At 43.1% G+C, this 57,671-nt stretch carries 54 protein-coding genes and 1 pseudogene (1 of these 55 cut by a window edge); 10 read left to right on the top strand and 45 right to left on the bottom strand.

What is annotated here, in order from left to right; all coding sequences use genetic code 11:
- Positions 1 to 303: 303 nt before the first annotated feature.
- The 28 genes from IGJ42_RS01075 to IGJ42_RS00940 all read right to left on the bottom strand — a co-directional run bounded on the left by IGJ42_RS01075 (position 304) and on the right by IGJ42_RS00940 (position 27,601).
- The gene (locus IGJ42_RS01075; protein ID WP_429946950.1) at positions 304 to 1,761 is read right to left on the bottom strand and encodes a glycoside hydrolase family 1 protein; all 1,458 of its coding nucleotides are present in this window, start codon (positions 1,759 to 1,761) and stop codon (positions 304 to 306) included.
- A 19-nt stretch (positions 1,762 to 1,780) separates the two neighbouring features.
- A complete protein-coding gene (locus IGJ42_RS01070; RefSeq protein WP_429946948.1) occupies positions 1,781 to 3,637 on the bottom strand; it encodes a beta-glucoside-specific PTS transporter subunit IIABC in 1,857 nt (618 codons plus the stop codon).
- An 88-nt stretch (positions 3,638 to 3,725) separates the two neighbouring features.
- Entirely contained in the window at positions 3,726 to 4,544 is an 819-nt protein-coding gene (locus IGJ42_RS01065; RefSeq protein ID WP_016619585.1) for a PRD domain-containing protein, read from the bottom strand.
- A gap of 380 nt (positions 4,545 to 4,924) precedes the next feature.
- A complete protein-coding gene (locus IGJ42_RS01060; protein ID WP_429946947.1) occupies positions 4,925 to 5,419 on the bottom strand; it encodes a GNAT family N-acetyltransferase in 495 nt (164 codons plus the stop codon).
- A 280-nt stretch (positions 5,420 to 5,699) separates the two neighbouring features.
- The gene (lacD, locus tag IGJ42_RS01055; RefSeq protein ID WP_422705475.1) at positions 5,700 to 6,695 is read right to left on the bottom strand and encodes a tagatose-bisphosphate aldolase; all 996 of its coding nucleotides are present in this window, start codon (positions 6,693 to 6,695) and stop codon (positions 5,700 to 5,702) included.
- Positions 6,696 to 6,880: 185 nt separating this feature from the next.
- Positions 6,881 to 8,050 (bottom strand): SIS domain-containing protein, encoded by a 1,170-nt coding sequence (locus IGJ42_RS01050; protein ID WP_101698765.1) that lies wholly within the window; start codon positions 8,048 to 8,050, stop codon positions 6,881 to 6,883.
- A gap of 178 nt (positions 8,051 to 8,228) precedes the next feature.
- Positions 8,229 to 8,963 (bottom strand): GntR family transcriptional regulator, encoded by a 735-nt coding sequence (locus IGJ42_RS01045; protein ID WP_005232618.1) that lies wholly within the window; start codon positions 8,961 to 8,963, stop codon positions 8,229 to 8,231.
- A 214-nt stretch (positions 8,964 to 9,177) separates the two neighbouring features.
- Positions 9,178 to 10,206, bottom strand: a complete 1,029-nt coding sequence (locus IGJ42_RS01040) for a PTS system mannose/fructose/sorbose family transporter subunit IID (protein WP_008376454.1) — start codon at positions 10,204 to 10,206, stop codon at positions 9,178 to 9,180.
- Entirely contained in the window at positions 10,196 to 11,002 is an 807-nt protein-coding gene (locus tag IGJ42_RS01035) for a PTS mannose/fructose/sorbose/N-acetylgalactosamine transporter subunit IIC (RefSeq protein WP_005232623.1), read from the bottom strand. The genes IGJ42_RS01040 and IGJ42_RS01035 overlap by 11 nt, the downstream gene beginning before the upstream one ends.
- Before the next feature lie 26 nt (positions 11,003 to 11,028).
- Positions 11,029 to 11,511, bottom strand: coding sequence for a PTS N-acetylgalactosamine transporter subunit IIB (gene agaV, locus IGJ42_RS01030; RefSeq protein ID WP_005232625.1), 483 nt, complete (start codon positions 11,509 to 11,511; stop codon positions 11,029 to 11,031).
- A 19-nt stretch (positions 11,512 to 11,530) separates the two neighbouring features.
- Complete coding sequence (yajC, locus tag IGJ42_RS01025) at positions 11,531 to 11,806, bottom strand: preprotein translocase subunit YajC (RefSeq protein ID WP_008376459.1); 276 nt, start codon at positions 11,804 to 11,806, stop codon at positions 11,531 to 11,533.
- A gap of 2 nt (positions 11,807 to 11,808) precedes the next feature.
- On the bottom strand, positions 11,809 to 12,240 hold the full coding sequence (locus IGJ42_RS01020; protein ID WP_008376461.1) for a PTS sugar transporter subunit IIA: 432 nt from the start codon (positions 12,238 to 12,240) through the stop codon (positions 11,809 to 11,811).
- 455 nt (positions 12,241 to 12,695) lie between these two features.
- A complete protein-coding gene (locus IGJ42_RS01015) occupies positions 12,696 to 13,448 on the bottom strand; it encodes a DeoR/GlpR family DNA-binding transcription regulator (protein WP_005226765.1) in 753 nt (250 codons plus the stop codon).
- Between the two features lie 159 nt (positions 13,449 to 13,607).
- On the bottom strand, positions 13,608 to 14,048 hold the full coding sequence (rpiB, locus tag IGJ42_RS01010) for a ribose 5-phosphate isomerase B (protein ID WP_016611535.1): 441 nt from the start codon (positions 14,046 to 14,048) through the stop codon (positions 13,608 to 13,610).
- Entirely contained in the window at positions 14,045 to 14,707 is a 663-nt protein-coding gene (locus IGJ42_RS01005; protein WP_101698764.1) for a ribulose-phosphate 3-epimerase, read from the bottom strand. Before IGJ42_RS01005 ends, rpiB begins: the two co-directional genes overlap by 4 nt.
- A gap of 27 nt (positions 14,708 to 14,734) precedes the next feature.
- On the bottom strand, positions 14,735 to 15,199 hold the full coding sequence (locus IGJ42_RS01000) for a PTS sugar transporter subunit IIA (protein ID WP_101698763.1): 465 nt from the start codon (positions 15,197 to 15,199) through the stop codon (positions 14,735 to 14,737).
- Positions 15,200 to 15,213: 14 nt separating this feature from the next.
- Positions 15,214 to 16,587 (bottom strand): PTS transporter subunit EIIC, encoded by a 1,374-nt coding sequence (locus IGJ42_RS00995; protein ID WP_016611538.1) that lies wholly within the window; start codon positions 16,585 to 16,587, stop codon positions 15,214 to 15,216.
- Positions 16,588 to 16,601: 14 nt separating this feature from the next.
- Positions 16,602 to 17,546 (bottom strand): sugar phosphate isomerase/epimerase family protein, encoded by a 945-nt coding sequence (locus tag IGJ42_RS00990; protein WP_061053596.1) that lies wholly within the window; start codon positions 17,544 to 17,546, stop codon positions 16,602 to 16,604.
- 420 nt (positions 17,547 to 17,966) lie between these two features.
- Entirely contained in the window at positions 17,967 to 18,563 is a 597-nt protein-coding gene (locus IGJ42_RS00985) for an alpha/beta hydrolase (protein WP_086298975.1), read from the bottom strand.
- Positions 18,564 to 18,576: 13 nt separating this feature from the next.
- The gene (locus tag IGJ42_RS00980; RefSeq protein ID WP_086332884.1) at positions 18,577 to 19,185 is read right to left on the bottom strand and encodes a flavin reductase family protein; all 609 of its coding nucleotides are present in this window, start codon (positions 19,183 to 19,185) and stop codon (positions 18,577 to 18,579) included.
- Positions 19,186 to 19,202: 17 nt separating this feature from the next.
- Positions 19,203 to 20,096 (bottom strand): VOC family protein, encoded by an 894-nt coding sequence (locus tag IGJ42_RS00975; RefSeq protein ID WP_429946944.1) that lies wholly within the window; start codon positions 20,094 to 20,096, stop codon positions 19,203 to 19,205.
- A gap of 13 nt (positions 20,097 to 20,109) precedes the next feature.
- Positions 20,110 to 21,072 (bottom strand): ring-cleaving dioxygenase, encoded by a 963-nt coding sequence (locus IGJ42_RS00970; RefSeq protein WP_061053593.1) that lies wholly within the window; start codon positions 21,070 to 21,072, stop codon positions 20,110 to 20,112.
- 10 nt (positions 21,073 to 21,082) lie between these two features.
- Positions 21,083 to 21,511, bottom strand: a complete 429-nt coding sequence (locus IGJ42_RS00965; protein ID WP_005232643.1) for a MarR family winged helix-turn-helix transcriptional regulator — start codon at positions 21,509 to 21,511, stop codon at positions 21,083 to 21,085.
- A 299-nt stretch (positions 21,512 to 21,810) separates the two neighbouring features.
- The gene (locus IGJ42_RS00960; protein ID WP_429946943.1) at positions 21,811 to 22,875 is read right to left on the bottom strand and encodes a bifunctional transcriptional activator/DNA repair enzyme AdaA; all 1,065 of its coding nucleotides are present in this window, start codon (positions 22,873 to 22,875) and stop codon (positions 21,811 to 21,813) included.
- Positions 22,876 to 23,096: 221 nt separating this feature from the next.
- Positions 23,097 to 24,335, bottom strand: a complete 1,239-nt coding sequence (locus tag IGJ42_RS00955) for a PD-(D/E)XK nuclease family protein (RefSeq protein WP_258186457.1) — start codon at positions 24,333 to 24,335, stop codon at positions 23,097 to 23,099.
- A 153-nt stretch (positions 24,336 to 24,488) separates the two neighbouring features.
- Positions 24,489 to 24,989, bottom strand: a complete 501-nt coding sequence (locus IGJ42_RS00950) for a glycosyl-4,4'-diaponeurosporenoate acyltransferase (RefSeq protein ID WP_142437293.1) — start codon at positions 24,987 to 24,989, stop codon at positions 24,489 to 24,491.
- A gap of 6 nt (positions 24,990 to 24,995) precedes the next feature.
- Complete coding sequence (locus tag IGJ42_RS00945) at positions 24,996 to 26,102, bottom strand: glycosyltransferase (RefSeq protein WP_429946942.1); 1,107 nt, start codon at positions 26,100 to 26,102, stop codon at positions 24,996 to 24,998.
- 11 nt (positions 26,103 to 26,113) lie between these two features.
- Positions 26,114 to 27,601, bottom strand: a complete 1,488-nt coding sequence (locus IGJ42_RS00940; RefSeq protein ID WP_429946941.1) for a phytoene desaturase family protein — start codon at positions 27,599 to 27,601, stop codon at positions 26,114 to 26,116.
- A 553-nt stretch (positions 27,602 to 28,154) separates the two neighbouring features.
- Between IGJ42_RS00940 and IGJ42_RS00935 the strand changes: the two genes are divergently transcribed.
- Complete coding sequence (locus IGJ42_RS00935) at positions 28,155 to 28,532, top strand: DUF7006 family protein (RefSeq protein WP_005232663.1); 378 nt, start codon at positions 28,155 to 28,157, stop codon at positions 28,530 to 28,532.
- 232 nt (positions 28,533 to 28,764) lie between these two features.
- On the opposite strand, the gene IGJ42_RS00930 is transcribed toward IGJ42_RS00935, so the two are convergent.
- From IGJ42_RS00930 to IGJ42_RS00920, 3 genes are all read right to left on the bottom strand, one after another.
- Positions 28,765 to 30,258 (bottom strand): helix-turn-helix domain-containing protein, encoded by a 1,494-nt coding sequence (locus tag IGJ42_RS00930; protein ID WP_223347152.1) that lies wholly within the window; start codon positions 30,256 to 30,258, stop codon positions 28,765 to 28,767.
- A 288-nt stretch (positions 30,259 to 30,546) separates the two neighbouring features.
- Positions 30,547 to 30,951, bottom strand: a complete 405-nt coding sequence (locus IGJ42_RS00925) for a hypothetical protein (RefSeq protein WP_008376482.1) — start codon at positions 30,949 to 30,951, stop codon at positions 30,547 to 30,549.
- Between the two features lie 494 nt (positions 30,952 to 31,445).
- A complete protein-coding gene (locus IGJ42_RS00920) occupies positions 31,446 to 32,963 on the bottom strand; it encodes a peptidoglycan DD-metalloendopeptidase family protein (protein ID WP_005232667.1) in 1,518 nt (505 codons plus the stop codon).
- 591 nt (positions 32,964 to 33,554) lie between these two features.
- On the opposite strand from IGJ42_RS00920, the gene IGJ42_RS00915 reads away from it, so the two are divergent.
- A complete protein-coding gene (locus tag IGJ42_RS00915) occupies positions 33,555 to 35,048 on the top strand; it encodes a helix-turn-helix domain-containing protein (protein WP_429946939.1) in 1,494 nt (497 codons plus the stop codon).
- A gap of 183 nt (positions 35,049 to 35,231) precedes the next feature.
- Here IGJ42_RS00915 and IGJ42_RS00910 read toward each other — a convergent pair whose 3' ends face one another.
- The 5 genes from IGJ42_RS00910 to IGJ42_RS00890 all read right to left on the bottom strand — a co-directional run bounded on the left by IGJ42_RS00910 (position 35,232) and on the right by IGJ42_RS00890 (position 40,845).
- Positions 35,232 to 35,495: a hypothetical protein gene (locus IGJ42_RS00910; protein WP_005232670.1), complete on the bottom strand. Its 264-nt coding sequence runs from the start codon at positions 35,493 to 35,495 to the stop codon at positions 35,232 to 35,234.
- Between the two features lie 16 nt (positions 35,496 to 35,511).
- Positions 35,512 to 36,942, bottom strand: a complete 1,431-nt coding sequence (locus IGJ42_RS00905) for a catalase (RefSeq protein ID WP_430615860.1) — start codon at positions 36,940 to 36,942, stop codon at positions 35,512 to 35,514.
- Between the two features lie 302 nt (positions 36,943 to 37,244).
- A complete protein-coding gene (gene budA, locus IGJ42_RS00900; protein WP_005232672.1) occupies positions 37,245 to 37,961 on the bottom strand; it encodes an acetolactate decarboxylase in 717 nt (238 codons plus the stop codon).
- Positions 37,962 to 37,979: 18 nt separating this feature from the next.
- Positions 37,980 to 39,632 (bottom strand): acetolactate synthase AlsS, encoded by a 1,653-nt coding sequence (alsS, locus tag IGJ42_RS00895; protein WP_005232673.1) that lies wholly within the window; start codon positions 39,630 to 39,632, stop codon positions 37,980 to 37,982.
- A gap of 253 nt (positions 39,633 to 39,885) precedes the next feature.
- Complete coding sequence (locus IGJ42_RS00890; RefSeq protein ID WP_005232674.1) at positions 39,886 to 40,845, bottom strand: alpha/beta hydrolase; 960 nt, start codon at positions 40,843 to 40,845, stop codon at positions 39,886 to 39,888.
- A 218-nt stretch (positions 40,846 to 41,063) separates the two neighbouring features.
- On the opposite strand from IGJ42_RS00890, the gene IGJ42_RS00885 reads away from it, so the two are divergent.
- A complete protein-coding gene (locus IGJ42_RS00885) occupies positions 41,064 to 41,993 on the top strand; it encodes a methyl-accepting chemotaxis protein (RefSeq protein ID WP_008376493.1) in 930 nt (309 codons plus the stop codon).
- 89 nt (positions 41,994 to 42,082) lie between these two features.
- On the opposite strand, the gene IGJ42_RS00880 is transcribed toward IGJ42_RS00885, so the two are convergent.
- The 3 genes and pseudogenes from IGJ42_RS00880 to IGJ42_RS00870 form a co-directional block, all read right to left on the bottom strand.
- Positions 42,083 to 42,835 carry a hypothetical protein gene (locus IGJ42_RS00880; RefSeq protein WP_429968981.1) on the bottom strand — a complete coding sequence of 251 codons (753 nt, stop codon included), beginning with the start codon at positions 42,833 to 42,835 and terminating at the stop codon, positions 42,083 to 42,085.
- A gap of 4 nt (positions 42,836 to 42,839) precedes the next feature.
- A complete protein-coding gene (locus tag IGJ42_RS00875) occupies positions 42,840 to 44,225 on the bottom strand; it encodes a hypothetical protein (RefSeq protein ID WP_429968980.1) in 1,386 nt (461 codons plus the stop codon).
- Positions 44,226 to 44,273: 48 nt separating this feature from the next.
- A pseudogene (locus tag IGJ42_RS00870) lies at positions 44,274 to 45,577 on the bottom strand (hypothetical protein).
- Positions 45,578 to 46,003: 426 nt separating this feature from the next.
- Here IGJ42_RS00870 and IGJ42_RS00865 point away from each other — a divergent pair.
- Positions 46,004 to 47,140 (top strand): serine protease, encoded by a 1,137-nt coding sequence (locus tag IGJ42_RS00865; RefSeq protein WP_429968978.1) that lies wholly within the window; start codon positions 46,004 to 46,006, stop codon positions 47,138 to 47,140.
- Positions 47,141 to 47,246: 106 nt separating this feature from the next.
- Here the strand turns inward: IGJ42_RS00865 and IGJ42_RS00860 are convergent, their stop codons facing one another.
- From IGJ42_RS00860 to IGJ42_RS00845, 4 genes are all read right to left on the bottom strand, one after another.
- The gene (locus IGJ42_RS00860) at positions 47,247 to 47,747 is read right to left on the bottom strand and encodes a hypothetical protein (protein WP_420680824.1); all 501 of its coding nucleotides are present in this window, start codon (positions 47,745 to 47,747) and stop codon (positions 47,247 to 47,249) included.
- A 243-nt stretch (positions 47,748 to 47,990) separates the two neighbouring features.
- Positions 47,991 to 48,419, bottom strand: a complete 429-nt coding sequence (locus IGJ42_RS00855) for a DUF1761 domain-containing protein (RefSeq protein ID WP_008376507.1) — start codon at positions 48,417 to 48,419, stop codon at positions 47,991 to 47,993.
- 106 nt (positions 48,420 to 48,525) lie between these two features.
- Positions 48,526 to 49,872: an amino acid permease gene (locus IGJ42_RS00850; protein ID WP_008376509.1), complete on the bottom strand. Its 1,347-nt coding sequence runs from the start codon at positions 49,870 to 49,872 to the stop codon at positions 48,526 to 48,528.
- Positions 49,873 to 50,168: 296 nt separating this feature from the next.
- Positions 50,169 to 50,537 (bottom strand): YxeA family protein, encoded by a 369-nt coding sequence (locus IGJ42_RS00845; RefSeq protein WP_016619558.1) that lies wholly within the window; start codon positions 50,535 to 50,537, stop codon positions 50,169 to 50,171.
- A gap of 321 nt (positions 50,538 to 50,858) precedes the next feature.
- On the opposite strand from IGJ42_RS00845, the gene IGJ42_RS00840 reads away from it, so the two are divergent.
- From IGJ42_RS00840 to IGJ42_RS00815, 6 genes are all read left to right on the top strand, one after another.
- On the top strand, positions 50,859 to 51,410 hold the full coding sequence (locus tag IGJ42_RS00840) for a GNAT family N-acetyltransferase (RefSeq protein WP_005232691.1): 552 nt from the start codon (positions 50,859 to 50,861) through the stop codon (positions 51,408 to 51,410).
- Positions 51,411 to 51,485: 75 nt separating this feature from the next.
- Positions 51,486 to 52,412 carry an ROK family protein gene (locus IGJ42_RS00835; protein ID WP_429968976.1) on the top strand — a complete coding sequence of 309 codons (927 nt, stop codon included), beginning with the start codon at positions 51,486 to 51,488 and terminating at the stop codon, positions 52,410 to 52,412.
- A 57-nt stretch (positions 52,413 to 52,469) separates the two neighbouring features.
- Positions 52,470 to 53,228, top strand: a complete 759-nt coding sequence (locus IGJ42_RS00830; RefSeq protein WP_005232695.1) for a MurR/RpiR family transcriptional regulator — start codon at positions 52,470 to 52,472, stop codon at positions 53,226 to 53,228.
- Positions 53,229 to 53,387: 159 nt separating this feature from the next.
- Entirely contained in the window at positions 53,388 to 54,698 is a 1,311-nt protein-coding gene (locus tag IGJ42_RS00825; protein WP_008376519.1) for a PTS sugar transporter subunit IIC, read from the top strand.
- Between the two features lie 32 nt (positions 54,699 to 54,730).
- Positions 54,731 to 56,170, top strand: a complete 1,440-nt coding sequence (locus tag IGJ42_RS00820; RefSeq protein ID WP_034872089.1) for a 6-phospho-beta-glucosidase — start codon at positions 54,731 to 54,733, stop codon at positions 56,168 to 56,170.
- Between the two features lie 204 nt (positions 56,171 to 56,374).
- Positions 56,375 to 56,878 carry a GNAT family N-acetyltransferase gene (locus tag IGJ42_RS00815; protein ID WP_430615858.1) on the top strand — a complete coding sequence of 168 codons (504 nt, stop codon included), beginning with the start codon at positions 56,375 to 56,377 and terminating at the stop codon, positions 56,876 to 56,878.
- 43 nt (positions 56,879 to 56,921) lie between these two features.
- Here IGJ42_RS00815 and araD read toward each other — a convergent pair whose 3' ends face one another.
- Both araD and IGJ42_RS00805 read right to left on the bottom strand, forming a co-directional pair.
- The gene (gene araD / locus IGJ42_RS00810) at positions 56,922 to 57,608 is read right to left on the bottom strand and encodes an L-ribulose-5-phosphate 4-epimerase AraD (protein ID WP_429969343.1); all 687 of its coding nucleotides are present in this window, start codon (positions 57,606 to 57,608) and stop codon (positions 56,922 to 56,924) included.
- Positions 57,580 to 57,671: the 3' end of an L-ribulose-5-phosphate 3-epimerase gene (locus IGJ42_RS00805; protein ID WP_429968975.1), read on the bottom strand. Its footprint extends 808 nt past the window's final position; the window shows 92 of its 900 coding nt (coding positions 809-900); its start codon lies off the right edge, out of view — the gene reads right to left on this strand; the stop codon is at positions 57,580 to 57,582. Before IGJ42_RS00805 ends, araD begins: the two co-directional genes overlap by 29 nt.

Below are 57,671 nucleotides of genomic sequence, written 5' to 3'. Positions count from 1 at the left end.
AATTGAAGCTATGGGAAAGTGATTGGAGAAATAGTGAAAGTTAACTGATTTAATATTAAGAAAATATGATAATCAATAGGAATATTTATTAAAAAAATCATAGAAAAATTTTAAACTCATTTACTAATCAACACATACAAACACCATTGAAATACAAATACGCGACAGCAGTTGAAACTGCTGTCGCGCGCTTTGGGTCTTATGCTTTTAAAAAGCCAAGCATGAGGCACACTCCTACTTGCAACGATTGTCTGAGTTTTTCTGTTTCTATCTTTTTGCTCCCCTGCTCATTCACAGCCTTTTTTATAATTCATCTCCATTAGAAGCAATCACTTTCTTGTACCAATAAAACGAGTCTTTCCGATAACGAGCCAAACTTCCTTGTCCTTGGTCATCTTGATCCACATAGATAAAGCCGTAGCGTTTTGACATTTGAGAAGTTCCGCAACTGATCAGATCAATGCAGCCCCATGGCGTGTATCCCATGAGATCAACACCGTCTTTAACGGCTTCGCGCATTTGTTCAATGTGTTTTTTTAAATAATCGATTCGATACGCATCGTGGACTTCCCCATTGACTAACTCATCTTTCGCTCCTAATCCATTTTCACAAACAAATAAAGGTTTTTGGAAACGATCATATAATTTGATCAATGATATTCTTAACCCAATTGGATCAATTGGCCAGTCCCATTGAGAGAGCTCTAAATATTCATTTTTAATTGGGCTATCAAAAGTACCTGCTAATTTAGATGCATCTTCTCTCGCCTCCGCAACATGAGACATATAATAACTAATGGCCACAAAGTCCACTGTCCCCTCTTTAAGGATATCCGCGTCTTCTGGTCGGATATCGATGGACAAGTCATTCTCTGAAAAGTAGCTATAAATATAGCTAGGATAATACCCCCGTGCTTGAACATCTGGATAAAACATATTCAACTGGTTGGATTTCACTGCTTGCAGTTGATCTTCTGGCTTTGTCGTATGTGCATATGCTTCTATTTGATTGATCATACACCCAATCTCTACATCAGGAATAATTTCTTTCGCAGCTTTTACAGCCAATGCGCTTGCCAAGAATTGATGGTGAGACGCTTGATATGCCGCTTGCAATGAATCATCCACTAAATCTTCTAATATCCCCGCCCCTGTATATAAGCTATTAAGATTCATATTCATTTCATTGAACGTGATCCAATACTTCACCTTATTTTTATAGCGTTCAAGAATAACCCGGGCATACTTCTCAAACAAGGGAACTAGCTCACGACTGATCCATCCGTTGTACTTCTTCGTCAGTTCGATCGGCATTTCATAATGTGACATCGTTACCAAAGGCTCAATGCCATATTTCGCACACTCATCGAAAACAGCATCATAAAAAGCTAGACCTACTTCATTCGGCTCATCTTCAAGTCCCGTGGGGAAAATCCTCGCCCATGAAATTGATAAGCGAAAACATTTAAATCCCATTTCTGCAAATAAAGCAATATCTTCTTTGTACCGATGGTAAAAATCAATGCCCCAACGTTTTGGGAAAAGATAATGTTCAGGATGCATCGCATACTCAGCTAACTCTTTTGAAGTGACGTTAAAAGTAAAATTATTTACTTTTCCAGAAGCATAAGGGTCTTTGTATGCGGCAAAATCTGAAGTTGATAATCCTTTTCCGCCTTCTAAATAAGCACCTTCGATTTGGTTAGCAGCGGTAGCTCCTCCCCATAAAAAATCATCTTTAAATCCTGTAAATTTTTTCATTATTTTCTCTCCTTTTCTATTATTGAATGCACATCATCAAGCGCGATGTCGTTGACTCCACTTGCCTATCTCCAGTAATGATCACGTCTAAAAATTCTGAGCTATTGGTCACAATGATCATTGTTGCTAGATCATACCCACTTCTAGCTATTTTTTCTAAGTCAAACCTAATGATGGGTTGTCCTTTTTCGACTGTTTCGTCTGCTGCAACAAGATAATCAAAAGATTCGCCTTGCAGCTTGACGGTATCGATCCCAACATGGATCAAAAGATCGACACCTTCTTCTGAACGTATTCCTACCGCATGCTTCGTCGGAGTCATCATCGTGATTTTCCCGGAAAATGGTGCGTAGACTACGCCTTCTTCTGGAAAAATTGCTACCCCTTTTCCCATTAGCCCTGTTGAAAATGTCTCATCTGCAACGGTCGCTAAATCTCTGACCTCGCCTTCCATAGGAGAATAAACTTCAATTGGATATTTGGTTTCAACTGCTGTATTGGTCGTTTTTTCTGATGCTTTTTCTGATGCTTCTTCTTCAAATCCCAAAAACATTGTTAGAACAAACGAAACGACAAAACTAGCGATATAACCGATCAGCGCATAAATAAAATTATTCGAATCCTGAATAATGTATGTTGGTAAAGCAGTAATACCAGGAATAGAAAATGCGGTCACTTTGACAGCAAAAAAGCCAAAAATCGTTCCTCCTACAGCGCCCCCTGCCAATGAGGCATAGAAAGGTTTCTTCAAGCGCAACGTTACGCCATAGATAGCTGGTTCAGTAATTCCGAAAATTGCAGGAATCAGAGTAGAAAATGCCAAAGATTTCGTGGTCGCTTTTTTCGCCTTCAAAGCTACCCCTAAAACAGCTCCAGCCTGTGCACTATTCGCAACCAAATTCATCGGCAAAAGCATAATATCGTAGCCTAATTTTTGAAGACTAGCAAATGTTCCAGGAAAGAAAGCATAATGCATACCTGTCATGACGATCAGCGGCATCAGTCCTCCCATCAACAAGCCCGCTAAAGGACCTGCAACGGTGAACAACGTGGTAAAGATTTCTTCTAAATATTTACCTAAAAAATTTCCTAGTGGTGCAACGATCGCTAATAGAATCGGTGCCGTGACTAGTAAGGTCAACATTGGACTAAAAACGATGTTAACTGTTTTAGGAACTACTCGATCCATCCATTTATTGATATAGCTCATAAGAAGTACACCTAAAATAATCGGTAATACCGTAGAAGAATAGTTATTTAATGGAATGGCTAGACCAAATAACGATAATGCACTTCCTCCTTCTGCCGCACCATTGATCAGCGTGGGATACATGAGGATCGCTGCTAACGCAGCAGCCAGAGACTCTTTCGTCTGAAATTTTCTAGCTGCTGTGATAGCAACAAAGAAAGGCAAGAAGTAAAATACCGCATCTGAGAAGATATTCAATACTTCATAGGCAGAGCTCTCTGGTGAAAGCCACCCAACTACAACGAATAATGCCATGAGACCTTTGATCAAACCTGACCCGATGATTGCAGGCATCAGTGGCGTGAAGATTCCACTAATCACATCGAAAATTTTATCTAAGAAGTTCATTTTCTTATTCGAAGACCCTTCCTTAGTAACCTCTTCCCCTAATTGATCGGCAACTTCTTTGTAGACTTCAGCCACCTTGGCACCAATGATCACTTGATATTGCCCCCCACTAAATTGACTGCCGATCACTCCTGCTAATTCATTGATCTCATTCTTTTCTACTTTCGAATCATCTATCAAATTAAATCGTAAACGGGTAATGCAATGCCAGCTTTGGGATATGTTACTTTTTCCACCAACTAAGGCAATGATTTTTTTCGCTAATTCTTTATTTTCCATTGTTGCTCCTCCTTTACTAAAGAAAAAGCCCAAGTGAAAAAAACTTCCACTTAGGCTTATGCTCTTTTCTAGATAACACACCTTATCTTTATTTAGTTGTAATTCGTTCAATATGAATGACTAAATATACCAATTCATCCTCAGAGATTTTCCAATGGTACTCTCTATCTAGCATATCTTTAATGAGCAGACCACAGGCATAACTTTTCATATATCGTTCCTGAATCAGTTCACGTATTTGCTCGTCCATCTTCAACGACGTTTTTTTGTTTTTTTGGCGCATAATGAAATAACGAATATGAGTAATAAATCGTGAATAATCTGCTGTTGTTTTATCTAAGACTGTTCCATAAAGGATTTGGACGATTTTAACAATTTTTTTGATCACTTCTGTTATTTGCAATGTATCTGCCATATTCGACTGATCAATCTGTCCATTCACAAAATGAAGCGCAATAAATGCTGCTTCCTCTGGCAATAATTGCACAGCTAACTCTTGTTGAATAAGTGCCAACGCTTGCTTACCGATTTGATATTCTTTGTAATATAGATGAGGAATCTCCCATTTGATGGGATTTTCATTTTCTACCGAATTGTTCAACGAAAAAGTTAAATGGTCTGCTAAAGAAAACAACAATCCGGTACCAAACTTTTGATTTAATTCTGCTTCCCCAAGATCAATAATTTTTGCTGCAATACTTAATACTTCCGGCGTATAATTCTCTATCTTATGGCTATGCTTCTCCTCTTCATTGGGAGTAAAAATTTTACTGATCAATGCTTCATCAACCATGTCTCCACGTTTCTTTTTAAACCCAATTCCTGTCCCAAATAAAACTTTCTCAGTCCCTTGATCATCTCGTACCAAAACAATATTGTTATTCAGTGTTTTTACTATAGTCATCATTTCCACCTCCTTAAAGACAAAAAAACACCAAACCTAAAACGAAGCTTCCTGCGCTGTTACGCGAAGAATAACTTTGCTTTTGGACTTGGTGGTGCCTGACTTGTTTATCAGTAACACTCCTGCATCTTTGACAACATCGTACTATCAACAAAAGAAAATGTCAACCCTTACATTTTTCTTAAAATCGATGACTATACAAATCGATAAGGGCACCAAGTCGCAGTATTAGTTATAAAAACCAACGATTTTTTATAGCTACTTTTTCGTAATGTTTACTCATTTATTTAGGATTGTTTTCCAGAAAATCTAATTTAATAAGGAGGTTTTTTAAATTTTCATAACCGAATGATTTGTTATTTCATTCTTGCTTCACCTGTTGTTTAAGAATTTCTGATCTTTTTCTCAAAGCAGACCACACTTACCTTCTGATCATTGACTGTTGTCACGGCTTTTCGTGTTTCTTTAAATCCTTGACTCTCCCAGAAAGATCTACCGGCTGTATTTTCTTCAATAACAGCGAGAGATACGAGAGAAATCCCCTTTATGCGCCAGTCTTGTTCTACTTGATGATAAAGAGCTTGCCCGTGCCCCTGACGTCTTTCGCCAACCAGCAGCAAGCCAATATACGCAGTGCCCTCTTGCGGATAATCAACAAGATAATCCATGATAGCAATAGGTTTTTGATCATAATAAATAATAGAAAATACCTTTTGCTCTTGAGCCACAGATGGCGGTAGAACAGTCATGTCCCGCATGAGTTGTTCGATGGAAGGTGTCTCTTTCGTTAAAGCAAAATAGGCCTGGTTTTTCTGATAAATACTATAGGCAGCTTGTTGGTTTTCTGACGTGACGGAATGAAACGTATACTCGTTCATGAATGCTCCTTTATTGTAGGTTTATTGAACCTTATTTCGACCAAAAGTGAAGCAGGTGTATTTGATGGCTCTTACTGCTAGTTTATCCTATTCAAGTCCCCTCGTAAATTACTCTCGAAACCTCTTCCTATTTACGTTTCATTCCTACGATGATAACCGAACTTGTCAACGTATAAAAAAGACACCCTAAAGCCTTAAGTCAGAAGTCTGCCACTTCTTCTCAAAAGCCCTTAAGATGTCTGATTATTGGCCATTTATCTTGTCAAACATCGAAAAAAAACTATTCCTCGACCGTGACTTTGTCCCACCAAGAAGTGGCGGTCTTTTGGATCACTTCATTCAAGTCTTCGATGTGCTGTTTTCCGGTACTTGCTAGCCATTCTTTGGCTGCTTCTGTTCCTTGTTTTACAAAGGGATCAACACCGTCTTTCCACGTTGCCCGGCCGCACAAGACGCCATTGAAGGTTGAACCAGCTTCTTTGGCAAAAACCAGTGTTTCTTGGAATAAGCTGGCTGATACGCCTGCACTGAGAAAAATAAACGGCAGATGCGTCGCATCGCTTTGCGCCTTGAAATACGCTGTGGCTTCTTCCTTGGTATGCACGGCTTCTTCCTTGGCAAAACCTGCCACATAATTCATGTTGACTGGTACTTCCACTTTTAACACATCAACTTTGTACTGTGGTTTCGAAAATTCTTTCATCAATCCGATGACTTTTTCTGGTTTGCGTTGCGCATACGCTTTTGAGTCGACTTCAGGTAGCTTAGCATCATAGGAGAGGACTTCTAAAAAGAAGGGCAGATCAGCGGCTTGGCATTCGCTGCCGAGTCGTTCCACAAAGACGTGTTTCAACTGATTGATCTGGGCATCTTCATCTACATCATAATAAAGCAAAAATTTGATGGCATCGGCGCCTGCTGCTTTTAATCGCTCAACTGACCATTCCCCTAATAAATCAGGCAAACGTCCCGGTGTAGTCGCATCATAGCCGGTTTTTTCATACGCCAGCAAAAGCCCCGCCTCTGGATCACGGCTTTGCGCAGCTGCTAACCCATATTCTGGATCTAATAAAATAGAAGATGCGTAAGGGGTCAATTCTTGTGAGACTAGCTTTTTAAACTGGCTGATTTTTTCTGCATCAGCCTCCACGCCAAGTGCTGCCATCATTTTTTTCAAGGCACCTCGTTGGTCGATTGCTAAAGCTGCGATCACTCCTTCTTTCGTTGACAGACGATCCATCGCTGCTTTTTTGGCTTTCGTTACGGTTGCTTTCATTAAAATTCCTCCTTTTTTGTCCATGCCAAAGAATCAACCGCTTTCACTTTTTTCAGTGTTGGCGAAACGGTTGTCAGCACGTATAAAAATGTCTATTGATGAAGCCGTTCGACTGATTGACCACCGCACGTATCGACTTCGTACAAGAAAAGATACGTGCTCGTGGTGGTCTTTCTCAGTCATCGTTAGTTGTTATACGGATGAATCGTCACGCCTTTGACCACCCGATTGACGGTACGCGTTGGCGAAGGGGTATCCGGTGTATTACCGACTTTGATCGATGCCAACAGTGCGATCGTTTGCGCAAAAACAATGTCTGCTAAGGCAAGATAGCCATCTGGCAGTGAAGTGTCATCTGGAAAGAAAAAGTTTGTTCCTGAAAAATTCACAGCTGCCGGCTGTCCGATGGCGGTCACTGCGACGGCGATGCCGTCACTCTTTAATTCTTCCAACATATCAAGATCATACTGCCGCGTGTAGGGCGTATTGCTGACAAACACAAAGACGAGGGTTTGATCATCTACGAATGATTTCGGTCCATGACGGAAGCCCATCGAAGAATCGAACACGGTGGCGATTTTTCCCGCAGTCAGTTCCAATACTTTTAGCTGTGCTTCCCTGGTCAACCCCGACAACGTGCCTGACCCAAGGTAAACGATTCGCTTAAAGGAACGGTCCGTCAGTACTTGGAGATCTGTTTCTCTGTCGATCACTTCTTGCCCCAAACGGCTAAGGGTTTCAACATAATGCCCTTTTTCCGCCAGAGGCGTCTGGTCAAAAATCAGCAGTGCCGAAAGGGCCATGCAAGAAAAGCTTCCCGTCATCGCAAATCCAGCATCATTTGACCTCTCAGGCATCAATAACAGATAACTCGCTTCATCAGCGGCAGCTTGTTGTGCCAAAGATCCGTCGGCTGCACAAGTGATCGTCAAATGATAGCTGTCGGCAACGAATTGATCGACGATTTTGACCGCTGCTAAACTTTCTGGTGAATTGCCACTTCTAGCAAAAGAAACGAGCAGTGTTGGCTCATCCGCAAATAAAACTTGTTCTGGAGCAGCGACAATATCCGTCGTAGCAATACTTTCAAAAAGATAATCCACCGTTGCGCCGTTCTTATTCAAGTAAGTAACGATCGTATCTCCAACATATTGCGATGTCCCCGCTCCCGTGAAGACCACGCGGATTCGCTTGTCCGTCTTTTGCTTGATAGTACGTAAGAAAGCCGCGATCGCCTCTTGCTTTTCTTGATAGATCGTCAAGGTTTCTTGCCACAGTTCTGGCTGTTGTTTGATTTCTCTTGTTGTAATCTCCGCACCTAATTCTGCTAATTCCTTTGTTGACAGTTGAAACATCTTTCTTCCTCCTAGCTGCTGGTTTTCCAGTATGTATTCCCAGTGACGGTACGAGGAGCGTTGTCTTGGATGAATACTTAGCGATCACCCAAAGGGCAAACTTCCTCGACCTCACTGGTTTTGAATACACACCTTTTCTTTGCTCGAGCGGATCATTTCAGACTGTCTAGGAAATGCGCTACTCGTCGTTACGCAAGTGGCGGACTTTGTATCTAAATTGGTCTGCTCGAGCAACACTCAAGGTGTATTCGATCACTTCATTTTCAATATTGAACGTGCTGCGTACCAGGTTCAACACCGGCGCACCTTCGTGGATTTTTAGCAATGCCGCATCTTTCGCACTGGCAATGCTGGCAAAAAATTCTTCGTCCGCTAGGCGGATCACTTGATGAAAATCTTCATGGAAGATATCGTACAATGGTTTTTGCTCGATCATCTCACTCGTTAAATTCATGAAGCGCTTGACGGGCAGATAAGAACGCTCGATCATCATCGGTTGGCCATCAGCAAGACGCAATCGTTTTAACTTGTAGATCGGCTCGCCAATGGAAACTTGCAACTGAGTGGCAAAATATTTTGTCGCTTCCATTTTTTTGAATGCCAATACTCTAGTTTCCGGTTGTTTCCCCAGTGCTTTCATTTGTTCGGTAAAACTATAGGAACCCGATAAATTGGTTGCCTGCTTGCGGATCTCCGAGACAAAGGTGCCTTTACCATGTTGGCGATAAATATAGCCTAATTTTTCTAACTCCTGTAGTGCCAAGCGAACGGTGGTCCGACTTAACCCGTAGCGCTTTGACAGTTCTCTTTCTGAGGGAAGCATCGTGTCTGCTTCCATTTCATTTTCGATTTTTTCAATCAGTAAATTTAACAATTGATCGTATAATGGTTGTCGATTTTTATTGATATTCATAAGCCCCTCCAAACTGGTTACTACCACATAACGAGTGTACTATTTCCCGATAGGCGTGTCAAACAATCGTCTACAGGGGCTCTGTTTCCTGTACTTGCAACTCTTCACGCAGGAAAATGAACCAATTGCCAGCACGAGCTAAGCTGAAAAGTCAGCTTTTGCTTGCTTAGCAAAACTCCTCCTACGGTTTGCGCCGTTTCTTCTGCTAGCTTGCTTATTGCGGCCAAATGGATGGATACAGACCAAAGCCAGAACCGATCAAGCCGATCACTAGCAGCAAAGCGATACATTTCAACGGCGTCCAGCCGCGTTTTGATAAGAAGAAATACAGCATCAGTGTGATGGTCAATGGAATCACTTGCGGCAAGATCCCATCGAGGATTTTTTGAATATCGATCGTCACGGGCACTTCGTTGACTTTGTTAAACGTCAATTCATATTTGCCGTTAGCCAATTCGTTGACCGCCGCATTTTCTTGCAGTGTGTCGGTCAATTGTCCATTCTCATCCGTGGTATACAGCATGTCTTCGTAAGCGGCAATGGCTGCTTGATCATCCACGATCGTCGTCGCTTGTGTCACTTCATTGGTAGTACCGTTAGGGATCTGAATATCCAAAGACGTCGCCCCATACACGCAGGTCAAGGAACCGACAACAAAGATCCCTAAAATACTCGCTGCTCGGGTGAACTCTTTGGCATTTTCCGTTAAGATCCCAATCGCATCTGTCCCTAAACGATAGGACCAATGCATCAAGAAGAACCGTAAACCAAATTGGGCCGCATTGAATACCAGTAAGAAAATAAACGGTGCAGCGATGTTGCCGTTGATCGCCATATTGGCTGTGATACCAGCTGTTATCGGTACCAGAGTGAACCAGAATAACGCGTCACCGATCCCGCCTAGCGGTCCCATCGCGGCGACTCGCACTGCCCGAATCATGGGAATATCGGCTTTGTTTTGTTCCATCGATAGAATGATCCCCATCACAAAGTTCACGAGGAATGGATGAGTATTGAAAAACTCTAGGTTATGGCTCATTGAAGCAGCCAAGTCCTTTTCATTTTTGTGGATCTTTTTCAATCCCGGTAAAATACTGAATAACCAGCCTCCTGCTTGCATTCGCTCATAGTTGAAAGAGGCTTGTAGAAATAAGGAACGCCAGACCATATTGTTCAAGGTCTTTTTATCCAGTTGTTCTGCGGGCGCTTGTTCGCTATAAGAATCGGGAATATTATATGCCATCTTCATCGCCTCCGAAATCATAGGTATTGGCTGTTGCTACTTTAAATTTGGACTGGATTTGATAATCCCAAAAGGCTAATGCAAAACCGATAAAGGCTAGAATGATCAAGGCTGGTCCTTGCAAGGAAGGTGCCGCCATTACGATCGTGGCTAAACCAAACCCCATAAAGAAGAAGCCCCACATTTCTTTGGAAACCATCACTTTTAGTAAAATCGCAAAACCGACATACCGCATCATGCCCCCAGCTGCGCCGAGCCCACCCATCAACCATTGAGGGATCGCTGCGACCGCCTGATTCCCGAAGGCAGCACCGCCGATAAAGAATAAGACCACAATCAAGCCGAAGATCGTTCCAAGACCCACCATCGCTAAATAATTGATCCGGTCAATGCCCTTCGTATTGGCATCATGGGCGTAGCTGTCAGCTTTTGACATCACTGGCGACATTAGTGAGAAGATAATCGTCACCCCATATTGCCCCAGCAAAGAAAACGGAATCGCCGTAGCGACGGCCACTGTCGGTTCCAGCTGCAGCGTGATCGCTAAGATTGCTGCCATAATTCCGCCAATCACCGCATTTGGCGGTTGCGCGCCGCCCACCGGCATATTGCCGATCGTCATTAACTGATAGGTTCCGCCAACGATCAAGCCGGTTTGAAGATCTCCAAGAATAAGTCCGATAACCATCCCGGTAACAATGGGCTGGTACAATGATTCTAAAAAACTAAATTGATCGATTGCGGCAATGAATGTAACTATGAAGACTAAAATGATTTGAAAAATCGTGTAATCCATTTTCTTTCTCCTTCCTTATCTCTGCATCACTGAAATAATTTCTTTTCATCTTCAACAGGTGTCGTTGGAACCCGCTGAATCACTAATTGCACCCCCATTTCCTTCAGTTTTTTAAAGGCATCGACATCTGCTTCATCGACGGCAACTGTCGTAGCAACCTGTCTTTTCCCTTCTGACATATGCATATTCCCAATGTTGAGTTTCTTGATTGGCACCCCACCTTCAGCTAATTTCAACGCATCTTGAGGATTTTCAACCACCATGAAAATCTTTTGTTTTGGCGATGCTTTATGAATGATCTCGATGGTTTTTTGAATCGAGAAATACCTCGTTTGGACGCCAGCTGGCGCCGCCATATCCATCAACCCTTGTCTGACTTTGTCTTTGGCGACCTTATCATTTGCCACTAAAATTAGATTTGCCCCCAACGTACCGTTCCATTGGGTGGCAACTTGCCCATGAATCAACCGATTGTCGATTCGCGTCAACAAAATATTTGGTTCTCCCATAAATATGTCCTCCTTCTATTTACTGCATGATTTCTGCAACCGCACTGCGTTCTACTTCGATCACCGTTCCCGATTTCACCCTTAGATCGACCGTCTCTTTCCCAAGTGCTTGAATCTCCCCAATAATGCCGCCGTATAATTTGATTTTCTGCCCCTTTTTCAAGGACTGCTGCAATTCAGCGAAATAGCCTTTTTGCTTTTTCAGATGTTTCCCATTCAAGAAAGATGAGACCGCCAAAAAGAGAAAGAGAAAAACAAGCACCACGATTGAGGCTGCTAAGATCATTTCCCACATCGTTAAATCCCTTCTTCCTCATTGGTTTCCTCATGGCCTTTGATCTTTCCGTGAAAAATACCGCTCTTGCCAATCTCTGCCAGTTCTTGACAAAAACGCTCTGGATCAGTTGCCGTATATCTAGTCAACGAACCTTCCACTAGCAGCAGTAGATTGATGCCGCCGATGACCTCGACTTGCGGGTCCTCATTGGCAGCGGTCATCGCAACATTAAAAGGGGTCCCGCCTACAAGGTCTGCACAAATCACGACCCCATCACAGGTTTCCTTTAATTGATCGATTGCTCCTTGCAACTCTTTTTCAAAGTCAGCTAACGGATTTTCCTCTAAAAACGACACTGCTAGAAACTGTTCTTGCGGCCCTGCAATCATCGCAAGCGCATTTTCCATCCCTTGCGCAAATCCTCCATGACCTGTTAAAACCAAACCAAGCATCTTATGTCCTCCCCTTACTCTCAACTGGTAGTAACCACATATCCAATATAAACGCTTTCATTTTGTCTGTCAACATTTTTTTGTTTTTATATAAAAATGTCTTTGTTATCTTTAAATACGAAAAACGGCGCCAAAACAATGATTATCAATTAATAACCCAATTGATAAAGGTATTGAAATCCATCAAGGGAACGACCTTAATGTTATTTTTAACAAGTACGTTCACTGGTTTTTGAGTCTTGGTATCTAAAGAACCACAAGTCACTCACTATTCACCGATACAACAATCAACGTTGTTAAATAAAGGAACTATCAACAAATTTGCTTCCTTACTAAAAAACCAGCTAGGTATAATCCCTAACTGGTTTTGATCATCACCAAACTCATTTTCCATTATGCGTTTTATTAAATTGTATCTCCAACATTGCCAATACCACTCAGATGCCATCCTGTTTTTAGTTCGGATAGATGATTTGCGTCAGTTCTCCAATCTTATCGTTATAAGCATCAGAAATAATGACAACGTCTTCTGTACTAAAAGCTTTTACCGCGGCGACTTGTCCATATTTCGAACTGTCACACAATAAATAGGCGGTTTTGGCATTATTTAGAATTTCACGCTTTTTGTTCGCCTCTACCAAGTTGGGCGTGCTTACACCTTTTTCAGCATCAATACCATTAGCACCTAAAAAAGCCGTTTGAAAGTTAAACGTTTGTAAATTTGCATCCGTCAATGGACCATTCAAGGATGAAATAACGGGATTGTATCGGCCACCAAGAAGTAAAATCTCGGCAGGAGTTTCTTGTTGAATTGTAAAGACACTCGTATTGGTAGTAATAATCGTGATTTTTTTATTAATGATTTTATGCAGTAACGCTGTACAAGTCGAACCAGAATCTAGGTAGATCACATCACCATCGTGAACCAACTCAGCAGCCAAAGTAGCGATCGCTTCTTTCTCTTGGGAATACAAAGCAGCCTTAGCTGCAATCGGCATTTCGGAAGCCGTTGAACAAATCTTCACTGCGCCACCAGCCAACAATTCAACTCTTCCTGATTTTTCTAATTCTTTTAAATCCCGCCTCAATGTTGAGATAGAAACAGTAGGCAAAATGCTTTGCAATTGCTCTATTTTTAACAGTTCATCTTGAGCCAAAGCTTCTAAAATTTTTTCTTGTCTTTCATATGGAATCATAGCAACCTCCATTAATTGGTCAACTTCACTTTTTTTCAAATTATACCATACTTTTTCTCTCGGTATGAGCAAGGACTTTCATTGTTCGTCAATTTGATCTCGATTATGGGATAAATTTCTCGTTAACAAAAAAAGACGAGGATTCGCTAATGCGAATCCTCTAACCTTTGATCATTCTACTTCTAACTGACCAATCATTGCTACCCGTTTTTGGTGACGACCACCTTCAAACTCAGCAGCCAGCCATTCCTTAGTAATCATTTTCGCTAGTTCGACGCCCACGACGCGCGAACCAAACGCCAATACGTTGGTATTGTTATGCTCTTTTGAGAGCTTAGCACTATAGGGTTCGCTGCACACCACGGCTCGGATGCCCTTGATTTTGTTGGCAGCAATTGAGATACCAACGCCTGTGCCACAAATCAAGATTCCCAAATCACACTTTTGGGTTACCACCGCTTCTGCAACAGTCGCCGCATAATTGGGATAGTCAACGCGTTTATCACTTTCTGTCCCAAAATCCTGTACCGTGTGCCCTAACGACTCCAAATAGGTGATGATATCAGTTTTTAATTCAAACCCAACATGATCACAACCGATTGCTAGTTTCATGCTTGATCCTCCTCTTTATATATTGAGATCAGTTCTTGATACGATTCTTCTTTTCCAAAAAGAGCGGAGGTCCCTAAAACAAACCCATCAACACCTAAGGCGCTTAAGCGAGTCATTACGGCAGGCGAAATCGCTCCATCTGCCATTAATTGGTAGAAATAACGTTCCTTAACTGCAGCAAGCTGCTTTATTTTTCCTTCCACATGTGTCAAATACGCTTGACCTGAAAAACCGGGATCAACAGTCATTACCATCACGTAATCGATCAATGGCAGCAGTTCTTCAATCATTGCAACACTTGTTCCAGGATTGATGGCGATTCCGGCTTGTTTTCCCTTTTGCTTAATTTTGTTGATAGTTCTTGTAGGATGGCGATCTGCTTCCGGATGAAAATAAATGATATCTACACCTATATCCGCAAATTTCTCTACATACGCTCCCGGATCTTCAATCATCAAGTGGACATCAACTAAGGTTTCTGACCATTTGCAAATAGCTTCGATATCTTGAAGTCCCATACCAAAATTTGGAACAAATCGTCCGTCCATAACATCAAGATGAAAAATATCGATTTTCGCCGCTTGTAAAGCGGCAACCTCGTCCTTTAGCATTGAAAAATCAGCACACATCATAGATGGACACAAGATTTTTTTCTTCAAAACACTACCTCCTGTCAGCAAATGCTCTCACTCATTAATAACGCCAATCGCTTGTCCACAACGCCCTTGCTTCTCTGTAATCACTAAGGTTCGCTGTGCGGAATTAGTGAAAACAACGATTACATCCGTTTCTTTGCCCTGTGATGCCAGAAACGGAAAATCAACGTTTGCCAGCACACTCTCGGCAGTAACTTTGTCACCTTCAGAAACTCTGGTATCGAACCCTGCGCCATTTAGCTCCACAGTATCGATCCCAATATGGACTAGAACTTCTAAGCCATTTTTGGCTTTTAACGAAATCGCATGTTTTGTAGGAAACACAGAGACCACTGTTCCTTCAATCGGTGCTGTAACAAGATCATCTGTTGGTACCACAGCAAACCCTTCGCCTAATAGTTTGGTTGAAAACATCTCGTCCTTCACTTGTTCAATACTTTTCACCACGCCATTAGCTGGTGCATAAATAACATTTTTCTTCTTAAATAACCCCATATTCCCCCTGCTTTCTACGCCAATGTCTCGTCTCGATTGGTAAATACAAATGCTAAGACTGCTGAAACCACCATTGAAATCAGTAAGCCGATCATCGCTTGTATGAAATTCGAGGAAGTTGAGCCTACAAAGGCGGGAAAAGTGGTGACACTACCAAAGACAAAGGCATTCGTTACAACTTGCATCAACCCTAAATAGGCACCACCCACAGCACCACCAATAATTTGCGCTAAGAAAAGTTTTTTATTTTTTACAAGTAAGCCGAACAAAGTAGCTTCGATAATCGCTGATAATGCGATCGTGACTAAGCCAGTTAAAGCAAAGCTTCGCAGTTTTTTATCTTTCGCTTTAAAGTAAACGCCAATCGTTGTACCTATCACGGCGAAGTTACATGCAAAAGTAAAAGGAACGATGTAATCAAAGCCATAGGTTGAAACGTTATTAATCATGATTGGATTGACTGCCCAGTGAATGCCCAAACTTACGAGAACACTCCAACCACCACCAACTAAGATTCCAGTTAGCACACTACTACGCTCGATCAACCAATTCACCACATTAGCGACTGCTTCGCCACTATAGACCCCGATTGGTCCAATAACGATCACTGTCAATGGAACCATAATCGCTAGTGAGACTAAAGGAACGACCACCAATTTTAAAGTCTCCGGTATGTGTTTGTCTAAGAATTTGTAGAGATATGAAAAAGCCCAAATCGAAAGGATGATTGGTACGACAGTCGAATTGTAGTTCATCAAAACGACTGGAATCCCAAAGAACTCCGTCGTTGCACCGTTGCCTGCTCCTCCCATCAATGCAATAAAATCAGGATTGATTAACGCAGCCCCGATCAATGCAGAGATATACGGACTGGCACCAAACCGCCGCGCTGAAGTAAACGCTAACAATACGGGCAAGAAATAAAATACACTCATAGAAGCAACAAATAAAATCGAATAAGTGCCGCTGTCTTCACTGATCAACCCGAGCTGAACAAACAAAATCAGTAGTCCTCTTAAAATACCTGAGCCCGCCAAAACTGGTAGTAGTGGCGCAAAAATAGCAGATACGGCAGAAAAAACATTGCTGATAATACTGCCAGAAGCTTGTTCTTCTGTGGTAGGGCTACCAGCACTTTCGTTACCTTTAACTAACGGCTCAAACTCATCGTAGAGCTTCCCGACTTCTGTCCCAATCAAAAGCTGGTATTGGCCCGCCTTATTAATGACATTGATCACTCCGTCGATATTCTCGACGGCTTGATCATCCGCTTTTGCGGTGTCATGTAACGTTAGACGCAACCGGGTGGCACAATGTGTCATATTGCGAACATTATCCGCTCCGCCTATTTTTTCTAAAATATTTTTTGCCATCACTTTGTAATCCATCTTCCCCACTCCTTTTATTTTGATTGATTTGTTGGTGACAAAAATTCAAGCAGCAACTGATTGGCTGCGACTGCATCGTTTTGATCGATCACAGCTTGAATCGCAGCCAAGCCTACGTTATCGATCATTTGATCCATTTGTTTGATCATTTTCATGTTTTGTTCGCACTCTTTTGAGGCATGTTCAATTACAGGGAACGTATCAAAATAAATCACACCGTCATAGTTATGCTTTTTGACATAATACAAGAATTCTAATGTTTTGAAGGGTGTTGCTGAACCGATCATCAATCCATCGTCGTTTAACCCATACCCATCATTCAGATGCACCCCGTATAATAACCCTTTTCCAGCAAACAGATCCGCAGCAAAAGCAGGGTTTTCGTGTTTCATTAGCATGTGGCAATAATCAAGGGTCACACCTACATTTTTGCGGTTGATCTCATTAAGCATCATTCCAGTGACACCCATACTATCAATGAACGCATAGGCTCTTGGTTGAAATGGTTTATACTCGATACTGATTTTCAAATCTGGTGCGTAGTCAGCAATTTCAATAAAAGCATCCCGAATCTGATTCCAAACCTTTTGGTAATTGATTTGAAAACTATAGTCAAAGCCATCAAAACCGAGCCAAATGGTTACGACTTCTCCACCTGCTGCACGACAATAATCAGCAGCTTCTTTGCATAATGTCAAGGCATGCTGCGCAACCTGTGGGTCAGCATTGCCTAATTCACCGTTGATAAACTCTTCTCTGAATCGCAATGCAACACCATTCAATTTCAAATCAGCTTGTCCCAATCTCTCTTTCATTTCAGAGGCAGTCGTCCCACCGACGTGCTCCGGATAATTTAAATCTACGTAATCAAGCCCCAATTCTTTGAATGCGCCAAATACATTGTCTAAATCATTTTCGTAAATTGATAAAAATGAATTGATTCTCGTTGCTAATTTCATCTTCATTCTCCTTAGCCATTTATTATAGACTCAGAATAGCACAAAATTTTTCCATTAACAACCATTTTATTCCATATTATTTCAAATTAATTCATAAAGAAGCATTGTTTCTATTAGAAGAAATACTTCAAAAAATTGATTTATAAGCATTTATTTTGTTAAAACTTCATTTTGGAACTATTTGAAATAAATTGATTTTTTATGGATCATTTTAAAAAAGTTGTCTTGATTCACTGATTATGCTGATTTGACTCTATTTGTTTCAGAAAAAGGATCATTTGGCAAATCCTTAGTGGGCTGCTATTGAACTAGGCGTCCCTAGTGATATATCTCCTTTCACTCCTTCGAATTGTTTTCACGTGAAACAAAAAAAACCTAACCAACCAGCAGGATCGCTGATTGATTAGGAAACAGACTGCTTTATTGTTTGGTCAACCACGTGCGCGAGTGTTCAACTTCTTCATACGTTAACTGATGACTCGGGGTCCACACAGTTGAAAGGACTGCGCCCCGTGAGGTGAAGATTTCTTGGACGTAAGCACTGTCGGCTAGGGAAACGATCGGGTCGTTTCTGCCAAAACTCATAAACACATGAGTGTCAGGCAAGGAATTCGTCGGTATATTATCGACTGGATACATGGCGTGGTAGAGGATCGCTTTTTTGAAGTGGTCACTATCATTTAGTAATAAGCGAATGGCAATGTTGGCGCCATTGGAATAACCCACCAGTACCACTTGCGCTAACGAAAAGTTGTATTCTTTGGCGGCTTGCCGAATGAAATCGGCTAATTCGTCGCCGCGAAGTGCTAAGTCGGCTTCATCATACACTCCTTCAGCCAGGCGTTTGAAGTAACGGGGCATGCCGTTTTCTAAAACGTTCCCGCGAATACCTAATAGTGATGCTTGGGGATCAAGGGCTTTGCCTACTTCCAGCAACGACTGTTCGTCGCCACCAGTGCCGTGGAGCAGCACCAAAACTGGTGCGTCGGCTGCTCCTTGTTGGTAGATTGCTTTCATCGAAGTTCCTCCTTTAACTTGGTCGTTTGATATCGAAAATCTCCCCAATCGTTGCGTAAGAATTTCCCGCTAGCCGGCTGACTGCTTGTAAGGCACGGGGATCGATCTTACCGTCTTGATAGACATCCTCTGCAATCTGGTAGCCGACGACTTCCAACAATAAGAGATCGGCAGTGGTCTGCTGGTCTTTTTTGATGGGTACGTGCTGATGCAGAATCGTTTCTAAGCGGACACTGGCTTCTTTCAAGCCAGGAACGGCAATCATTTTCGATGTCGTTGTGGTAAATCCAGAAACCGTCAACTCGCTTTGGTCTGCGGGCAATAATGCCGCGGTTTTATTGGCCTCTTGGACATTTGTTTGATCCAAAATATGCACAACGGCTTCTTTCGTCGCCAACAGATTGCGGGCGGTGTCTTTCAGTTCCCCCTCTTTGCGCTGGATAGCCAACGAGAGGATCACAGGTTCTGAGCTGACGATGTTAAAAAAACTGAATGGGGCGATGTTGACGATACCATCGGCTGATTGCGTACTGACCACAGCTACTGGCCGTGGAATGATGGAGCCAATCAGTAGTTTATAATTTTCTCGTTGGGTCAAATCCTTGGGATCTAAATAGTGCATACAGCGTCTCCTTTTTTCTAAACCGATAAGTCTGGCAAGCGATCCTCGATCTCTACACGGCGGCTTTCAAATTGGGCTGGCAGCATCAACTGCTGTCCTAACGTTTCTAATGGTTCATCAACTAAAAAGCCTGGGGTCTCTGTTGCGATCTCAAAGACGATGTTGCCCCGCTCTTGGAAATAGACGGCTTTGAAATAATTGCGGTCTTTGATTTCAGTGACTCCGTATCTTTGATCGTACAAGTATTCTTGCCACTCTTTTTGCACTGCTTCCGTTGGCACGGACCACGCGATGTGATGGACGGTGCCGACACCCCAGCGCCCTGCTGGCATTGCTTCATGGGGCACGACGATCTCATGAGCGAGGGTACCTGCGGTATGGAGATGCGTGCTTTTATTTGTTTGATTAAAAATGTCCAGACCTAGATCATCTGCCAACGTTTGAATGGTCGCTTCTGGTTGTGCCGAAAGCAAGACGGCCCCATGAAAGCCTAAAATCGCTGGTGTTTCTGCCGATTCTTCGGCTTCGACTAACGCCAAAGACAGGTCATGCTGATCATGAAGTTCTAAAGTTGGCCGATCAAACAATGTACTTTCTTGGACAGTTACTTGATGTTTCGCCAGATGTTCTTGCCAATAGGCACTGCTGCCTTTAGGAATACGAAACGCGATCGTGCCGACTTGTCCGCTTCCTACTCGCCCAGGATGGGCATTTGCCCATGGAAAGAAGGTGATGATGGTCCCATTTTCTAATGCTTGATTGCTGTAATAAAGGTGATACGTGTACGGATCATCAAAATTGACGGTTTGTTTGATGAGGCGCAACCCCAACACGTCGCGGTAAAAGGCAACGTTCGTTTGCGGATCGCCTACGATGGCTGAAATATGGTGGATCTGTTGAATGGGTTGCATACTGTGTGCCTCCTTAGGCGCGTTTTGTATTGAAGGGTTTGATGACTCCTTCGATGTATTCACGGCGATTTTCTAAAAATGGTGCCAATGATAAGGACTCACCCAATGTTTCGTATGGCTCATCCCCCATGAACCCTGGTTCATCTGTTGCTAGTTCAAAAAGAATATGGCCGATGCGCACATACAAGGATTCAAAATAGTAGCGATCCACATAGCCGGAGTTGGCCAATCCCAAGTTATCAAAGATTTCTTGCCAAACTGCTAATGAGTCGTGGTGAGCTAAGCGAAAAGCGACATGATGCACTTCGCCATCGCCTTGTTGCGCTTGCGGGCTCGTGGTATCTTCCACTAAAACGACTTGAGCGCCATTGCCGCCTTCACCAACTTCTAGCAAATAGCGATTATCTACTTGATCAATGGTTTTGAAATCAAAAACGGATTCCAGCAGCCCTTTGAAATCTGCCAAGTAAGAAACAGACATTTCGACAGGACCTAAGCCATAAATCGCAAATTCAGTAGGAACCGGTCCTTTTTTCCAAGGAGTACCAGCTTTCACGCCAGTATTGTGTTCGTCAGAGATCAATTGATAAGCTTGCGTATCAAAATCCCAAAAACGCATCACTTTTTTCCCAAATTCGGTGGTGATTGCTTCGTGTTTTACCTCAAATTCATCAAAGCGTGCGGCATAATAATCAAGGGCAGCATCACTGGGTACTCGGAAACTGGTGCGGGTGATCGAGTTGGTTCCTTTGCTGCCGCGAGCGGTATTGGGAAAATCAAAGAACGTCATGGTCGTTCCCGGTGACCCTAAATCATCCGCAAAGTAGGTATGGTACGTATAAATGTCATCTTGATTGACGGTTTTTTTCACTAAACGCATCCCTAACACATCTGTAAAGAAATGGTAATTCCGTTCCACATCACTTGTCATGGCCGTCACATGGTGTACCCCTAATAATTGATCTTGTTTTCTCATTTTCTTTTCCTCATTTCTGATCATAAGTTATTTTTCGTAAAATTGTTTTTAATTGTTGCAATTCTTCACTGCTGAGTTCGGAAAAACTCGCCGCAATCTTTTGTGCATGACTGGGAAAAATTTTCTCCATCAATGCCCTGCCTGCTTCCGTAATCCTGACGTAAGTTACCCGTTGATCTTCTTGGCTAGGTTCCCGGCGCACGCAGCCTTTTTTGACTAATTGATCGACTACATAGGTTGTCGAGCTGCTGGCGATCAAAATTTTTTCCTTGATGGCTTGCGTCGTATGGGTGCCTTTATGGTAAAGCAATTCCAGTACAGAAAACTCCGTGATATTTAAGCCATAACAACGAACATCTTTTTTTGCCACTTGTTCCAAACGACTCGCCGTACGCAGTAAACCGATGTACGCTTTGAGCGCTTCTTCTTGATGCGCCATTTTCCTCACCTCTTTATTTCGAATTCGAGATAATCATAACTTACTTTTTGTAAGTTGTAAAAAGATATGCTTTGGTTGTTTAAGAAAATCATTCAATGCTTATTTTTATAGAGGTTAAGAACGGTTAGACACTAACGAAGGTCCCACCTTTTCTCTATGTCCCCTTCAAATCTAATAAAAAACGGAACTCATGAAAGGTTCCATGAGTTCCGCTAAATATATATTTTACTGAAGAGGATTCGATCCATTCCATGTACTGATCGATGAAGCGCTGATTCCCACGCATAGTTATCTCTTTTTCAAATCTTTACAGTCGGCTGGACCTGCTTTTCCAAAGCCAGCAACCACTTTTTGCGTTCGACACCGCCGCCATAGCCGCCGATGCTGCCATCGCTATTGATGACGCGGTGGCATGGAACGATCAACGCCAATTGATTTTTTCCGTTGGCATTGGCAACAGCTCGGGTGGCTTTTTCATTGCCGATTCGCTGTGCCAATTGTTTGTAAGAGTATGTTTCTCCGATCTTCATCGCCAACAGCTGCTGCCAGACGGCTTTTTGAAAATCAGAGCCGATCAATGCGATGGGTACCGTGAAGGCAGTTCGATTCCCTGCAAAATATTCCGTCAATTCTTGCTTGAGTTGCTGAATGATTGCTGTTTGCTGGGGAATAATCACTGCATTCAAACGGCTTCTCAAAACAGTGATCTCCGTTTCTAGCCCTCTGCGATCCACGAATTCTAACAAGTAAAGCTGCTGCTGGTCGCTGATTGCCAGCATCGATCCCAGCTTGGTCTCAAGCCAAGCAGAAGAAAGAATCTTTTTTTCACGGCTGTTGGAAGGCAATTCCCCCATAATCCGGGAAAACGCATCTCGAAAGCCGTTGCCAGAATCGAAGCCGGCTTCTAATTGTGCTTGGATCAGCGGTTCTCCTTCACGAATCTGCTTGAACGCTAACCCTAAACGGCGTGCACGGGAATATTCGATAAAGGTCATGCCAAAATATTTTTTAAATTGTCGACGTGCAGTATTGGGATGGATCGCTAGCACTTCAAAATCTTTGTCGGTCCACTTTTTCTCCGGGTTGCTCTCCACCGCTTCCACAAGGCTTTTCACGTCAGGGGATAAGTGGCTAGGTGAGCTGAGCGGGCGACATCGTTTGCAGGGACGATACGCCGCCAGCAACGCTTCTTGTGCCGTCTGAAAAAACTCGCAGTTTTTCTTGAGCGGTTTTTTCGCTGGACAGGTAGGACGGCAAAAGACGCCGGTGGTTTTTACTCCAACGTAAAAAATCCCTTCATATTGGGAATTTTTTTCAATCAGCATGTCGTAATAGTGGTCCCGTTGTCGGCTATCTTCAATCATCTTGCGCATCCCTCCTTCTTTTCTACACTTACAAAAATACTTTGTGCTTGTACAAACATATGACCAACCAATGCAGCAGCCTGCAAAGGCAGGTCGAAAATTTGCCCACATCCTTCTGATGACATACGATCACCCTTTCCTCTGAATGACCTTAGTGTACAAAGAATGGTCTTGACACATCCCATAAAAATTAACACCAATTTTTCAGAAAATGAAACACATCATTTAAGACGAGTTTTTTCTGCGATACCCTCTATCCTATCTACGAACTGATCAATTTGAATAAGCGTTTTTTCTAAGTTATTCTTAATTTTACTTACTATCTTTTCTCTACCCTCTTCAGCAACAATTATAAAAATATCTTCTACAAACTTGTTATTGATACCAGCAATTTTCCAATTCCCTGTTCCCCACCACTCCCAAGTATCTTTTCTTTTTCTACCACCATCTACTTCTGTAAGAATACGCTCTAATCTTTGACGTCCATCAGGATCAATTTTGCCTGTAAATGCTATCTTAATTCTTCCAGAAATAGATTCAGATTTATTGTACAATTCAATACCGTAAGGCTTGTGGTTATTCCATCCACCGGGGAAATTTTCTGGCAAGTCTGGAAACAATTGATTCAGCCTCTTTGTTTGGAATCGAATCATTGTTTTGCTAGTAGAAATAATCTTTATTTCCTCATTCTTTTCGTTAGCTAATTCCGCCAAGGCCTCAATATATAACTCACTCATCAAACTTAAATTATCAGGGCGGTTTTCAAAAATTAAATCTAATGCATCTTGATGTTCTGCGTATATTTTCCGACATATCTCTCTAAGTTTTTCATCCACTAAAAGATCACTCCTTAATACGTTTAAATAGTCATTTATTATATAGCTTATTTTTGATTCTAGCTGATTCAGCTTTAATAATCGCTCCAAAATAAGTGCGATATCATAGTAAGAAACTATACACCATTCTTCGTCAGAAGGCTCTATTCCTTCTGGAGTTAAAAAAACAAAAATCCGATTATATTCTTTATAGTTTTCTTCTACATAACTCTTATATTTATTTAATTGATGTTTTGATTCGAGTGATATCGTTTTATTTTCTATACACAATACCATCTTATTCTTTTGTGATATCAAAAGAAGATCGATATCCTTATGCTCACGAAAAATCTCTATATCTTCATAATCCGCTAGCACAATATCAAAATAATCTAATCCAATAAAATCATACTGGTCCATTTTTAAACATATTTTTAAAAATGATTTCAGAAAATAGTCCTTCATTCCATGACCTTCTTTTGGATTAAACAAGTAAGCTAAAAAGTTACTATGTCGAATTTCTGTTCTAGATAACTTTAATATTTGAAAAATGTTTTCTTCTTTTAACCAAGGAGCTAGTTGATCACTTATCATGTCAAAATCTTTCAACAGATAATAAAGTTTTTCTTTATCGGTATTCTTCACATCGTTCACTTTCTTCCCACAATTTTTTCCACAAAGTTTATTCAACCACTGTCAGACTAAAAATACAATGAATATTTGGTTTACAAAAAGTAGTAGTTATATACAAAAAAGCTTAGAACGACAAATCCGTCTAAGCTTTAATTCAAATATCTTTTAACCAAAAAGCTTTTCTTTTTTCCGCAAGACTCGCTCCAAACGGGGGCGATTATAGCGTTGGATCATGATGAATGGGCAGTTGGCCAATAACGCATAGGCGATCATCACCCAGCCCGCCCACGTAGGATTCCAGAGGAAAAAGAACGGTGCTGGAACAATCAGCAGCCAATGGGTCAGCTCTGCTCGGCGTGTTTCGATGACGAATTTTTCCAGATAGTCCTTTTGTTGCTGAGCCAAGCGAGATTTGTCAAAGCCTTTTTTGGCAATCACAGTGCCGTCGGGCAATTTGTCTTTCCACTGACGAATACGAAATACCTCCGCCCAGATTCTGCCGCCTTTTTCAAAGGCAAAAGAACGGAACCAGTTGGCATGACGTTCAAAAAAAGCATCACTGACTTTGCGCAAGCCAAACGAGATGCCTAGATGAAACAGCAGCCAAGCCAAGCTGTCTGTAATGAGCAAGAGCAGTGGAGATAAGGTGATCAGCGGCATGTACATCGCCTCCTATAAATTGATTTTTCGTCCTTTCCAGGTCACGGATTTCAACAAATGGGTTTGGATCCATGACCAACCAAATAAGCCTAGGAAAAAAAGAAAGTAACATGGGAAAAAAAGCAGCAAGACTCGGTTGAAGTTGCCGACACGGCGAGCAAAGCACAGAGTTTGTCCAAAATAAGCAGCATAAAAAAGCAGTCCTAGCCAAAGCGGTTCCATCAGAAACGGTGCCGCCAGTACCCCAATGCCGCCGCTGATCCACAAGATGACACCCGCCATGATCAAAGGGTGAGTGAATTGCGAAGCAGTGGCAAAGTCCTTCGTCCAGCCTTGAACAAGTTGACGAACACCAGCTGGATACATCCGAAAGGCCAACAGGTCTTTTCCACCATACAAGGTGATCGGCAAGCGTTTTTTCTTAAAGCGTCTCGCTAATGCTAGATCATCTAAGATTCCTTGTGGCATGTCCTGATGCCCATTGGCTTGAAGGTACGCTGTTTTGCTGCACAAGATACACGGACCAAAGGCGCCGCCGGCTGAGAGTTTTTCGCCTACGATAGAGAAACGGTTCAACCCGACAGGTAAGATGACATTAAAGACGGCAGATAGTTGTTCATACAGGCGCTTCGTTTGATGATAGGGCTGCACCGAGAGCAGGCCTTGTCCCGATCGCTCCTCATACGCAGCGAAAAGGCCCTCTAAGCCATCTTCTGCTAGAAAGAAGGTATCGGCATCCAAAAATAATAGATACTTGCCCGCCGCTTGTGAGGCGCCTAACCAGCAAGCCGCCGCTTTCCCAGCAGAATCAGCAGCGGTTTGCAAGACAGTCGCACCGAAGCCCTTGGCACAGGCGATCGTCTCATCTTCCGATCCGTCATCAACCACCAAAATCTCCACAGGATGGAGGGTTTGCTGCTGCAAGGATGCCAACAATTGCGGCAAGTTTTCTGCTTCATTGCGGGCGGGGATGATGATCGACAATTCTGCCCTCTCCTTCAAGTCTTTGGATGCGGCTGTCTCCTTGCGGGTGGGTATGGTCGGCAGGCGGAAAAAAATCAGCCAGCCTGCCAGCCAAGCAGCGCAAATACCAGCGAGCAGCAGATACACAGTCATCATCCTTTCTTGTCTTAGTGTTCTCTTTTGGTGATCATCTCACTGACTTGCTGTCCACTGAGAGTCACCATCGGCATGCCGGCACCGGGATTGACCGTACCGCCAACGAAGTATAGATTGTCGTAGCGTTCGCTGTGTTTCGGGTGTTTAAAGCCATGATTTTTCTTGCGATTAGAGACCGTGCCGTAGATGGCGCCGCGATGTGACAAATAATTCTTTTGGATGTCTTCAGGTGTCCAGCGGTCTTCATACACGATGTGCTTGCGTAGATCCGTTAAGCCCATGTTTTCCAGCTTGATTAAGATCCGTTCACGAAAGGCATCGTATTCCGCTTCCGTAAAGGGTTTATCCTGCAAATAAGGGATATGAGGCAAAATTTTGATGTTCTCATGCCCTGCCACTGTTTGCGAAGGATCGGTTTTGTTGGCATTGACCAAGTAGATCGTTGGGTCTTCCGGTAGCTGATGCTGATGGAAATTTTGATCAAAGTTTTCTTTTGAGGCATTGGAAAAGAAAAAGTTGTGGTGCGCCAGTTGCGGATAGGAGGTTTTGACCCCTAAGTGCAAGACGAAACCAGAACTTGCTGGTTCAAATTTTTCTTCCAGTTTTTGAGTAAAGGTCGGCGCTTCTTCTAACAGCTCTTCATAAGCCGGGATCACTTCCATGTTGGAAACAAAATAGTCGGCTTCGATCAACGTGCCATCATCCAAACGAGCGGCACGGATTTGTTCCTGTTCAACGATCAATTTTTCCACTTTGTGTCCCGTGTGGAAGGTCACACCAATCTCTTTTGCTAAGCGAACGATGCCTTCGGCTAACCGATGCATCCCGCCTGGCACGTACCAGACACCTTGGGCATGCTGCATGTAGATCATCATGTTCAAGACGGCTGGGGCGTCACAAGGAGACGAGCCGACATACTTGATAAAATAGCTCAGCATGTCTTGCAGCTGCGGATTGCTGACACGTTTTTGAATGGCATCATGCATGGAAGAGAAATAATCAAAGCCTTTCAGCGCTTTGATCACGCCGTGATACTTCAAGATTTCTTTCGTGGTATCTAAGCCTTTCTCGAAATAGCCTTTTTCCGTGATATCATAAATCTTTTGCGCATAGTCCAAAAAGTCTTGGTACTCTGCCATGTCTTTTTCCGACAAGTGGGGGTTTTCCTTTGCCATGCGGGCAAGATCGCCATAGAGATCAATCTTGGTGCCGTCGGGGAAAAAGGAGCGCCATTCCAATGGCAATCGGCGAATCGCAACATAATCCGCCATATCGCGATTGCTGCCAGTAAATAATTTTTCAAAAATCTGCGGCATCGTCAAAATCGAAGGACCTAAGTCAAAGCCGAAGCCGTTTGTTTCCAGTCGGTTCAATTTGCCACCTAAATGGTGATTTTTTTCATATAATGATACATCAAAGCCATTTTGGGCTAATGAGACCGCCGCTGATAGACCACCAAGTCCGCCGCCGATCACTACAACTGTTTTTTTCTCATTCATTGAATTGCTCCTCGTTTGCTTTAATAAACGTCCCTATTTAGCCAATTCTTTTCACCGAAACAGACGGTTGCGTCTCACTGCAACTGCGTGTCTTCGCACTATTTTGGCATTGGCAACTTGAATCAAAGGATCGTTTTTCTAGATAATTCTATAGTATCACACCTTTGAAAAAATGACGGGGATGAGCCTACCGGTCAACTGATGCTGTTTTTTCTCAACCATGATTTCAGCGAATGAAAAAACAACCTGCTGGAAAAGAAAGGAAACCCAGTCATTTCGCCCATTCCGAAAATATTCTTTTTATAACAACAATTATCAGAATAGTTGAACATTTTTGACGTTAATACCAGCGAAAAACAAATCTTCGTATGGTTACGAAAAAACGCGTTTGAGCCAATTTGGAATATCCTGTACATTGAATGTAGCGAAAGTCCTTCCCCCAATCATTAAAAAAAACAAAAGGGCCTTCTCAGTAAGACATTGCTTAACAGTGACTCTTTTTGATAATGACACGTATTGTCGCCCTTTCCTAACACTTATAAGGAGTATTGATATGAACTTAAAAACGATCCAATCAGCCGAAGAATATGTAAACTTTTTTGACGTAGAATTTATCCACTCGCCCTGTTCTTATACACACCCAAAAATCTTTAATTTTTATCTCTCTTTGCGCCAACGATTCTTGGCGATCTATGAACAAGACGAGGGTACTTTTTTCGAAAAAATGTCGTTGCTATTAGATATCGACGCACAGCTGCAAATACTAAAAGAACTTTATGTTTTAAAAATTTCTTCTCTAAACGAGTATACGGAAGAAGAGATCATTCAGCTGACGGTCAAAGACAAAACCTGTTTCTATCGGGAATTGACCGGTCTTCAGCTAAACCAAAAGGCGCCTTGGAGTTTGATTTACTTAAGTGAAGCTCAATGATTTCGCCCACATTGATCGATTGAATTGAAAACCGCTGGTTCCAAAGGCTTGCATCCGTACCTGATGCACTCCCCACTTCCCCTCCCCACACTCCTGCACAGCTGCGGAGAGTCAAGCCATTAAAAAAGAAAGCATCTTTCCTTCTCACTGTCTAAGCAGTGAAGGAAAAATGCTTTCTTTTCATGTAAAAGGCCCTTTCTAGCAACTCTTTAGGTCAAAACAGAATGGGAAACTAGAAGAGGTCTTTTAGGGCAAATTGGCGGGTGACGTTAGGATTGATCCGTTCAAGCAGCCGATTCCAGTCAGAAGAAGAAGGGATCGTTTTGAAGACGATACATTCAACGATATCTCGAAATTCGGTCGCATGCTCGGCATAGTTCGTCACTAGCAGATCAATGGTATTTTGTTCTAAATATTGAGCATTGACTTCCCCTGAGTCAGGATAAAAGACTTGATGGGATCGGCTAAAATAGCGGTTGGACCAGCCCTCAATGTACTGAACGATATTGTTATTTCCTTCGAAGATAAAGGCGATATTTTTTCGGGGAAACCAATGACGTTCTCGAACAGATTCGATAAAAATCACTAAGTTTGCACAAAAATCCGTCAGATACTCCACAGAATAAAGGGTGTGGTACTCGCAACTACTTTCTAAAAACTCTCGGTAAGCAGCAAACTCCTTAGAAAAAGTTTTCTTAATAAATGCATTCACATCATAAATATTACGATTGGCCGAAGTGGATAAGCACTCCTTCAATTTGGCAGAAGTAAAAAAGGATTCGATCAGAATCTGATCTTCTTTAGGCTTTTTCGACGATACATTCAACATCTGATAAAACTCGTTGGTCAACGTGCGAATCTCGGTCCAATGATTATAAGAAAGACAAAACTTTTGTTCGACGATCACATTTTGCAGTTTTTTCTTTGTGATAATACTAACAAACAAAAAGATAAGTTCGTCGTTCGTCAATCGACATTGAAAGTACTTTTCAATAATGCCATTGATTCGCTGAAAGTGCATCAGCTGAATACTGTGTCGCAAGGCGTGGTACAATTCGTCGTTGATTTGCACAGTTTTGCCTTGCATAAATCGCTCAAGCGAAATATAAAGTAGATACGTATATTGTGAAAACGAAACGGTGTGATAACTATTTTTGTCAAACATCCTGCCGATTTCCGTTACTGCCTGTTGGACCGCAGCTGGCGGAAAGACAGTATGGGGTGTGCTATCCGTTTCATAGAAAAAGGTACAGAAGAAATTGCGGATATCTGCTTCTTGTCCAACGATATTCAGGGGATCTAGTGCTAGTTGGAGATCAAAACGTGCCAGTTGTTCATGAATGCGCTGCAAGTATTTTGATAAGGTACTCTTGGATAAAAACAAGCAGTCCGCCCACTCATCGATCGTCTTTAACTCTCCAATAAAAATATTTTCCAATAAAATAAAGAGCGGTTCATTCGCTAAAAGCGAAGCTTTTTTCTTTTCATACTGTGAATAATCAAATAGTTCAAACGAATAGCCTTGATTGGTGGAAGTGATCAGGATCAACCCACAGAAATAATCATTAATCTGACTGATGTCTTTGCCAATCGTCCTTGTGGTACTACTTGTTACTTCAGCCAAATGGCTGGCACTGCAAATTTCATTTTTTTCAAATTCACTTAGAATCTGCAGCCATCGGACGGTCGATTTGCTTGTGACAAAACTCAATTGAAAATTTTTCAAACATAAGCTCCTTACTAAGAATTTCTTTTTTGCGGCTAATTTACGCATGAAAGGCGCCTAAGCAGTCTCATTATATCGGTTTTCATCCTACATAAAAAATCGGTTTTTTCATAGACTGATGAAAAAAAGCGTTGTGTCCAGACTACTGTCTTATAACAATTATTTTATCGGCTATTAAAAATAGTGCAAGGATTTCGCTTTTACTTTCATCAGATTCTGCTTAAGGAATAAGAAAATTCTTTGTATTATTTGCTTCATTTTGAAAAAAACTGCTATGTTGAAAATCACCTATGTTTTCTTTATTTGTCTAAATGTGTCTGTCATGATGTTTAAAAGCTGTTCATATTGCGTTTCTTGACTTACTTTTTTCATCTGCACATTAAAGTCCTGTTCAATAAATTGTTTGGGTATCAACTGATCCATTTCTATTTTTGAAAGCCTCTCGGTACATTCCGCTAACAGTTGGTAATCCTTTACGAGTGTTTGCGGCAGCTTGTATGTTTGTGTAAAAAAGGAATATCTCGCATTCTTTTGAATCGTTAGTGCCACCTGCTTTTGAATCAAATAGTGTAATTTTTCTAATTGCTTATCTGTGACGGATCGTTCACCGTTTTGTTCAAATAATTGACAGTAATAGTCTAAAAATTCGCTATTGGCCATCACTGCCTCAAAATCCGTTTTATTTATTCTCATAAAATGTTCCCCTCTTTTTATTTTATGCATCACTGTGTAAAACATTCTTTTCGTTTAACAAAAAAAAAGAGCAGCTCATTTATCTCTTCTACTTTTTTATGGTTAATCATTTCTTGTTAGTTCTTTTCAACGATCAATACTGATTAGAAAAAAAGGAATAGACTTATAATTGATGCACTTCCTGATTATTCGCTCCCCTACTTCGTTAGCAAGTTTTTATTCGTAGGGGTAACAACTGTAACGATTTTGCTTCTCCGCTCATCATCAATAGCATTCGAACCTACCATTTGTGCTGCTGGCTGACCGATCTGTTCACGCCAGTTTATGGGTTAGCAACTGTTACGGTTATGTGAAAATTATAAAGAATCTATGCACGATTTTTTTAAACATTTTTTCGGTTTTCATGAAAAAAAAATTAAAATCGTTGCTCCCAAAAAATTGCTGGAAAAAGACAAAAAAAGAAAGTATCCACGATACTCTCTTTTCGGCAATCCTTATTTTGTTAAAAAAGCGATTGGATCGACCAATTTCGCTTGGCTCAAGCTAGGCGATGCACTGACTTCAAAGTGCAGGTGTGCGCCTGTGCTATTGCCCGTACTACCCATGAGCGCAATCGTTTCTCCTTGTTCCACTTGTTGACCAACCTTCACAAGGTTCTGTTGATTGTGAGCATAGAGTGTCGTCATCCCGTCCTCATGGAGAATCGCTACATAATTCCCCCAAGAAGGATGAACCTCTGAACGGATGACCGTTCCAGATTGACTCGCCATGATGGGTGTCCCAAACGCTGCGGCAAAGTCAACGCCCCGATGAAAGCTTCCCCAACGTGGGCCAAAAGTAGAAGTGACAACGGCTTTTTCAACAGGAAAAAGATACGTCTCACTTGCGGTCACATCAGGTTTTTTCTGATCATAACGGGTCAACGCATAGGCTTCGATCAATGCGGTCAGCTTTTGATCATACGCGGTATCAGTGGCATACCGACCAGTCAAATAATGGGCAGCTTCTTGATAAGAAGCCGCTTCTGATTTCCATACACCTTTATAAAAATCAGACTGCTGTCCGACCCCTTCTTTCAACAAACGAGCATAGTCCATCAATGACTCTTTGTACCCAGTATATTGGCGGAACGTTGCCGTGATCGTATAGTGATTTCCCGAACCATCATCTTCTTGTGTCCGAAAGGCAACACCCTGTCCGTGATAGGTTCCTTTGATACCAAAGAGATTGAAGTACGGCGCCTGACTCAATCTGCTTTGACCGCCACCTGATTCTAAAATAGCCTGTGCAATCATGACAGAAGCGTACAAATCATTTTTCAAGCCAATATCTCGGGCATCTTCGCCGATTTCTTGGATAAAATCCCACACTTCTTTTACTGGTGTGACCGTCAAGCTCGTTTCGCTACCTTGCTGCGTTATAGGATCGGATTGACTTGGCCCGCTTGGTGCTTGGGTACTTGGTGGTATGATCGGAGACACAGCCGCCGGTGTTTCTTGACTTGCATCACTGTTTGCTTCTGGTGTCGGTTGCGTTTCTACAGGTTCTGACGGTTGGGGCTTCTCTGGCTGCGTCTCAGGTTTGGGCGCTTCAGGCTTCGTTGGTTTTTCTGGTTTCGGTGCTGGGGTTGGTTCTTCTGGCTGAGAAGGCTCTGGCTTACTCGGTAGTTCTGGCTCTGGTTTCGGCTCTGGTTTCGGTTCTGGCGTCGGTTGGGGATCTGGGGTTGGTTCTTCGGTTTGCTCTGTTCCCTCCGGCGCTGTCTCAGATCCTTCTGGTACACTTTCTACAGGTGCCGATCCTTGCTCCGAATCGGACACTTGTCCTTCCCCTGCTGGAGCAGTTTCTTCAACCGTCCCTGCTGTGCTGCTACTGTCACTTTCTTGTGCAGCTGTTTCTGATGTTTGGGCAACGATCGTACCTTCCGATGCAACAACCGCAGCTGAAACTGGCACACCAGCTAAAAGTTGTCCGCAAACCAAAAGAAGCGCTACCCCTTTTTGCGAATGCTTCATAGGCGATTTCCTTTCTCTCCTTTTTTCACTTAACAACCTCTATCAAAAAAACATGTTGTCATCCAAATAGTAAATAAATATCAATTCTCTTTTATTATACTACGCTTCGTTTTTTCGACTCAAGCAAATGACTCCCGTGCTTGTCAAAGAGAACGAGTTGTTGGAAGAATGGGTCTACTGGTAAAGGATCACGTTTTGCATCCAATTCGTTATCGAGTCTGGGTTGCAGCTTTTACTTTCTGTTGCCTAAGATCCTCTGGCGTCATCAGAAAAAAACACAGTTGTTCAAATGGGCAACTGCCAGTTGAACAACTGTGTTTTTTTCGTCTTTTCTTGCTTCATTAGCTTTTTATCTAGCGTTTGGAGCCTTTCTATTAGCGTTTCGTTTTCTCAAGTTTATGTATGATTTTTGGCAATTGGTTTCTCAGGTCCTTGCTATACTTACCGTGAACGATTGATATTCCCGGAAATGTTCTGCTGGTAGTCAGAGCCTTCAAGGCACTGTGGCAAGAACGCCTAACAGTTGAACGTTTCATTATCTGTGTAAATGATTATGCTATAATTATTTAAACTTATTTTTCGGAGGCTGACATGAAAACATTTCAATTAAAATTCATGCGAAATCGTACGTTGATTCGCTGGCTGCAATTGTTGAATGAATTTGAGAAAAGTCCCTCCCGTACACTGGGAGAACTCGCTGAAGTGACCGAGAGCAGTACGCGTACGTTGATTACTGACATTGCTAGCTTGCGAGAGTATTTTAAAGGGGCTATGGCGATCCATACAGCAAAAATCGGGTATCTTTTTGAAGAAATCGATCATGATAGGTATCGAAAGCAAAAGCAAGAACTGATAAAAGATGAACCGATTTTCCAGATTTTAGAAAGTATTTTTTATGATGAGCAGCAAACCCTCTTTGATTGGAGCTTAACGCTTAATATTTCTGAACAAGCGCTGATCAGCTACTTCCGGAAAATACAGCCATTTTTATCCCCATTCGGTTTAAAAATAAAAACGGATCCCGCCTCTTTGGCAGGTTCGGAGATCGATATACGAAAATTTTTCTGTCTTTTTTACTACGAGTCTGACATTAATGTCCACACGTTATTTCCCTCGATCCATGTACAAGATGCGGTGATGGAAATCACTGACCTTTTGGAAACGAAGGCCTTACAGAGCTCTTCTTTTTCTTATTTTGCTTATATCCTTTATATCAGCGTGGAGCGCAGCAAACGCGGTTTACTTGCCGCCCCCTCTCCAGAACTAAGCGAGTTAGTTAAAAAAAATGGTTTACTTTCAAATTATGAGGACCTTAAAAAGATTATCCAGCGTTATTTTATCTTTGAGTTTCCTCAAGAAGAAGCAATCTATCTTTTGACTTGCATCATTTGTCGTCGCAAACTCAACACCGATCTAGAAACAAGCAAAGCGTTTTGTCTTAACTATAACCACTGGCCCGCGATCAAACAAATCACTGCTGATTTCTATGCCCAAAATCGCGGCAACAGCTTTGATGAACAAAAAGATTTGCTTTGGTTAGAGTCATTCTTCACTATTTTCAAGCTTCGTGAGTTGTTATCGCCAACGATGAACGTCAACATCGATGATTTGAATGCTTTCGTCAAAGAAAAATTTGCGGCTGAATATAAAAAAAATCGCCAGTTTTTGCTCTCACATCCTCTTGTGAAAACACTCTATTCTTTCGACCATTTGGATGATTTTTGTGCAAGTCTCACCTTCCACATGGAAGCCATCATTGAAGAGAATTGGGGCACACGGAGAACTATAGCTGTTATTTTTGAAGGTAACGAGTATGTTTGTGAGTACGCCGAAAGTATTATCCGAAAATATCTTGGCGTTTATCATGAAATGTACTACCCTGATTCAAACGAACTCTCCCACGAGTATTTAAAAGAAAAAAACATTAATTTTCTCATTACTAACTACTCCGAATACGCCACTGAATACTTACTGGATGTTGAAAGTGTCTTATTAAAATCAATACCCGACGCTGCCGATTGGAATTATCTTTTGAATCGAATCAATCCGAGAATTTTGCGGTTGGTCGTTCTTGATAATACGTAGTAATTCCAATCATTCACGCCGCTTCTCCAAAGAAAGAGAATTGATATTTCCTTGTCGCCTTTAAACGAACGCCTGACTAATCCTCCCATATAAAGCTGTTCTTTTTTAGTGGAAGCAGCTTTATATGGGACTTTTCCAATGAATCAAGTAAGCTTTTTCCTTCTACGCCGCTACTATCAGCAATCATTGCTCTTTGGATTGATCTGCACTTAAAAATGTCCGTTTCGTAAAAGCCAGTGCGCCTACGAGGGTCATGAGTACGATGATTGGATGAGAAGATGCAGACAAGATCCCCAAAATCGCCGTCAACAGCGTGCCCGTATAACTCAAACCGACTGCCCATTGCTGAAGCCTTGAAAGCTCTCGCAGCTGCCCTTTAAAGGCCACCCCCAGCATCATTGCTCCGACAAAAGATAAAAGACCAAAAACTACATGTAAAAGTAACATTCTTTTTCCTCCTTTCTTAAATGTTCACATCGATCGCTTCAGCGATTCGTCTGCCGTATTCTGGGTCCGCACGGTAAAAATGCATGACCTGCCGTTCTTTGATCTGTTGATTTTGAACCTGTCCCAAACTTCCCGCAATCGTTTGAATTAAACGTGTTCGTTCTTCTTCTGAGAGCAAACGATAAAAATCACCTGCTTGGCTATAATAGTCTTCATCGTAATCAAAGGAACCGATCTCTCCTTCTAACGAATAGTGGATGCCCTTGGCATGCGGGTTTTCTTTGATGCCATCGAAACTGTTCGGTTCATAATTGATCCCTGAAGAATTCGTTTTGGTATTCATGAAACCATCCTGTTGGTGATTATGGACGGGCGCTTTTGGCGCATTGATCGGCAACTGGCTGCTATTGGGTCCAACTCGATAACGATGCGCATCACCGTAAGCAAACAGCCGACCTTGCAATAGTTTGTCCGGAGAAAAATCAATCCCTGGAACGATATTGCCCGGTGAAAAAGTGACTTGCTCGACTTCGTTGAAATAGTTCTCTGGATTGCGATTCAAAGTCATTCGTCCCACTTCAATGAGCGGATAGTCTTTTTGTGAGACTGTTTTGGTCACATCAAAAAGATTGACGGCAGCTGACCAACCTTCTTCAAAGGGAATGATTTGAACATAGAGTGTCCAAGAAGGATACTCCTTTGCCTCAATCGCTTTATATAGATCTTCAATATGATAATCAGGATTGCTTCCCGCAAGTTCTGCTGCGAGTGCCGCACTCATGTTCATAATGCCTTGATCCGTCCGAAAATGATATTTCACCCAAAAGCGTTCTCCCTCTGCGTTGAGCCAAGCGAATGTATGGCTCCCATACCCATGCATATGACGAAAGGTTGCCGGTAAGCCCCGATCCCCCATCAACAGGCTGACTTGATGGAGGGATTCCGGTGAATGGGACCAAAAATCCCATACCGCCTCTGGATTTTTCAAGTGCGTTCGCGGGTCTCTTTTTTGGGTATGGATAAAATCAGGAAACTTCAACGGATCACGAATAAAGAAAATCGGGGTATTATTGCCCACGAGATCATAATTCCCCGCTTCCGTGTAAAATTTAACCGCAAACCCCCGAGGATCGCGCAACGTATCCGCAGACCCTAGTTCTCCGGCAACCGTTGAAAAGCGAATAAACATCTCCGTTTCTTTCCCGATGGCTGAAAGAAACGCCGCTTTCGTGTACATCGTTACGTCGTTTGTTACTCGGAAGACCCCATGAGCCCCCGCACCTTTCGCATGAACGACCCATTCGGGAATCCGCTCACGATTAAAATGTGCCAGTTTTTCTAGCAAATGGACATCTTGAATCAACACTGGGCCACGGCGCCCCGCTGTCAAAGAATTCTGGTTATCCGCTACACTGGCTCCTTGCGCAGTCGTCAACTTTTTTTTCATATCTTTCCTCTTTTCTCTATAAAATCAGTCAAGTGCAATTACTCTCAACAAAATACTTCTAATTAGTACAAAAATTATCATTATTCTTAAAATATATCAATTTATTTGCTCGTAAATAAGAATTAATTCAGATTTTTGACCATTCCCCAACTTTTCTATCGAAGTATCCAGGTTTTGCAGCAAGCCTCATGAATAGAAGGAAGCACAAAAAAGCAGTGAAGCGTTGGCTTCACTGCTGCTTTGCGTTCCATTCGATCCGAGACCACTCTACTGGCGATCAATTATTTTTTGCTGCCTGCTGCTTATTCGGCAGCTTCAATATCCTTGGCGATTTTTGCGACATCGATCTCCCGCTGCAAATAGTCTTGGTTGTCGATAGGAAAATGCTGACGAAATTCGGCTAGTTCCATCAATTCGACTTCGCCAGCTGCCACTTCAAAGTCTAAGACATGACCAGCAAATGTGCGATCATCACTAATAAAATGCAAATGGAAACCGGCGGCCGCAGCACCGTGGAACAGCAACGGGGTAAAGAACCCGACGATCGTGCCGCTGATATCTTCTGCTTGAAATTCCGGCTGATGCTGGATGATCTCAATGAATTTTGGGTACGGTTTTTCTTGCTTTGGGGCAACGCGGACGTGCATCTTGGTAAATACCCCATGAATCTTGACAGCGGAAAACAAATTCGGGCTGACTTCTGTCAGGACGTGGTTTTTCACTTCTTCATCGGTCATTTCTTGGCTGACCTGCAGGTGCTTCGCCGCAGAAAAATCAACGACTGCCGCATAGGGGGTTCCTTCATTTCCTTGGAGCACTTGTACCTTGCCCGACTCGTCTACATGGTAGATTTCACCATCTAAAATAATCACTTCACCATTGGAACCAGCCAAAGTACCAATCCCAAAATTGCCATATTCAAGCATTTTTCCGATTTGCTCCGTGCCATCCATTAAATCCTGCATCAACCCACCTAGGGTGCCATGCTGATATAAATAACTTTTGTTTTTCACTTTCATCTTGATGCTCCTTTGGTCTTAATAAAATTGATCAGGTAGGATCGTTTTGCCAAGATCGGCATTGTCTGAATAATCCACAGGGATATCAATGATCACTGGACCATCCGTTGCAAAGCCTTCTTCGATGGCTGCCATCAATTCTTGTTTGGTGGTTGCCCGTAAGCCCTTGGCACCAAACGCTTCGGCATATTTCACGAAATCAACTGGTCCAAAATCAACCCCAGAAGCACGATCATATTTCATTTCTTCTTGGAATTTCACCATATTGTAGGTACCGTCATTCCAAATCAAGTGAATGATGTTTTGTTTCAAACGGACGGCTGTTTCTAACTCTTGGGCAGAAAACAAGAAGCCACCATCGCCAGATACAGAGATCACTTGAGTATTTGGTCGCACGAGCGCTGCCGCGATCGCCCATGGCAAAGCTACCCCTAAAGTCTGCATGCCATTACTAAAGAGCAGATGCCGTGGCTCATAACTGCGGAAATGACGGGCCATCCAAATGTAGTGGCTGCCGACATCCACCGTCACCGTCATGTCATCGGTCACTTCTTGTTGCAAAGCATCAATGATTTCCAGGGGATGCAAGGTATTGTTGCTGCCTTCGACATCCGCTGGTTTTTCATTGAGTTTGGTTTGCAGCGTCGTTAAATAGTTTTGAGCGTCTTCGGTCAAGTGATACTGATCGATGGCTTTTGATAGTTGTTCAATAATTTTCGCGATACTGCCCATCAGTTCAACTTCTGGCTGCATAAATGGATCGATCTCCATCGGTACTTCATCGATGACGATCACGCGGGCATCTTTTTCCGCATTCCAGTTGCGAGCTTCGTATTCGATCGGGTCGTACCCCACAGCGATCACTAAGTCGCTGCGTTTCAACAGCATATCACCAGGCTGATTGCGGAACAAGCCGACGCGGCCAAAGAAATGCTCTTCTAATTCACGAGAAATGATCCCAGCGCCTTGGAAGGTCTCTACGACAGGCAACCCAGTTTTTGCAACTAAATGACGAATCGCTTGTGTTTCTTTCACGCCTGAAGCCCGCATTCCTAAGAGTAGGACAGGCAGCTTGGCTTCTTTGATCCGATCGACGAGTGCCTGGATATCTTCTGCATCGGCACTGCCTAATTTAGGCGAAGATAGTGGTTTGATCGCTGCCCCTTGAACGGTTCCGTCCGTCACATCTTGAGGAATGGATAAAAAGCTCGCCCCTTTTTTCGCTGTTTTTGCGATGCGAAAGGCGTTGGCAATACTTTCAGAAAGGGTTTCAGGATCTTGGACTTCACTGCTGAATTTCGTGATCGGCGCAAACAATGCCGCATTATTCATGCTTTGGTGGGTCAATTTTGAAAGGTCAGAACGCTTCACTTGGCCTGCTAGTGCCAGGACGGGATCACCTTCGGCAGTTGCCGTGACCAACCCAGTCGCTAAATTACTGGCTCCTGGTCCACTTGTCGCAATGACGACTCCTGGCTCTCCTGTCAGGCGACCGATTGCTTGTGCCATAAATGCCGCGTTTTGTTCATGTCGTGCCAAAATCAACTCTGGTCCCCGATCACTCAACACGTCAAATACGCCATCGATTTTTGCACCGGGAATCCCAAAGATATAAGGCACCCGATGATTTTCTAAACTTTCAACAATGATTTCTGATCCTTTTGCACTCACTGTATTACCTCTTTTCAAAAACTGTATTAATCACAATACATATAATAGCACTTTCTATTTATTTATCAACGAAAAACACTTATTAATATCTGTACTATAAAAACGTAGTTTTTTAGAGAGCGTTTGCATCTGCTTCAGACCGCAGGTGTATGTCTTTCCATTTTTCCGACAAAAAAAGGAGTGGATCGCTCCACCCCATAAATCCTTTACTGTATCAGAACACCTCTAAAAAGAAGCTTCTTTTGTCGGTTTTTTATTCTGCTGGGACATTTTTTTCCGTCAGCCAACCGACAGCCAGTGTCATGGCAGCTCGTGCAGCTTGGGTCTGATCCATCGCATTGACCATCACAAAATCATGGATGATTCCTTGCAGACGTGCTTGGGTAACTTCCACGCCAGCTGCTCGTAAATGCTGCGCATAGGCTTCCCCTTCATCCCGCAAGACATCTGCTTCCCCCGTAATGATCAACGCTGGTGGCAGATCGGCTAACTCCTCTTTGGTCGCTCGTAAAGGAGAAGCGGTAATTTGATTCCGCTGTGTTTCATCCGTCGTGTATTGATCCCAGAACCATTGCATCCCTTCTTTGGTCAGAAAATAGTTTTCGCCAAATGCTTCATACGAAGGCGTATCAAAGCGGGCATCTGTCACAGGATAGAACAATAATTGCTGTGCGATCGGAATGCCACCACGGGCTTTCGTTAACAAGGTCATAACAGTCGCCATGTTCCCACCTACGGAATCGCCAGCCACGGTCAAACGGGTAAGGTCTAAGCCTTTGACATCGACAAATCCCGGTAATTGCTGCAAGACCGCATAATTTTGTTCGATCGCCGTTGGGTATTTTGCTTCTGGCGAACGACTGTATTCAGGAAAAATGACGATCGAGTTGGTTCGTACCGCCAATTCACGGATCAATTTATCATGAGTTGCGGCACTGCCGAAGACCCAGCCAGCGCCATGGAGATAATAAATAACAGGGAGAATCGCATGATTTCCTTCGGGACGAACAAAACGAACATTGATGGCCCCCCACTCGCCTGTATCTACGGTCTGATCTTCTATCTCAACCGCCAGTTTATTGACGGGTGACTCTTGGACTTGTTCCAATAGTGCGCGCCCTTCTTCTGGCGGTAATTCATAGATCCGTGGGTGCGGTGCATTTGCCTCACTAAATTCAACGGCTGCTTTTTCCAACGAAATTCTATCTGTCATACGATTCTCTCCTTTTGTTTGAAATCGTTCGTGTTGATCTTAAGGGTACCACCAAGTCATTCTGATGCAAAGAATCTTGCTTTCTTCTGTTTCCAAGCATTTTGTTCGACAAAAAAGGTGGTTTTTGCACTCTTAACTGCCTTGCCTTCATGACCGATAACTGTAAGACACTCGCTGTGTAAACTTCCCAAAAAACTGAAAGGCGTAGGTAAGTACGTATGAAATTCACATTAGATGAAACACAAAATAACCGTCTGCTCGCTGCTATTTTTCAAGAACTCGCTGTCATAGTCTTTGATCCGCAAAAAGAAGTTGTTTTCGCCAATGCCAACATGACTGATATCCTAGGGTACAGCCAAGAAGAAATCATTGGCTTGCCGCATCGGACCTTTTGTTTTGACCATTATGCTGCCAGTACGGATTACCAAGCTTTTTGGAATCAACTGCTGTACTCAAAGCAACGGTTTCAAGACAAAATCATCCGAAAAAACAAACAAGGAGAAAAACTGATTTTAGAAGGGATCTACTTCCCCGTCCTCGATGAGCAGCAAGAAGTCGTCAACGTCGTCAAAATCGCTTTTGACATTACCCAAAGAGAACAAGCCTTAGCGGTCACTATCAAAAAAGTGCAAGAAAGTGCTGCTTCCCTGACACGACTTTCTGCCAACGGGCATCAGCAAGTCGATCATTTGTCAGAAAACTTGGCGCAAGTCAAACGGCTGTCTGATCAAAATCAAGCAACGACCCATGCCTTAGAAATGGATAGCCAACAGGTGACAGCGGTGCTGCATGACATCGACCGCATTGCACAACAAACCAAACTGCTATCCTTCAACGCTTCCATCGAAACAGCACGGATCGGCGAACAAGCAGCTGGCTTTCGGGTAGTTGCCGATGAAATGCAAAAATTAGCCGAACAGACCAAGCAGTTGACCCAAACCATTGCCGCAACCATGCAAGCCATCAACCAACAAGCCTTAGTCGTGTTAGATAGTACCGAGTCGACGACTATGAAAATCAGTGATTCGCAAAAAAGTCTCGCTGCCGTTTTGCATTCTTACGACACGCTGCGAACGACGGCCAGTCTTTTAAACGATGAAGCCGAGTATTTAACAGAGACCAACAATGCTGAGTTGGAAACCACATGAAGTGAAAGAGAGCGCCGCTGTTTGCGACGCTCTCTTTGTTTTTTTGACCAATAAATTGATTCCCTATTTGATTTCATCGATACTCAGCACTAGCCAGTCTCCCACTCTTGCAACAACTGCTGTAATTCTTGCAAAAATGATTGGGTCGCAAAGCCCAATGCTTGAAGAGGAACACGATATTCCTGTTGAATCACCAAAAAGCTACTAAACATTATATGCTGGACCTCAAAACCGAGGTTTTTCCAAACACTCCAGGAAAAACTGACTATTCGTTTTTCTTTCTTTTCGTACGTGCACAAATACACTCGTTCAACGCCAAAAAGCAGTCCCGCATTCGCTTTCTTGCCAGTCATCTTTGACGTTAGCAACGCAAGAGGGGTCTCCGTTTCAGGCACTTGAAAACTAGCGAGGACTTGTCTTTGCCATTGCCTTGGTAGCACTTGTCTTTCTCCAGAAAAATAGAATAAAAAATTTTGTTTTTGAAAAAAGGCAGTCAAACGATTTTGCCGCTGGTTGCGCTGATGGATGGGCGCCCTTTGAATCGGAGACGCCTGGTTTCCTGACGTTGGTTTTGGCTGCTCTTGTCCAGCGAAAACGCCGGCTGTTGGTGCATTTCCCCTAAGAGCAGCAGACGACAAACTGATTTTCTTCAAGAGAGCAGCCAGCTGGGTCAGCGCAAGCTGTTTGTCCGTCAGGGGACTGGACTGGGCAATTTTGGCGTGGTCAAAGGGCAATTTGATGACCATTTTGCCGCGGCAATACAGACAGACTGCCGTGCCGACACCCCAGTTTACTTCTAGTTCCCCTAAACAATGGGGACATTGAATGGGAATGATATCCATGAGATCATCCTTTCGTTTTGATGCATCGATCAGAGCTATTCGTTGTAAAAATACGGATCGTATTCCAGCTGACAAACGCCAGCAGCACTAGAAGAGATAAGCCATAAAAACTGAAATACCAAGTCAGGATTGCTAAAAAAAGGATCAAGGCAAATTCATACGCCATGTTTTCTAGACTGCTGTAAAATACTGTCTGTCGGGCGAGTTTCTTCCTCCGCGTCTCAAAAGCTTTCTTCGCTGCAGCCGTTGATGCATCCGACTGACTCAATGCCTGGGAAAGTTCTGCTTTGAATTTGCCGTACTCTGAGAAAAACTTGACCTCTGGTACGAGCAAGAAGTACCAAGTCGCAAGACAAGCAATCAGCAAGATGACCGCTGAAGCGAGCAGACTAAAGGCAACAGCCGGTAATAAAAAGCCATCAAATAGAAAACTCGAAGCAATTCCAGAAAATAATCCGACAAAAAAGAAGGTATAGCAGAATTGCCAAAGGACACTACTGGTCTTCGAAAAACTTTTCTTCACTTGCACCAGCTGTTCACATTCAGGAAGCTGGGTTGGAAAGAGACGTTCAGCATCGGTGCCATCAGCCACGAAAGAATAGGTTTGGTTTCCGTACTTGAATTCGCCAATGTAATAAGGAAAATACAGTTTTTCCGTATCACATTGTTTCGGAAAAAGAGTCAGTTGAACCTCATTGGCAACATCTGCTCCCACCAAATGGTCTTTGGCTTTTGCTTCAAAGACTTCCAATAGATGGGTATCCGAGAGTGCCGCTTCTCTGGAAATATCAAAGGGCAGCACCTGAGCGTCTTGGCTAAGTGCCGAAAACTGCTGCATATCCGTGCAATAGGCGGCTCCTTTTTGAAGATGCAGCGGCAGCTTGCCATTGATACTGTAATCCGCTTCTTTTCGGGTATCCGTAGGGAAATATTCATTGAAAACCGTTGTGTTCCCGCTGTTATGTAAAGAAATGTCGGCAGTAATGCGCCCACTCCCCCTCTGCTGTTCCTCGTGGACATAGCTCCCTCTCACTTGCGCGTCATAAGCAATTTGAAAATAATACATCGGGATAAACACACGTTTTAGATGAACCATCTCTAGCTCAAAAAAGATACTTTCCGAGATGGTCTCTTGCCATGCTAGTTTATTTTTCAACGCCTCTTCACATGCCTTTTCATCATAAGCAAACGGATAAAATCCTTCTTTGACGGTCCCTTGAATGCGTGGCAACTCTTTAAGCGAGACGACTTGTTTTGTTTGTTCCTGGTTTATTTGTTCCGGTTTGATCAGCAACTCGTTCAAACAATACTGACAGACTGCTTTTCCTGAGTCCCAATCAACTTCTAGACGCCCCAAGCAGCTGGGGCATTGGATTTGGGTGATTTTCATTTTTTCTCCTTTTTATGAATCGTTTTTTCTTTTCAACAAGATGGTTTATCAAAGAAACCGAAGAATGTTCCAAATAAGGGTAACGACCACGACCACATAAGCGATCGTATCGAGCCATTCATAAAATTTCCTCATTCTTGCAAGCTTCTTTCCACACTTCTCGTAGTTTGCTAACAAAGCGGTCCCAACCGTTTTCTTACCTAATAATTCTCTTTGGAGCTCATCTCTAAATTTTTGGACTGTTTTGAGGTACTGTTCTTTTAGAAAGTGCAACAATATCCCCGATACTACCCAATAGATTGTAGTTGGCAGAGAACTCATGACAATCCCCCTATGACAGCCCTAAATACTCTTCCGAGAGGGATCCATTCAGAAATGAATAGCGCCAAGATCATCAGGATCACACCTAACGTAAAAAAGAGTACGGAGGACCAGCCAAAAACCTTACGAGCTTTTGAAAAATTCGCAACCGTTTGTAAGGTTTCTTGGCACTGTGGGATAATCGGCAGCTTCATTCGGTCAGGATCTTTGCCGTCGATCGCAAATTCAAAGGATTGCTCTTGGTACTTGAAGGTGCCCATATACAGGGGAAAGTAGAGCTTTTCTGTAGCACAGCTGATCAGGGAAAGATCTAGGTGCAGCTCTTTTAGCTGATCGGCAGATTTTTTCTTCTGGATCACCGCATTCGCATGGGCTCTCAATTCCGCTTGTTTTTCAGAACCAAAGAGCGCCTGCTCTTGCTCAATATCAAAGGGAAAAGCATGAATAGCATGTGCTGAGACTAGCTGTTGAAATTCCTTTTGATCGGTACTAAAGTGCGGTTTTCTTTTCATTTCATCATTGACCTCGAAGCTCTGAGGAATTTCTTGCTCGATCACCTCCGAACTGCCGCATTGATAGAGTATGACCGTCTCATCTGGATGGTCGCCTCGCTTCTTTTCCCACGTGGTCGTATGCGAGCCGTCCCAAGCAATGGAATGGGTATCGTAGCCAAAGGCCCCCTCCCAGTGCATCGTATAGGTCACCTGAAATTCATAAATCGGAATAAAATATCGTTTTACCTCGCTGACTTCAAGATGAACGACAATGTCCTCAGGAACTGATTCCTGTTGGATCAGCCATTTTTTCAAGGCATTTGCTACCTCGTCTTCATTAAAGGTAAACGAATAAAACCCTTCTTTGACTTCTTGAAAAACTACGGGAGCTTGTTCATTCGAAGCTTCTTGCGTTTGTTTTGGCGGCGAATGTAGGACTGACTTAGTTAAGCAATACTGGCAGACTGCTTTTCCTGTCTCCCAGTCAACGGTTAACTGACCCAAGCAGCTGGGACATTGGATTTGTGTGATTTTCATTGCTTCTCCTTTTGCACATACTGATTTTCTTATCAATGAAGTGGCTTGGTTGCAAGTGAGGGGGAATATCTTTTTTAAGGTGTTAGTTGGGGGAAGCAGCGAAGGAAAGCTGCTTGTTTGCAGGTAGTTGCTCGCTCTCATCCGTTTGTTCGAAACATTTTTTCCAGTGATGAAGCAAACAAGTGTATTTGTACCAAGAGCTGTTTAACCAAAAAAACAACCGCAAACGAAAAAACAACCCTTTATATATCATTTTATAATAAAAAATACCTTAAATCTATTTAATATTGATAAAAATAATTGCTGATTTGCTAGTTGAGCTTCTTCCGTACGCTCAGCAACCCTTACTAGTCGGTTATTGATGGCGGATACGTTAATAAAAATGTTATAATTAAAATATTCACAAGAAAGGAATTGGAAAGAGTTATGGGGATGTTTATTTTTGTTATTGGTTTTTTGACAATGGTTGTAAGCGGAATCTTTTTTGTTCTTAGTTTGATCAAGAAAAAGCCGCTTCGCAACAAAATCGTTATTTTTATGGGTGGTTTTCTCTTATTGATCGGCGGGGTATTATTGACTCCTGCAACAACACCGGAGCTTCACGTAGATGAAGCAGAACTGGTTACGAATGAGCAAGGTGAAGCAGCGATCACTGGGCAAACCAATCCAGAAGCGCAACTGACGATCAACGGGGTGGAGGTTTCACTGGCGGACGAAACATTTTCTTACACCGTGCAACTTGAAGATGAAGAGGAACAGGAATTTACCCTCCAAGCCTCAATGGGTGGAAGCACCAAAGAAGAAGTCGTCACCGTCAAACCTTCTCGCGCATTTCTAGCGAGTTTGCAAGCTGAAAAACAAGAACAAGCAGCACTGGAAAAAGCCGAGACGGCACTGGCGCTTGCCGAAACCCAGCCAAACCAAAAGAATTACGACGAAGCTGTGACGCTGATTCATGCTTTGAGTAAAACCTACGAAGATTTCGCTACCCGGCTAACCGTGGTGGAAGAACATCTTGCCATCGGCAAAGCCCTCGATACTGCTGAAGCTTCCCTTGAGCGCAGTGATTTCGATCAGGCAAAAGAATTAATCGCACAAGCGGTTTTGAACAAGGAAACGTTTGAAAGTCGGTTATCCACTGTAGAAACCAAGATTTCTGAGAAAGAAGCAGAAGCCCTCGTTGCAGAAGCTGTCCAAGCGGTGGAAGCGGCAGAGGCGGAGCCGACAAAAGATGCCCTTGCTCGTGCAGAAGATGCTGTCGCTCGTCTCAAGATCCCCGATGAGGAATTAGCTACTCGAACGAAAACAGTGGCGCAAACGATCACTGCCAACGAACAAGCAGCCGCACAAGCTAAGGCGGAGGAAGAACGGCAGGCAGCCGCCGCTGTGCCAGAACAAAGCCAGCCAGCCGCTGCTAGCAATCAAGCCCAAACATCAGTCCTTGTTACACCAACGGGTTCCAAGTACCATACGAGAAAATGCGGCAACGGTACCTACACGCCTGCAACTTTAGCAGAAGCGCAAAGCCGCGGACTTACTCCTTGTGCAAAATGTTTTCCGTAATAGTCACTAAATTTTGCAACGAAAAAAGACAAACCTCATTTTTGTCTAAGGTTTGTCTACAGTCTGAAGCGGTTGTCTCGTCGGAGGCAGCCGTTTTTTTCACTTGCTAATTTTCCTCATAAGAAAACTCGTACTCGTTTTGTTCGTCATCGATCAGACGCTTGTCATTGTTGTCCGCCATTTTGAATACTTTCTCAAAATCATCGCCAGTCATGCGCACTTCCTTTTTCTCTTGATCAATGATCACTTGGGCATTTGTCACTTCAAAGGTGAGCATAGTGCCGATGTCTGCCACAGTCAGTGCTTTGCTTTTGGGGAACTCTGCTTGTAGTGTTTCGTTGATCTGCGCTAATTGCGTCTCTTGTTCTTCTACCAAGTCCGCAGGTTCCTGATTCGGATCGACCAAAAAACTCAGCGTTTTATTGACGGTGAGCTTTCCATCTTCCAAAACGTACAAGGCATTTTGTTGATGACTGTTGCTATTGGTCAATACTTGATTTGCAGCTGCAGAGTCAACCCCTGAGCGGCTGCAGCTTGCCAAAAAAAATAGCACCGCCAAACAAACGGTAGCAAACATTCTTCTACCTAACTTGCTTTTCGTTTTCATTTTTCCCCTCCTCGTTTTCCCTAAGTTTCCTTCTTTCATGATTTTTCGCAAACCCGTGGGTTTGTGTTTCCTGTCAAATTGAGTTATTTTCAGTATAGCATAAACAATTTGCTTTTATAGCTTTTTTTTATAGTGAGATTAATTTCACGCGCAAAAAAACCAACCTTGTCGAGACAAGATCGGCTTTCTTTAGGATTGATTCGTTGAGATCTTTGAACGTTCTCGCTGGGATATGATCGCTGCCTATTGTCCAATTAGTCCGACAACAAGCCCTAAAACGATCACTCCTAGAAACCCATTCACAAGGTGCAGCCCAACTAATTTACGGGACTGTCCCGAGTAAACAGCCATCACGAAGGTGGCGACCCCATACACCCCTAGCCACAATAAGCAAGCGACTTGCAAGGAGGTCATCAGCCAACCATCATGATCGAATGTTGCAAACCAATAGACGACTTGATAGGTCGCTGCCGATAAGAGAATCCCACCAACAATCGTGCCGCCAAAGGTAAAGAGCATGTCACCGGTCGTCATCTGCTGACCGTCCATCTTCTCTGCCATTCCTGATTCTTTCGCCCAAAACTTGCCCCACTTATGCATCGGGTTGTAAAGCAGACTTTCCACCACAACCCAGCTGAGGGTGCCGAAAATCAATGTCCAAAAATTAACCATTTTCGTTTTCTCCTATACTTTATTTTTAGCCATGTTCCTGAGAAGCGAAAAAATAGCCAAGCGGGCTGTTCCTTCTCCATCAGTTTATGCCTTAAGGGAAGGTTCTTCAACTTTTTCCACTGGTGTCCCCTATTTTTCGATGGTTCCAATAAAAACTAAGAAAAATGATCGTATACAGCAATGCGGTGAAACCTGTAACCGCTAATGGGTTAGTGATCAAGATACCGGCAAACAGCAAAAGCAACGCAAGGATCGCCCCGCCCAAAAAAATCGTATAGCCCATTTTCTTCTGCTTGCGTACCAAAACAAACGCCGCCACACTGATCAACAACCAAATCAGTAATACAGTATACGACAGGGAGCCTGCCAGATAATTGAAGAGTTTGTCGCCTAAAAAGTAAGAAAGAACGACTCCAAGATATAAAGTACCGCTGCAAAACATGATCGCTCGTTGGGGCACGCTGTTTTTATTCAGCATCGTGAAACGGCTTTTTTTCTGGCCATTGTTGCTTAACCGGAAAAACAACGTTCTTGAAGAAGCATAGACCCCAGAATTGATGGAGGAAAACAAGGCCAAAATGATCACTAAATTAACGATGTCGGAAGCAAAAGGCACATGGATTTTTTGAAACACCATTACAAAGGGACTGACATTTGGATCTGCTAATTGATTCCACGGATAAATGATCAGTAAAAGAAACATGGGAATGATGTAAAAAGCGGCAATCCGAGTCATTACTCCTTTGATTGCTTGAGGGATCGCTTTTTTGGGATTTTCTGCTTCACTAATCGTGATGGCTACTAACTCAGAACCGCCATAAGAATAGATTACGACCAATAAAGAATTGATAAATCCTTTGAGACCGTGAGGGGCAAAACCACCATAGTCTGTCATTTGTCTCATCGTCGGTAAAAAGCCCAGATCAAAGACTTGTGTGGCAACCAGATAGAGACCCACCAAGATCAGCACAATCACCACACTGATTTTGGCCCACGAAAGCCAGTATTCCGTTTCTGCAAACAAGCGGACCGAAAACAAATTGATGATGGTCGTGAGTAGTGCCAAAATCAAAACAAAGATCCAAGCTGGAATATTGGGAAACCACAGCTGCAAAAAGCTTGCGGCAGCAACTGCTTCGGCGATGATGTTGATCATCCACATTGACCAGTAGATCCAATCAATGAAATCAGCTGTATGCAAGCCAAGATACGGCTGGACTAAGCCCGAAAGGCCATGTTGTTTTTGGTCAGATAAAACCAACTGTCCCAGTCCTGTCATGACGACAAATAAGATCAGCCCACAAAAAATAAACGCTAGCAAGACCGCAGGCCCCGCTAACTGGATCGCTTCCCCACTGCCTTTGAATAGGCCGGCACCGATTGCGCCACCTAGTGCCAACATAGTGATGTGTCTGGTTTTCATCTGTTTTTTTAATTGATTTTTTTCTGTCATACGTTCCTCCTCGAAAACCGTTGATCCTTCATACACAGTGATTCTCTCACTGTTGCTATTTTTAATTATATGAATGATTTTTTTTAACTACCTCATAGAGAATACCAGACGTTTCTGCTATTGCAACTAAGAATTGAAAAAATTATCTATTTTTTCTGAAAATTCTATCATCCTCTAATCTTTTTCACCCAAATCAAATCTTGGCGAACTTTTCTTTAGGTGAAGGTACTAAAAAAAGCCATCTCCCAACTTGTGGGAAATGACTTTCTGTCCGTTTCTTCAAGCAGGCTCGATGATCAATGGGTCGTAACCAACTCGTCTTTGATAGCGTCAGGGAGATCCTGCTCGGTCACCTCTTGATACGACTCCACATGTTTGCCCTTTGCATCAAGCTCTAGGTAGGCATTTTCTTTTAATTTTTGTGGTGCCCAAAACGTGATTTTTATTTTTTGTCCATCTTCATTGATTCCTTCTTGCGTATATTCATAGGCATCATGTTCTTGCGGCACGCCATACTCATCGGATGTTTTGACATAAACCTTTTTCTCCGGTACGAAAGGATTGAAACGATCCACCAGCTGAACCAGTTCGCTGGAATCATCTTTCGTAAAATAAGACCATGTAACCAATGTGACGGTCCCGATCGTTAACACGAGCAGGATCATACTAATTGCTTTTTTCAAGTGATTGTCCTCCGTTTTTTCTATCTACCTTCAGTATAAAAAAACAAGCGATAAATATAATCAAACTTAAGACGTATTTTTCCGTCGGTCATTGTGACTAAGGTATCAATGGAATATTTTCTGCTTTTTCCACCTAAATATATAGACAAACAACTAAGTTACTCCTACAAAAACGTCCCTTCTCACAGGAAGACCAGACTGTTTAATAAGTATCGTGATTTTTCATTCTTTGTAGTAAACTAAACTGCAACAACTTACTTTTAAATACTCATGATTGAAAACTATAGAAAATCGAGGTGTCCCATGCTAGAAATTAAACTGATCGATCAAGAACACCAAGCTGATATCCGCTTGAAAAACGAACCCTTCTCCTTATGGGGGAAAATGCTGCCGTCTTATAATGAGGGCAACTGGCAGTACACGATCTGTAAATTTGCACCTGAAGACATTCAGACGATGCGTTTCCCAGATGAAAATTATTGCTATGATGAAATGAGCCGAAACAGTCTGTTTATCGGTGCTTATGATGATGGAAAATGCATCGGCTTAGCGATCGTTCAAGACGCTTTTTTCAAGTATCTGTACCTCTATGACTTAAAGGTCAACACAGACTACCGCAAGCAAGGAATCGGTCAACTGTTGATCCAACAGGCACTGAAAGCGGCCCTTGCCAAAGACTATCGCGGCATCTATACACAAGCGCAGGACAACAATCCTTCTGCCTGTCTGTTTTACTTGCGAGCAGGCTTTCGTATCGGAGGCCTGGATACGGAGGTGTACAAAGGAACCAATCAGGAAGGCAAAAGTGACATTTTGTTTTATTTGGATGCAGCGGAAACGGCTGTCAAAAAATAGCTGAAAAAAGAAAAAAATTCCTCCTGCCAGATGGTACACTTAAGGCAACAATGTTTTGAAAGGTGAGGAAGAAGAATGTACGTAGGATTTGATATTGGCGGAACAAGTATTAAATATGGGGTTTTAGATGAAACCGGAGTGATCCTTGAAAAATCTGCGATCCCCACTAGCTATGAGCCAGCCCAGTTTTATCAGGATCTACTCACGATCATCGAAGATGCCCAGAGCCGCCACACGATTGATGGCATTGGGATCAGCGCCCCCGGGATCGTTCAAAAAGACGGCTTTATGTTAACGGCTGGAGCCATCAAATCGTTATATGGTGAAAATTTTAAAGCAGTCTTGGAAGCGCATACAGGATTGCCGGTGGCGGTGGAAAATGATGCCAATGCAGCAGCGATTGCTGAAAAATGGATCGGGAATGCGCAAGAGGTAGCCAACTATTTGTGTCTTGTCCTAGGCACTGGTGTAGGCGGTGGGATCGTAATCAATAATCAAGTCTACCGAGGTGCTCATGGCATGGCTGGTGAATTTGGCTGGATGGTGATCGATCAGCTGCCAGAAGAAGGCAATATCGAGGAAAGTTCCATCAATAAAAAAACTGCCGTCGTGGGCGGCTTGATTCGCCTCTACAATTTAGCCGGGGCAGCAGTTCCTGGCTTTGAACCCACCCAAGACGCCAAAGAGATTTTTGACCGCGCGCAGCAAGGCGAAGCGTTGGCGCTGAAGCTGACGGACCAATTTCTGACGGATCTGTCTGTAGGGCTGATCAATTTGATCAGCTGCTTTGACCCAGAATTGGTATTGATCGGCGGCGGCATCAGTGCCAATCCTTATTTCTGGGAACGCCTGCAGGCTCGCTTGACGATCACGGAAACACGGCATGAAGCGATCAATTATTTGCGCGGACAAACCATCGCACCTGTTCGTCCAGCGAAGCTGAAAAACGACGCCGGCTTGATCGGCGCAGTCTATCAGATCCACCAACAGCTGCACCGTTAAAAGTTTGGATATGCTATACTGGTGTAAATTGATTATCTAGGACAGCGAGGAACCAGCATGGCGCTTTTTGAACAATTAAACTTGAACAAGCTCTCTGCGGTAGAACAAGAAATCTACCGTTTTATCGTCAATCACTTAGAAAAGATCCCGTATATGCGTGTGCGCGACATTGCCGATGATGCTCATGTCTCTTCGACTTCGGTCTTTCGTTTTATTCAAAAAGTCGGCTTTCAGTCGTTTCCAGAATTTCGCTTCTATATCAAAAATCATTTAGAAAAAGCCCATTTTGATGCGCACCCTGAACACTTAGGTTTAGAAGCGCGCATCAAAGGCTTGAATATGCAGATCTTCCACCCTGATGCGGAATACCAAATACGAAAACTTGCCGAAGCGATGCGGGATGCCGATTTGATCTTATTTATGGGGATGGGGGCATCCGGTGCGATCGCGCAATACGTTGCCCGCAAGCTAGCCAGTCTCGGTTACTTTAGTATCAGCATTGATGAGCTGACCTACCCAATCAAAAGCTTTTTGCGAAAAGATCAAAAAAATGTTTTGGTTTTTCTGAGTGTCTCTGGTGAAACCAAAGAACTGATCGAAGTCATTACCGGTTTAGACAATCAAGCGATCGTGCAGAAATACTGCATTACCCCTAATCGGGAAAGTACGTTGGCACGCCTGTGCGATTATTCGATCGAGTATGCGATCAAAGAGGAACGCAAAGACATCTTTCTTGATTTGACTAGTCAATTGCCTTCAGTAGCGATTTTAGAAACACTGATCGGCTATTTACAAGATTATCGTTCCAACCCTTGATGGTTCAGTTTACTGAACCATCTTTTTTTGTAACACTGTGTTCCGGATGCGGAATTTTTTTCATTTCTTGAGAGATATGTACGGAATCCGTATCCGCTTACTTTTAGCCGCTTTCATTCGCTATAATGATGGCATCAATTAAGGAAAGGTGTTATTATTATGCAAAAATTCAATGACCTGTTAGACCGCTCGTTGGTACCAATCGCAACAAAGTTGAACAATCAACGCCACGTAGCAGCGATCCGGGATGCATTCATGCTGATTTTCCCACTGACCATCGCTTCTTCTCTCGTTATTTTGGTCAACAATATTTTATTTTCCAATGAGAGTTTCATCGTGCAATTATTTCAACTGAATCGACTTTTCCCGAATCTGGAAAGTGCCCAGCAAGTCCTAGCTTCCGTGGCGAACGGGACCATCAACATTATGAGTTTATTTATTGCGTTTCTTGTTGCTCAGCTTTTAGCCAAGCATTTCCAAGCAGATGCTACGCTAGTTGGTTTGACAAGTGTCGCTGCCTTTATGATCTTGTACCCGACCTCCTTTGCAGTAGATGATGTCAATGTGATCTCCACACAATATTTAGGCGCCCAAGGGTTGTTTGTAGCTATGATTGTGGCTTGTTTGGTCGGTGAATTCTTGCCGAAGCTTTTCAAAGTCAAACGACTGCAGATAAAAATGCCTGAAATGGTACCACCAGCAGTTTCTCGCTCCTTTTCTGGCATGATTCCGATCGTGATCATCGTGGCAGTCACTGCTTTGATCAATTTCTTAGTTTTGATGATCGCGCCAGAAGGCATCAATGAACTGATTTATAATGGGATCCAAAGTCCATTGCGGGATCTGGGGGGCAATGTCGTCGGTGTCTTGATCTTGGCATTTTTGCAAACCACGTTGTTTGCGATTGGGATCCATGGACCAAACACATTGAATGCGGTTCGTTCAGCGATTTTTACCGAACAAGATCTAGCTAACCTAGACTTTATCAACCAGGGCGGCTCCTTGTGGGACGTTCCTTACAAAGAAACCTGGGGCGTTTTAAATGATATGTTCGCAAATATGGGCGGAACTGGTATGACATTGGGCTTGATCATTGCGATCTTCATCGCTTCAAAACGTCCAGAACAACGTGAGATCGCTAAGATGTCCTTAGTTCCAGGAATTTTCCAAATCAATGAACCGATGATCTTCGGTCTACCGATCGTCTTGAATCCAATCATGATCATTCCGTTTATTTTGACACCAATGGTCAATATTTTGGTGGGTTATTTTGTCACTGTTGTCTGGCCGATCATGCCGACCCCAGCGATTGGGGTACCATGGACGACCCCAGGAATCATTAATCTCTTTTTAGGAACTGGAGGAAATGCGATCGCTGCGGTTGTCGGTGTCGTTTGTCTTGCGATTTCGGTCTTGATCTATTTGCCTTTCGTGATCGCCTCTAACCGTTCCCAGAAAGTAGAATTATAAGCAAACGAATGAGTCGAGGAGGAATGAAATTTATGTCCGCAAAAATGCCGAAAGATTTTTTATGGGGCGGCGCGATCGCTGCCCATCAAGCGGAAGGCGCTTGGAATGTTGCTGGCCGTGGAATGAGTACCGCCGATGTCATGACGGCCGGTGGCAACGGTATTCCCCGTAAAATCACCAAAGGAGTCATTGAAGGGGAATATTACCCGAACCATGAAGCCATTGACTTTTATCACCGTTACAAAGAAGATATCCAGTTATTCAAAGAACTGGGCTTGAAATGTCTACGGACATCGATTTCTTGGAGCCGGATCTATCCAACTGGAACAGAAGAAGAACCAAATGAAGCCGGTCTCCAATACTACGATGATCTTTTCGACGAATTGCAGGCAAATGGCATCGAACCCGTCATCACTTTGTCTCACTTTGAAATGCCTTATGCCCTCTATGAAGAATTTGGTGGGTTTGCTAACAAAGAAGTGATTCCCCTCTTTGTCAAATTCGCTAAGACTGTTTTTCAACGGTATCATGACAAAGTGACGTATTGGATGACTTTCAATGAGATCAATAATCAAGCAGATGGGCAAGAGCCGCTGCACGTTTGGACCAATTCTGCCATGATCATCGAGGATGACAGTCAAAAAGAAGCACTCGTCTTTCAAGCGGGCGTCAATGAGTTGATTGCCAGTGCGGCAGCCGTGATCGAAGGCAAAAAAATCAATCCAGAGTTTCAGATTGGTTGTATGATGGCCTATGTCCCGGTCTACCCCTACTCTTGTGCGCCAGCTGATTTGATGGCATCCGTCAAAGCCAATGAACGGCGCTATTTTTACAGCGACGTCCACGTACGAGGCAAGATCCCAACCTATGTGCAAAAATATTGGGCAAAAAAAGGCATCACGATTGAGATCACGCCCGAGGAACAAGCGCTATTAAAAGCGGGAACCGTTGATTATATTGGGTTCAGCTATTACATGTCAGGAACGATCTCAACCCTTGATGAAGTGGCTGGCACACCAACTGAGGATATCCCGGGAGCAAAAATCGTGAGTAATCCTTATATCAGTGCTTCTGATTGGGGCTGGCCTATCGATCCAGTCGGGTTGCGCTATGTGTTAAATACGATCTACCAACGCTATGACTTGCCGCTATTTATCGTAGAAAATGGCTTTGGTGCTTACGATCAATTAACCAATGAACAGCAAGTCCATGATGACTACCGCATCACTTACCTGAAAGAGCATATCGAACAGATGGAAAAAGCGGTGGTTGAAGATGGTGTACCGCTATTAGGTTATACGCCTTGGGGGATCATTGATATCGTCAGCTTCGGCAGCGGCGAAATGGAGAAACGCTATGGCATGATCTATGTCGACAAAGACAATACCGGCAAAGGAACCTTGAATCGTTTGAAAAAAGATTCCTTTGCGTGGTACCAGCAAGTAATCGCCTCTAATGGTGAAACGCTCTAATTACTGCTTCCATGACTAACACAAAAACCGCCCCCTCGTTTCGCCATCCTCCTTTTTACATTAGGAGCCTGGCAACGAGGGGGCGGTTTTCTTATTAAAGAGGTGCGCCATTGCGGGGATGCTTTTCTTATCATCACTAAACACTACCTCGATGCTGTGGTACACTATAGCTATTCATTTACTTTTACGTTAAGGAGGAACTGCATGAAGCCGATATTTCGTCCGATCCAATCTCAAGATGATGCGCCATTAGCTGCTATCATTCGCAAAAGCTTGACCGACCACCAGTTGGCGGTTCCAGGAACTGCCTATTTTGATCCCGAGTTAGACCACTTAAGTGAATTTTATGCAGCAGATCCTGCTAGCCGCCATTATTTTGTCATCACCGATGAATCGGGTACCCTTTTAGGCGGCGGTGGTCTTGCCGCTTATGATTCAGAAGGGCAAATCGCCGAGCTGCAAAAATTTTATCTTAGTGATGCCGCCAAAGGGCAGCGTCTCAGCTATCCCCTGCTGGCGAAGATCGAGGCCAAAGCTTTTGAACTAGGCTATCGGCAACTCTATTTAGAATCCCATCATTCTTTAGAAGCTGCCTTGCATGTCTATCAAAAAGCCGGCTATCGCGCATTGTCCCAGCCACTATTGGCGGCACAGCATACCACGATGGATCGCTTTTATGTGAAAACACTCGTTGAAGAAAACGAATAGAACAGCAGCCATTCCTTGATCGCTAGGAATGGCTGCTTTTACGTTATCCTTGTCCATAATAAGCATGTTCGCCATGCTTGCGGAAATAATGTTTATCCAGCAAATAATCAGCGATCGGTGTTCGCTCCAAGGTCAAAGCTTCGGTACCTAGTGCCATTTCTGCAACCTCTTCTAAAACAATACTATTGCTGACCGCTTGTTCCGCAGATTGCCCCCAAGTAAAGGGACCGTGTCCCGCTGTGAGGACAGCTGGGCATGCAAGCGGATCTAATTCCCGCTTTTCAAACGTCTCGACAATGACTTTGCCGGTTTCTTTTTCATAGTCTGCCGTTACCTCAGAGGCCCGTAATGGTCGTGTACAAGGGACACTACCATAAAAAGTATCCGCATGCGTCGTTCCATATGCAGGAATGTCTCGCTGTGCTTGCGCCCATTTTACCGCATTTGTCGAATGCGTATGGACGATCGCCTTGACGCCTTCGAAGTGCTTATACAATAGCGCATGGGTTTTGATATCCGAGGAAGGCTTCAACGTCTTCGCCTCTTTCGGTGTTCCCGTTAAGTCGCAAACCACCATTGAATCAACCGTCATCGTCTGATAATCAACACCACTTGGTTTAATGACGATGATCCCTAAATCTCGATCAATCTCACTAACATTTCCCCAAGTCAGCTTTACTAGCCCTTCCTCAGGTAGTCTCTTATTGGCTTGATAAACTCGCTCTTTCATCAATTGAAGCTGATTGATCAAGGTAACCGACCTCCTTTAGTTTTGGTAATAAATATGCTTTGG

It is taken from the genome of Enterococcus sp. DIV1067f, from assembly GCF_050543505.1.
GTDB classification, from domain to species: Bacteria; Bacillota; Bacilli; order Lactobacillales; family Enterococcaceae; genus Enterococcus_D; species Enterococcus_D entomosocium.
The sequence above is the reverse complement of the archived record's forward strand: the minus strand, read 5'-3'. Positions and strand labels throughout refer to the sequence as shown.

What these genes read in the sequence shown, in the direction of transcription:
- IGJ42_RS00880 (WP_429968981.1), bottom strand. Translation starts at nt 42,835, where the DNA reads ATGGATATCATTCCCATTCAATGTCCCCATTGTTTAGGGGAACTAGAA.
- araD (WP_429969343.1), bottom strand. Translation starts at nt 57,608, where the DNA reads ATGAAAGAGCGAGTTTATCAAGCCAATAAGAGACTACCTGAGGAAGGG.
- IGJ42_RS00845 (WP_016619558.1), bottom strand. Translation starts at nt 50,537, where the DNA reads ATGATCCTGCTCGTGTTAACGATCGGGACCGTCACATTGGTTACATGG.
- IGJ42_RS01040 (WP_008376454.1), bottom strand. Translation starts at nt 10,206, where the DNA reads ATGGCATATAATATTCCCGATTCTTATAGCGAACAAGCGCCCGCAGAA.
- IGJ42_RS00960 (WP_429946943.1), bottom strand. Translation starts at nt 22,875, where the DNA reads ATGATTGAAGATAGCCGACAACGGGACCACTATTACGACATGCTGATT.
- IGJ42_RS00975 (WP_429946944.1), bottom strand. Translation starts at nt 20,096, where the DNA reads ATGCAACCCATTCAACAGATCCACCATATTTCAGCCATCGTAGGCGAT.
- IGJ42_RS00925 (WP_008376482.1), bottom strand. Translation starts at nt 30,951, where the DNA reads ATGAGAATAAATAAAACGGATTTTGAGGCAGTGATGGCCAATAGCGAA.
- IGJ42_RS00950 (WP_142437293.1), bottom strand. Translation starts at nt 24,989, where the DNA reads ATGTACATGCCGCTGATCACCTTATCTCCACTGCTCTTGCTCATTACA.
- IGJ42_RS01050 (WP_101698765.1), bottom strand. Translation starts at nt 8,050, where the DNA reads ATGTTTCAACTGTCAACAAAGGAATTAGCAGAATTAGGTGCGGAGATT.
- IGJ42_RS01070 (WP_429946948.1), bottom strand. Translation starts at nt 3,637, where the DNA reads ATGGAAAATAAAGAATTAGCGAAAAAAATCATTGCCTTAGTTGGTGGA.
- IGJ42_RS00885 (WP_008376493.1), top strand. Translation starts at nt 41,064, where the DNA reads ATGAAATTCACATTAGATGAAACACAAAATAACCGTCTGCTCGCTGCT.
- budA (WP_005232672.1), bottom strand. Translation starts at nt 37,961, where the DNA reads ATGAAAGTGAAAAACAAAAGTTATTTATATCAGCATGGCACCCTAGGT.
- IGJ42_RS00940 (WP_429946941.1), bottom strand. Translation starts at nt 27,601, where the DNA reads ATGAATGAGAAAAAAACAGTTGTAGTGATCGGCGGCGGACTTGGTGGT.
- rpiB (WP_016611535.1), bottom strand. Translation starts at nt 14,048, where the DNA reads ATGAAACTAGCAATCGGTTGTGATCATGTTGGGTTTGAATTAAAAACT.
- IGJ42_RS00980 (WP_086332884.1), bottom strand. Translation starts at nt 19,185, where the DNA reads ATGCACTATTTAGATCCCAAGGATTTGACCCAACGAGAAAATTATAAA.
- IGJ42_RS01015 (WP_005226765.1), bottom strand. Translation starts at nt 13,448, where the DNA reads ATGGAGGTTGCTATGATTCCATATGAAAGACAAGAAAAAATTTTAGAA.
- IGJ42_RS00815 (WP_430615858.1), top strand. Translation starts at nt 56,375, where the DNA reads ATGAAGCCGATATTTCGTCCGATCCAATCTCAAGATGATGCGCCATTA.
- IGJ42_RS00875 (WP_429968980.1), bottom strand. Translation starts at nt 44,225, where the DNA reads ATGAAAATCACCCAAATCCAATGCCCCAGCTGCTTGGGGCGTCTAGAA.
- IGJ42_RS01000 (WP_101698763.1), bottom strand. Translation starts at nt 15,199, where the DNA reads ATGGGGTTATTTAAGAAGAAAAATGTTATTTATGCACCAGCTAATGGC.
- IGJ42_RS00990 (WP_061053596.1), bottom strand. Translation starts at nt 17,546, where the DNA reads ATGAAATTAGCAACGAGAATCAATTCATTTTTATCAATTTACGAAAAT.
- IGJ42_RS00850 (WP_008376509.1), bottom strand. Translation starts at nt 49,872, where the DNA reads ATGACAGAAAAAAATCAATTAAAAAAACAGATGAAAACCAGACACATC.
- IGJ42_RS00935 (WP_005232663.1), top strand. Translation starts at nt 28,155, where the DNA reads ATGAACTTAAAAACGATCCAATCAGCCGAAGAATATGTAAACTTTTTT.
- IGJ42_RS00995 (WP_016611538.1), bottom strand. Translation starts at nt 16,587, where the DNA reads ATGGATTACAAAGTGATGGCAAAAAATATTTTAGAAAAAATAGGCGGA.
- yajC (WP_008376459.1), bottom strand. Translation starts at nt 11,806, where the DNA reads ATGTGGGAAATGATCTTAGCAGCCTCAATCGTGGTGCTTGTTTTTCTC.
- IGJ42_RS01065 (WP_016619585.1), bottom strand. Translation starts at nt 4,544, where the DNA reads ATGATGACTATAGTAAAAACACTGAATAACAATATTGTTTTGGTACGA.
- IGJ42_RS00820 (WP_034872089.1), top strand. Translation starts at nt 54,731, where the DNA reads ATGTCCGCAAAAATGCCGAAAGATTTTTTATGGGGCGGCGCGATCGCT.
- IGJ42_RS00970 (WP_061053593.1), bottom strand. Translation starts at nt 21,072, where the DNA reads ATGAGAAAACAAGATCAATTATTAGGGGTACACCATGTGACGGCCATG.
- IGJ42_RS01060 (WP_429946947.1), bottom strand. Translation starts at nt 5,419, where the DNA reads ATGAACGAGTATACGTTTCATTCCGTCACGTCAGAAAACCAACAAGCT.
- IGJ42_RS00830 (WP_005232695.1), top strand. Translation starts at nt 52,470, where the DNA reads ATGGCGCTTTTTGAACAATTAAACTTGAACAAGCTCTCTGCGGTAGAA.
- IGJ42_RS00945 (WP_429946942.1), bottom strand. Translation starts at nt 26,102, where the DNA reads ATGATGACTGTGTATCTGCTGCTCGCTGGTATTTGCGCTGCTTGGCTG.
- IGJ42_RS01020 (WP_008376461.1), bottom strand. Translation starts at nt 12,240, where the DNA reads ATGCTTGGTTTGGTTTTAACAGGTCATGGAGGATTTGCGCAAGGGATG.
- IGJ42_RS00910 (WP_005232670.1), bottom strand. Translation starts at nt 35,495, where the DNA reads ATGTTACTTTTACATGTAGTTTTTGGTCTTTTATCTTTTGTCGGAGCA.
- IGJ42_RS01035 (WP_005232623.1), bottom strand. Translation starts at nt 11,002, where the DNA reads ATGGATTACACGATTTTTCAAATCATTTTAGTCTTCATAGTTACATTC.
- IGJ42_RS00860 (WP_420680824.1), bottom strand. Translation starts at nt 47,747, where the DNA reads ATGAAAACGAAAAGCAAGTTAGGTAGAAGAATGTTTGCTACCGTTTGT.
- IGJ42_RS00920 (WP_005232667.1), bottom strand. Translation starts at nt 32,963, where the DNA reads ATGAAGCATTCGCAAAAAGGGGTAGCGCTTCTTTTGGTTTGCGGACAA.
- IGJ42_RS01075 (WP_429946950.1), bottom strand. Translation starts at nt 1,761, where the DNA reads ATGAAAAAATTTACAGGATTTAAAGATGATTTTTTATGGGGAGGAGCT.
- IGJ42_RS01045 (WP_005232618.1), bottom strand. Translation starts at nt 8,963, where the DNA reads ATGAATATCAATAAAAATCGACAACCATTATACGATCAATTGTTAAAT.
- IGJ42_RS00890 (WP_005232674.1), bottom strand. Translation starts at nt 40,845, where the DNA reads ATGACAGATAGAATTTCGTTGGAAAAAGCAGCCGTTGAATTTAGTGAG.
- agaV (WP_005232625.1), bottom strand. Translation starts at nt 11,511, where the DNA reads ATGGGAGAACCAAATATTTTGTTGACGCGAATCGACAATCGGTTGATT.
- IGJ42_RS00840 (WP_005232691.1), top strand. Translation starts at nt 50,859, where the DNA reads ATGCTAGAAATTAAACTGATCGATCAAGAACACCAAGCTGATATCCGC.
- IGJ42_RS00855 (WP_008376507.1), bottom strand. Translation starts at nt 48,419, where the DNA reads ATGGTTAATTTTTGGACATTGATTTTCGGCACCCTCAGCTGGGTTGTG.
- IGJ42_RS00915 (WP_429946939.1), top strand. Translation starts at nt 33,555, where the DNA reads ATGAAAACATTTCAATTAAAATTCATGCGAAATCGTACGTTGATTCGC.
- IGJ42_RS00985 (WP_086298975.1), bottom strand. Translation starts at nt 18,563, where the DNA reads ATGAAAGCAATCTACCAACAAGGAGCAGCCGACGCACCAGTTTTGGTG.
- IGJ42_RS00905 (WP_430615860.1), bottom strand. Translation starts at nt 36,942, where the DNA reads ATGAAAAAAAAGTTGACGACTGCGCAAGGAGCCAGTGTAGCGGATAAC.
- IGJ42_RS00835 (WP_429968976.1), top strand. Translation starts at nt 51,486, where the DNA reads ATGTACGTAGGATTTGATATTGGCGGAACAAGTATTAAATATGGGGTT.
- IGJ42_RS00865 (WP_429968978.1), top strand. Translation starts at nt 46,004, where the DNA reads ATGGGGATGTTTATTTTTGTTATTGGTTTTTTGACAATGGTTGTAAGC.
- IGJ42_RS00825 (WP_008376519.1), top strand. Translation starts at nt 53,388, where the DNA reads ATGCAAAAATTCAATGACCTGTTAGACCGCTCGTTGGTACCAATCGCA.
- IGJ42_RS00965 (WP_005232643.1), bottom strand. Translation starts at nt 21,511, where the DNA reads ATGGCGCATCAAGAAGAAGCGCTCAAAGCGTACATCGGTTTACTGCGT.
- lacD (WP_422705475.1), bottom strand. Translation starts at nt 6,695, where the DNA reads ATGAAAGCAACCGTAACGAAAGCCAAAAAAGCAGCGATGGATCGTCTG.